The sequence below is a fragment of the Mesorhizobium sp. WSM4830 genome (genome assembly GCF_055811495.1).
Window position 1 is genome coordinate 1 of sequence record NZ_JBVVQI010000001.1, and the last position, 51600, is coordinate 51600.

Here is a 51600-nt window from a genome sequence, read left to right on the forward strand (position 1 = left end):
GGGATGATGATCCCGCCCGCGGTCTTGGATTCGGATTCGACCCGACGAACGACCACGCGGTCATGAAGCGGGCGGAAATTCGACTTTGCCATTTTGGATATCCCTGGTGCGGAGGTTGAAAGGTTCTCCGTTGCCGGAGCCCGGTTAGCACTCGCTAGCGGGGAGTGCTAACGTGGCTGTGAGATAGGCTGTAGGTTCGTACTAGTCAAGACGGATGAGCGGACGGCCGAAGAGCCAAAAGATTTGGAATCGGCACGGAAGCCTGGCCCCATTACGGCGCATCTCAATGCCTAAGCGAGCGTTTCGGCCGTAAGCGCTGGCTGACTTTTGTGTCTTATTTGGAATGTGAAATTATGTGAAATTAACGGCAGAGCAGTCGGCCGCATCCACTTGGGGTCGCAACGAGCGTTCATCGCTTCGGCAGGGCAGAGCACATCGGAATGTCTTTCTGAGGACGATGTCTCCTCGGTTTGGGTCGCCCATCGAACAAGCAAATTGCGAGCGCCTTGCTTCAGGATTGCTAGGCGCAATCGCTCGACGTGCTGATCAGACTCTCGAGCGAGCTCACGGTGGACGACATCGGTGCCGCCTTCGACGAGACGTGCCGGCGCTGGCGCCTGCACGACCACCTCTTCGCAGGCCCGACACGCATACTTCGGTCGGCGGGTGACAATCACCCGGAACTGGGCGGGCACGATGTCGGAGTCGGCGCTCGGGTCTGATGAACGGTTTCGTCTTCAACAATGCTGCTCACGGCCTAATTTGCGCAATCGAGTGGTGCGCGTCGGCGTGTGCGTGCTGCCCTTTCTTCTCTCGATCGGAATTTTCGCCGGCACTCAATGCTGGCGGCGACGTGGCGCAATCTATCCTCAGCCAGCAGGCGACCCCCGAAGCGCTCGCCAATCCACGCGGAGCTGTAAGCGGTGAAGGGATTTCATGGACCATCGGGCGGCAAAGATGCGGGCCTGGTGTTTCGTGATTGACGCGGCGCCGCCGCTTGCAAAGAGGCCGACCTGCCTCCCATACTACGAGCTGGAGCTAGCACCGAAAGATTTCAGGCATCAATGACTTGCCAATTGAACCACGTCAAAACTTGTGGCCACATCACATCAGCTACGTACAGACGGGGCGAAAGCCATTTTATGATGCCACTCGCGCTTCCGCGCCAAGGGCGGTTTGACGCCCTATTTACGTCGAACCCACTTGTGGCCCAATCACGAGGCGCACCTAGGCGATCCTGCCGCCAATCGGCCTCGACGGGAGCGGAAAAATGGACCTTGCAGATTGCCGAAGGTTGAACGAGATCGTTCCAACTGACACCATCCGTCAATAGCCAAGCTCGAACGCTGTCTGGCTGTCGCGGCCTTATCTGGTCGTCCGGCATGGCGACGCCTACGCGTTCACCTTCGAGCGCCTGGAGCGCGGAGTCGAGCAAACAAGGCGGCGCTCGGAAATCGCGAACGGGCGCAGCTCTTACTGGCCGCATTGCGGCAAATGGCGTCAGAAGTGTAGGACCGGCGTGACGTTGTTACTCAAAGTGAGTCGAAGAGTTGAGGACAGAATCGAAAGTCGTGTTCCTATAGCGCATGGCCGATTGGGAGACATCGGCACGAGCAGAGATGAGAATGCGAAGCTTTGGTCGACCGAGGATCCACAGGGTGATGCGGCACGAGACCTATCTCCTGCCAGCCCATTGCCGCTATACAGCCGCTCGTCTACTCGACCTAGGGCTGTCGAGCATGAGCAAAGACCGTCCTTGCCTTATGGTCTGTGAACTCCGACGTTGACCTCGCCGAATGGCAGCTCGTAAATAATGCAGTCAAAGGTGTGCATACCGCGACGGCGACCACATTGTTTCAGTCTTTTCAACAGCGTAAGAATCTGACGGTATTCTTGACGGTATTATTTGGCCATGTCAATAAATTTAATAGCTAAAACAGGCAGATATGGACTTAATTGATGATTGAGTGGGAGTGAGAAACGGCGGCAACAGCGTTCGGTGGCAATTTTTCGCAAGCCGGTCTGCGCCCACTTTCAGGACGATGTAAAGTCGGTTCCGGAAGGCGGTAGTGCGCCAGCGTAGAATGGCGCGCAAAAAGGTGGATCGAGTCGGACGGGCACGACGAGACCACCTCGGTTGATCGCGTTGCCAACGGGTTTGATGATTGGCCCCATCGGCGGCGGCCATCTCGTCGGAATTCTCTTCCGTCTAGTTGACGATCCACGCGGCCGGCCGTGAGATCGACGACTTCATCACCGTCGCACGCTCGCGCCCAGGCTGACGAGAAGCTCGTCCAGCTGCTCGAACTGCTCGGGCATCGCGTCCGCCGCCCCGGTGCCGGCAGCGTCGAGAGCTTCCTTCGAGGGATAGAGCTCGTGCATGACCAGCAGCGTCTTGCCACCTTTTTCCTCGAAGGTCACCGTGGTGACGGGTCCACCGTCACCACCTTCGTCATTGGTCCAGACGAGGCGCGAGTGCGGTGTCACTTCGATATACCTACCGAAGAACTCGTCAGGTTTTGTGGCATCGTGGCCGAAAACCAAACGGTACCTGCCCCCGGCACGAACATCCATCTCGCAGGAACGCAGGAACATACCCATCGATTTTGGTGCCCACCACCGCTTAAACAGCTCGGGTTTGGTCCACGCCTCGAACACGATGCGCGCAGGGGCGTCAAAGGTTCGCGTAACGACCAGCTCCCGGTCGGACTTCCGTTCCACCGTCGTGCGGTTCTTCATGGGAGTGCGCTCATTATCTCTTCTTTCCTCCATCGACTTTCTCCTTCCGTTTCAGTTCCTCGACAACCTTGTCCAACTCGTCGAAGCGTGCGTCCCAGAGCTGGCGGTATCTTTCGATCCATGCCGCCTCTTCCTCCAGTCGGCGCAGGCCGAGCTTGCAGGTCCGCACGCGCCCGATCTTCTCCGTGGTGACGAGCCCCGCCTGCTCCAAGACGCCGACATGCTTCTTCATGCCCGTGAGGGTCATGTGGAACTTCTCGGCAAGCTCTGTGATCGAAGCGTCCGTACGTCCGAGCTGCTCCAGAACGCCGCGTCGGGTGGCGTCCGAGAGTGCGGCGAACGAGGCATCGAGACAGGTCTGAGTATACTGAACCATGTGGTTCAGTATTAACAGACGGGTGGGCGGCGTGCAAGGGGAGACCGAGTTGGTTGCGTTGCCGGTCGCCCCTTCTGGTAAACCGCAAGCGATTAGCGGATGTTCAAGTCGGAGCAGGGTCGGTGAGGAAGGGCATGATGTCCACGCCGTCTCCTGGGAAGACCGTGAAATGCGGGTGGTTCTCGAACAGGCGGGCGGCGGCATCGATGGTATCGGCCTCGACGACAATATAGCCGCAGAAAGGGTTCACGGCGTCGGCGATGCCGTCCCTGGTAACGCGCCTCGTCTTACCGACCATGCCGCCGCGATCGGGGAAAAATGCGGCATTTCTCTCCTCCCAGTCCGCCCACTGCTGTAGGCCGACGGCATCAATCGCATCCTGCTCGGGCTTAGGCAGGCTGCGAAAGCGGGCGAGGTCTTCGGGCTTCATGGTGTAGACGGCAAGAAAACGGGGCATACGGCGGTTTTTTCTTCGTGCTGGCAGAAGCGTCCTAGATTAGTCTCCTGGAGGGCCCAAGTCACTGCGCATTACCACCCTCTAAATGCCCGCCCGGCAATTTGCGTCAGTCCTGTCGATGCCTATCGGTGAGCGCAGGTCCGAGTTTATGGGGGCTGCCTTGTTCACCCTCGGCGATCGCTCCGGCGCGCCGGATTGCCGTAAACTCACCTCAACCAGTCTTTGCTTGAGCGGAGCAACTCCTGATTTCCCGCTTCGGCGAAGTGGCCGAAGGGCTTCAGGCTAATGCTAATGATGGCGCGAGGCTGAAGCCTGGCCATCCATCTCGAACGCTGACATGCCGGCGGACGGAACTGCTCCACCACCAGACCAACGGGCACATCAAACGCCATCCTTGTTCAGGGACAGCCCGAATTCAGTCTGGCCGCCAACGATGTGCTCACGATTGTCCAGCCGAAGAATCACGGAGCAGCAGGTGCGACCCGACCTCCACGATAGACCTGATGGCCGGGAGCAGCTCCCGCCCCAACGAGGTCAGCTCATATTCGACGGTCGGCGGCGATGTCGCCATCACCTTGCGACCGAGTACGCCGCGCGCCTCGAGATCCCGCAGCCTGGTTGTCAGTACCTTCGCCGAAACGGCTGGGATATCGCGGCGGAGTTCCGAGAACCGACGCGGGCCTTCGCTCAGGGACCAGAGCACCTCGGGTGTCCAGCAGCCGCCAAGCAGCGCCATGCACCTCGACATGGGGCAGCCGGCGAGACCCTTCACCTTTTTTCGCACTTTAAGAACCATCGCGCACCCTTCTCGGGGAGTTTCCAGTTGGTTACCGGAAAATTGCGGTAACTACAAGATACGTGGTTTCCAATGGTAACGAGGGCCGCTATTCGAAGGCTCTCCGATCCACGCAACCACGAAATGGGCTGAACGATGTACGCAATAACTGGAGCAACAGGACAGCTTGGCCGCCTGGTGATGGAGGCACTGGTGAAGACCATTCCGGCCGACCGGATCGTCGCGGCGGTCCGTAATCCGGCAAAGGCCAGCGATCTGGCGGAGCGCGGTGTGATCGTGAGGGAGGCGGACTACGACCGTCCCGACACGCTCGCCCCCGCCTTCGCCGGCGTCCAGAAACTGCTGCTGATTTCCTCGACCGAAGTCAGCGGCCGCCTGCCGAAGCATCGCGCCGTGATCGAGGCAGCCCAACGGGCCGGGGTTTCGTTGATCGCTTACACCAGCATGCTGCACGCCGACACGTCTCCCGCAACGCTCGCGGTCGAGCATCGCCAGACGGAGGAGGTCATTGCGGCCTCGGGCCTTCCTGCCGTCATCCTGCGCAATGGCTGGTACATCGAAAACCACGTGCTGGCGCTTCCTGCGGCTCTGGAGCACGGCGCCTTCGTCGGCGCCGCGAACGACGGGCGCTTCTCGTCCACGGCGCGGCGGGACTATGCCGAAGCTGCGGCAGTGGTTCTGACCACCGACGACCAGGCGGGGAAGACGTACGAACTCGCCGCAGACCACGCCTTTACGCTCGCCGACCTTGCAGCGGAGGTCTCGCGGCAATCGGGCAAGGTTATCGCCTACAACGATCGTTCCCAAGCTGCCTATCAGGGCGTGTTGATGGGGGCCGGGCTGCCGGCCGACTTCGCTGCGCTTCTGGCCGATACCGACGCCGCAGCCTCACGCGGAGCGTTGTTCGACGATGGAGGCGCCCTCGGGCGGCTGATCGGTCGTCCGACCACCTCGATGCAAAGCCTCCTTGCGGCCGCATTGAGCGGTTGAAGCGGGGGCTCAGAACTCGACATGCATAGCGCCGCCGGTCGAAAGCGGATCCGGATCTTTCCATAACGGTACCAATCAGCTTATCGATTTTCTCGCCCGGCTTCTCCTTTCGTGGCGCCGAGGCGGTTGAGCAGATTGAGCGTGATCCTGCCGACGTCGTTCATGGCGCCTGCGGCCGGCAGCGCGCCGCACCAGGCAACCGAGCTTGCCGAAAAGATCAAGCCGCCTGCTGCGAGCTTTCGCAGGGTCATTTCGGCGCAGCGGCGGGCGACGCGTTGGGTATCCCCACCCGCATACCAGCGCGTCGGATCCTGGAAGAAGCTGTCGGGAAATCCGGTCGCACGCGCGATCACGACGGTGTCAGCGGACGTGCCGAGGGCTGGATCCGTCGCATCCACTTCGTAGCCCGCGGCACCGCCCAGCACGATGCCGTCGGTGCCGAAGGTTGCATTTTCAACGCCTTCGAACAGCCATGCGCATCCTGCTTCATGGCTTTCCTCAGTGCGCGTGAAGGGGTGCGCGCCTTCGAAGCCCATCAGTGAGATCGCGCCGCCGATCAGCGAGAATTCGCCTCGGCCGCGGGAGCGGAGATAGCCGCCTGGTTCGTTGGTGATCGACAGCGCCTGTTCGGCGACCGGGCCGTCCCAGGTGCGGCCGGCCTCCAGCGGCGAGCGCCGCAGCTCCATCAGGTCATCCTTGAAAGCCACAGTGGCAGCGAAGCCGTTGCCGCCGAGATAGGCGAGGCTGCCGCCTTCGGCCACAAACTGCCGCAGTGCCTGCTCCATCTCGATCGACATATATTCGGGGTGGCTGCCGGTGACGACGGCCTGATGTCGACGCAGACCATCTATGCCGCATTCGTGCAAATCGTGATCGGTCATGACGTCAAACACGATTCCATTGTCGTGGCAGAATCGGAGGAAGTGCAGATCGACCGGCAAATTGTGTGGGCAGCCGCAGAGCGGATAATCGTAATCGTCCCTGAGCGTCACTTTCGGCTTTTTGTAGGAGCAGATGGAAACACCGCTAAGGTCGGAATGGTAGTCGTAAAGAGATTTCAGATTGTTGGCGATCGCGAAGCGATGTCCCCGGTCGTCGCCTTTCCATTCATAAAGATGATCGGGGAGATATTCGTCCGCATAAGCGAGATAGGTGGCCGTCGGCACGAGATACAACAGCGGCGACGAAACCTGTGAAGAGGTGACGAAGAACACCACGCGTTCGTAACCACCCTCCCATTCGATCTGGAACGCGTAGACGCCTGGGCTTGCGTTTTCCGGGATCGTCACGCGGTGCGATGCCGGCCACTCAAGCGGGCCGATGTCGTCGTCGTGGCAATGGATAGCGTCGTAGTGCGACGGCACGAAACGAGGCTCGAAGCTCGATCCGTCCCAGCGTGCCGAAGTCATGCAGAAGGCTGGCTGATTCATCACATCGAGGAGCAGCTGATCGGCTCCGCCCGACGACCGGATCGGCTGCGTTGGCAACAGCGTCGGGAAATCCCAGGCAACAGTCCCCTGTGGGGTGTCGAGCCGGATCGCGGCAAATTTCGCGTTGAGGGTAGGTTGGTGGTGGGTAGCACCTGCGCCGAAATGGATGCTGCGCGCCTGGAGGTTCCGCGCAGGGCTGCCAAAACGTTCATGGAGTTCGTAAGGCGCGAGAAGATCATGGGATTTGATGCGCAGACGCGATTGCTCCTGCCGCAGATCCAACTCGACAGTGAGCCACACACCAGTTGGCGCCTTCTTCTCGACAAGGGTTTCGCCGCCGATTTCCACGACAAATGCGCCGTCGCGGAGGCGCAGCCCAAGGGCGCCTGCCTCCAGGATCGTGCGCGCACCTTCGTTGCGCGTGAGGAACAGCTCAAAACGTATGCCGTGGACGGCTTGTACTTTGGCCAGTTCGCCGGCTCGCATGAACAGGAACGACCCCTGGTCGAAATGCCGATGCCGTGCTTCACCTATCGTTTCGATGGGCCAGGCGAGAAATTCCGGAGCCGGCTTGTCGAGCCGGCAAATTCGTGTGGCCTTTATCGGCCGATCACATGACAGGCTGAGGCTGATCCGCTGGCCTGCTTTGGCACTCCAGGGGGTGGCATAACCAACCACGCTCATCGCGTCGTGGTCTACTGCGCGCTTCATCTATCCCTCCCGATGAACTCCAGATGGGCTGGGGCGAACCGCGTAGACCGGTCCGATGTCGACCAATGCGCTGCCGCTCTGACAAGCAAAGTTTCGCATGGCGCACTACAGCCATGATGTACATGCTTGTATAGATAAGCTGCATTCGGATAGTCTCGACACGATCGGTCCAAGCGCGACATTACCAAGGAGGATGACATGCGCAACGCATCTCTCTTCGACCTGTCAGGCAGGAAGGCGCTTGTAACCGGCGCAAGCCGCGGCATCGGGCGCAGCATCGCCGAGGCGATCAGCGCGGCCGGCGCCGACGTCGCGGTCACGGCGCGCAGCGTCGCCTCGCTCGAGGAGACGATGGCCGCAATCCGCACTGCCGGCGGGGTCGCGCATGCCATCGCCCTGGACGTCACCGATGTCGACCGCTGCCGGGCGGCGACAGCCGAGGCCGGCAACCTGCTCGGAGGTCTCGATATTCTCGTCAACAATGCGGGGGTGGAAGAGGTCCGGCCTTCACTCGATGTCGACGAGGCCTTGTGGGACAGGATTGTCGATACGAATCTCAAGGGCGCCTTCTTCTGCGCCCAGGCCGCCGCGCGGCAGATGAGAGATGCTGGACGACCCGGCGTCATTATCAATCTCTGCTCGCTGACCTCCGAGGTCGGGGTTCCCACGGCGGTGCCGTACGGCTCGTCGAAATCAGGCCTCCTCGGCATGACGCGGGCGCTTGCGGCGGAGTGGGCCGATCTTGGGATCCGGGTCAACGCCATTGCGCCTGGCTATTTCAGGACAGCGATGACAGACGTGTTCTACAGCAACGAGGCATGGCAGCAATCGATGCTCGCCAAGATTCCGCAGCGCCGTTTTGGTGATCTCTCGGACCTGCACGGAATCGCGGTGTTCCTTGCTTCGGATGCGGCAGCCTACATAACCGGCCAGTCCATTCCCGTGGATGGAGGCTTTCTCGCATCGATTTGAAGGCTTCAGGGCCGGAGACGTATCCCAGAAGTGATCGACAAGCGCTAATCGTAATTGGGTCTCAAGAAAAGGAGCCGCCATGTCTGACGTCAGCTTCCACCGCCTGTCATCCCTCAGTGTCGATCAGCGGGCCAGTTTACTGAGACGCGCCGAGGGAGATCTGTCTTCCTTCATCGAAAATGTCCGTCCAATCATCCAGGCCGTCAAGGATGAAGGTGACGCGGCCTTGCTCCGGTTTGCACGCGAGCTCGACAAAGCCGATGTTGCCGACGGTGGACTGAAAGTTTCGGAAGCGGAGTTCGACGCGGCATTCGACAAGGTCGACAAAGATGTCGTGGAAAGTATCCGGTTCGGCATCGAGAACATAAGGCATTTCCACGAGGAGCAGCGCCCGGAAACGATGTGGCTCAAGGAAGTTCGGCCGGGCGCCTATGCGGGTGACCGATACACACCAATCGCTTCGGTCGCGCTTTATGTTCCGCGCGGCAAAGGCGCCTTCCCTTCGGTGACGATGATGACGTCGGTTCCGGCGGTGATTGCCGGGGTTCCCCAGATCGCGATCGTGACGCCTGCGACTTCGGACGGTTCCGTCGACGCCGCGACGCTGGTTGCTGCCCGCATTGCCGGCGTGGAGACCGTGTACAAATGCGGCGGCGCCCATGCGGTCGCCGCCGTCGCCTATGGAACCGAGACCGTGAAGCCTGCCGTCAAGATCGTCGGGCCGGGGAGCCCGTGGGTGGTGGCGGCAAAGAGCGTGTTGTCCCCGATCATCAACACAGGTCTCCCCGCCGGTCCATCCGAAGCGATCATCTTTGCCGATGACAGCGTCGACGGCGGCCTGGCTGCTCTTGACCTGTTGATCGAGGCCGAGCACGGGCCGGATTCCTCGGCCTACCTGGTGACGCACAGCCGCAAGGTCGCCAAAGCCGCGTTGATTGCGATACCGGAACACTGGTCCCGGATGAGCGAACAGCGTGTGGAGTTCTCACGCGCGGTGCTGACTGGAAAGCGCGGCGGCATCGTCCTGACCGAGTCGCTGGAGGACAGCTACCGCTTCATCAACGACTATGCGCCGGAGCACCTCGAGATTCTGTCAACGGAGCCATTTGCGCATCTCGGACGCATCACAGAAGCCGCCGAGATCCTCATGGGACCGCATACGCCGGTGACCCTCGCCAACTTCGTCCTCGGACCCAATGCGGTGCTGCCGACCAGCCGGTGGGCGCGAACCTTTGGACCGCTTTCCGTGACGGATTTCGTCAAGAGATCGTCGGTCGGCTATGTGACCTCGGTGGCCTATCCGGAACTCGCCCTGCATGCCCGCAGGCTCGCGCGCTACGAAGGGTTCAGCTCGCATGAGAACGCGGTTTCGGAGATCCGCGATCGCTATCTCGCCGGCTGAGCGGAACGATGACGATGAGGGCGGCGCGACTCCATGGACCCGGCGACCTGCGCGTCGAGGATATCGCCGTGCCGGGAGCTCCCGAGCCAGGCTGGGTGAAGCTGAGGGTCGATGCCGCAGGTATTTGCGGTTCCGATCTTCACAACTTCCGCACGGGCCAATGGATAAGCCGATCGCCTTCGACGGCTGGCCATGAGCTGACAGGCACGGTGATCGCCATCGGCGAGGGCGTGGACACCGTCACCGTTGGCGACCGAGTGGTCGCCGATTCCCGTTTCTGGTGTGGAGAGTGCGCGCAATGCCATGCAGGCAGGCGGCATCTTTGCACGTCGCTGGGCTTCGTCGGCGAGATATGCGACGGCGGATTTGCCGAACAGGCGGTCCTGCCCGCACGCCTGCTGCATATCATCGATGCCGCGCTTGACGAACGGGTCGCGGCGATGGCCGAGCCGCTGGCTGTCGCGTTGCACGCAGTGCGGCGTCTGCCGAAAACGGCCGGCTCCGTTCTTGTCGTCGGCTGTGGGACTATCGGCGGGCTTGCCGCACTGCTGCTTTCCCGGACATTCGCCGGTACCGTGCTCGTCGCCGACCGCAATCAGGGCCGCTGCGCCCGGGTGGCGCGGGTGACCGGCGCCAGCATCGTCGATTTGAACCGGGACACCATTGCCGCCGCCACTGCGGGTGCCCCCTTGCTTGCTGCCGTCGAAGCGACCGGCAGCGTCGCAGCACTCAGCCAGTTGCTCGGCGTTCTCGATGCCGGCGGCACTGTTGCGATGGTCGGCATATTCCACGGCCGCCTCGATATCGATCCCAACATCCTGGTTGAACGCGAAATCGCATTGCTGGGATGCCACGCCTTCGCCGATGAGCTTCCCGACGCCATCCGGATGCTCGGCGAATTGACCGAGCCCATGGTCGAACTGATCGACCGCGAGATCGGCCTGGATGATGTTCCCGCGGCCTATGAGCGGCTGTTGGCGGGGCAGGGCGACGGTTTGAAAACAATCATCCGGATGCGGTCTGCCGGGCGCGTGTGATTTCCGAACGTTGCCGGAAAGGATTTTGAAATGATCACTTTGCCCGACACCGCCAGCCCTCTTTACGAGAAGGTCAAGGACTACATCCTGACGAACATCGGAACCGGGCGATGGAGCAAGGACCGCAAGCTGCCGTCCGAAAATGAATTCGTGGCGACACTCGGCGTGTCTCGGATGACGGTCCATCGTGCCTTGCGGGAGTTGACCTCTGCGGGTTTTCTGATCCGGCTCCAGGGCGTCGGCACATTCATCGCGCCACCTCGACCGCAATCCGCACTGATCGAGATCAACAACATCGCGGCGGAAATTGTCGCGCGGGGAAACAGGCATCGTTCCGAGGTTATCGTCCTCGAAAAGATCACGCCGACAAAGGAGCTCGCGCTTTCTTTCGAGTTCGCAAAACGCGCGTCGGTCTATCATTCCATCGTCGTCAACTTCGAGAACGACCTGCCTGTGCAACTGGAAGAGCGCTTCGTCAACCCGGGCCTGATACCCGACTATGACAAGCAGGACTTTTCCAGGACAGCGACCTACGACTATCTCATGCAGAAAACCCCGGTGACGGAGGTCGAGCACATCATCTCGGCGACCCCTGCCGATGCCGAGACGGCGCGGTATCTGGGCATCGACGTCGGCAGCTGCTGCCTGTTCCTGCATCGCCGGACATGGACCGGCGCCGTCGTTGCCACGATCAGCAAGCTGACTTACGTTGGCAGCCGCTACTCGCTTGGCAGTCGGTATTCTCCGTCCAAAAAAACCTGATCGCAGTGAAGCGAATCAGAGTCGGAAGGAGGGGTCTAACTTGTATATGCATGTATGTATTTAGCCTTGACATCCGCCGTTGCTGACGTTGAAGTGTCGTCGCACTTTCGTTGAACGGACAGCTAAGATGCCGAGGCACGGTGCCGCAAGAGCAGAAGCCCGCATTCTCACCAGGCCGGATGTTTGGTTCAAAAAAGCGGCCTGATCATCAAGGGGAACAAGATGATGCGTAACCTAGCAGGACAATTTCGGGCACTCGTTATGGCCGCTGCCGTCGGGTTTGCCCCGGCGGCCTACGCGGCCGACACGACGATTCCGGCGACGCCCGAGGCAGGAACATTCAAGATCGGCATCGAGCCATGGCTTGGCTATGGCCAGTGGCACGTCGCCGAGGCCAAGGGCCTGTTCAAGGCAAGCGGGCTGTCGGACGTGCAGATCGTGAACTTCGCCGAGGACAAGGACATCAACGCGGCCCTGGCCAGCGGCCAACTCGATGCCGCCAATATCGCGACCCACACGGCTATGGGCATGGTTGCGGCCGGCCTGCCGGTGAAGATCGTGCTTCTGCTCGACGTCAGCATGACTGCAGACGCCATGATCGCCGGCAAGGACATCGCCTCCGTCGCCGACCTCAAGGGCAAACAGGTCGCTTTCGAGGAAGGCACGACGAGCGACATCCTGCTCAAATACGCGCTCGCCAAGAACGGCATGTCCATCGCCGATGTCCAGCCGGTTCCAATGCCGGCGGCGGATGCCGGCAGTGCGTTGATCGCCGGCCAGGTTCCGGTCGCGGTGACCTATGAGCCCTATCTCACCGCGGCCAGGGCACAGAACAAGGATGTCAAGCTGCTCTTCACCGCAGGCGAAGATCCCGGCCTGATCAGCGACGTGTTTGTGGTGCGCGATGAGGTGATCAAGTCGCGTCCCGGCCAGGTGCTTGCCATGATCAAGACCTGGGATGCGGCCCTGAAGGCTTACAATGCCGACACGCCCGACGGCCGGGCGATCATCTCCAAGGCGGTCGGTTCGAGCGTCGAAGACCTCAACACCGCCTTTGATGGCGTGCGCAAGGATGCGCTGACGGGCGAATTCTCCACCAAGATATTCGCCGACGTCGAGGCGGCCGCCAAGAACGCCGGGCTGCTTCAGGCGGACGTGACGCCGGAGCAGATGATCGACCCGTCATTCGTCAAGGCCGCGAAATGACGAGGGCCGGCTCGCGGTGGTGACGCAAATGTCCGAGCAGCGTGCGACCAAGCCAAGCCCGTCTCACGCAGTGCCGGGGCCGGTAATCAAACAGCCGATGCGCCGTCGCCGATCCTCCGGGATCGGCGCGCCCATCGCACGCTCGCGCTTCCTGATGATAGCAGTGGCGGTTTTTGCCGGCCTCGGCCTTGCCTGGTGGGCGGCAACGGGGCTGGGGCTGGTAAAGCCGATTTTCCTGCCCTCGCCGGGGAGCGTGGTGACCCAGCTCGGCAAGCTCTCGGCTGACGGCACGCTGTGGCTGGATCTCAGGACCTCGATATACCGTATTTCTGTTGGCTTCCTCATCGCCTCGGCATTGGCGATTCCGATCGGCGTGCTGATCGGCAGCTTCAGGACCTGGGAAGCGGCGATCGAGCCGCTTGTGGATTTCATCCGCTACATGCCGGTGGTCGCTTTCGTGCCCCTCTCCATCCTGTGGTCGGGGACGGGCGATGCCCAGAAGTTCCTGATCATCTTCATCGGCACCTTCTTCCAGCAGGTGCTGATGATCATGGACAATGTAAAACGGGTTCCCGCTGATTTCATCGGCCTTGGCAGGACGCTCGGCCTGCCGGATCGCAGGATCCTGACGCGCATCGTGGTTCCCAGCGCCTTGCCAGGCATCTGGGATACGTTGCGCATCAGTCTCGGCTGGGCATGGACCTGGCTGGTGTTGGCGGAACTTGTCGCGGCGACATCAGGCCTCGGCTACCGCATCACCGTGTCCCAGCGCTATTTCCAGACAAACACCATCATCGGCTACATCCTGTTGCTGGGCGTGCTTGGCCTCATCACCGACCAGGTCATGAAGGCACTGGGAAAAGTGCTGTTCCGGCAGGAGGGTCACGTGCAATGAGGCCGGGCCGATGAGTTTGCCCAAACTGCGGATCGAGGGTCTCCACAAGAGCTTCGGCACGGGCGCGCGGCGCACGGAAGTGCTGCGCGATATCAATCTCGATCTTGCCGACAACGAGTTCGTCTCGCTGGTGGGCACGTCGGGTTGCGGCAAGAGCACGCTGCTGTCGATCGTTGCCGGACTGCAGGATTTCGACGCGGGAGATCTTGCCATCGATGGCGCGCCGATCCTGCAGCCGGGCCTCGACCGCGGCGTCGTCTTCCAGTCCTACACCCTGCTTCCCTGGCTGACGGCGCAGCAGAATATCGAGTTCGCGCTCAAGGCCGCGGGTCATGATCGCGCGACCTGCCGCAGGATAGCACGCGAGCATCTCGATTTGGTCAAGCTCCCTCACAGCGCCAATCGCTATCCGTCGGAGCTTTCGGGCGGCATGAAGCAACGGGTGGCCATAGCGCGTGCCCTTTCCTATCGACCCAAAATGCTTCTGATGGACGAGCCCTTTGGCGCGCTCGATGCCTTGACCAGGCATCAGATGCAGGAACTCCTGACGCAGATCTGGGAGGAGCACAGGCTCACCGTGCTCTTCGTCACCCATGATGTGGAAGAAGCCGTCTACCTGTCGGACCGCATCGTCGTGATGGGGATCGGCCCGGGACGCATCATGCAGACCTTCAATGTCGACATTGAGCGCCCGCGCCGGGAGGAGGTCATGGAAACCCGGGCCTTCATGGATTTGCAGCGCAGCGTGCACAAGGCGATCCGCGAGGCCTCAAAACGTCCCGAAATGGTTTAGGCGCCATTCAATTTACTTACAATTGGCGACCTGCGTTGCGCCAATCCCGATATCGCGCCATCGCGATCCCTGACCAGGGCAGCCGCGATCGGCGTCTTTCTCCTCAACCTCGAAAAAATTTGCAGGACAATGTCGATTTCCTAAACTCTGTTCGTCGTTTCGATGCCGGCCGGTGAGGCCGGCTCAACAAGGAGACAGACGATGCGTGTGATGGTGCTCGTGAAGGCTACCGAGGATAGCGAAAAGGGCTTTGTCCCCACGCCCGAGGCGAAGGAGGCGATGGAGGCGATGGGCAGGTTTAACGACGAGCTGCGCAATGCCGGCATCTTGCTCGACGCCGACGGCCTCAAGCCCTCCTCGCAGGGCAAGCGCGTTGCGTTCGATGGTCCACGCCGGACAGTCATCGACGGGCCTTTCGCCGAGACCCGCGAACTGGTCGCCGGCTTTTGGCTCTGGGAAGTCAAGGACATGGACGAGGCGGTCGCCTGGGTGAAGCGCTGCCCCAATCCCATGCCGGGACCGAGCGAGATTGAGATCCGGCCGCTGTACGAGATGGCTGATTGGCAATGGGAATCTGACGCCGGAGGTCACGGAAATCCATGACCGGGAGCGCGAGAAGCGCAGCGGCAACTGAACCTGTCGGCCGCAACCTGCTTGCCTCCCTTATGGCTTTGGCCGACAAGGCAGCATGACTGCAGGCGAGACACACCAGGCGATCGAAGCGACTTTTCGCATTGAACGGGCCCGGCTCATCGCGGGTCTGGTCCGTCTCGTGCGCAATGTCGACCTTGCGGAGGAACTGGCGCAGGACGCCCTGGTCATTGCCCTGTCCGAGTGGCCCAGGACCGGCGTTCCGGCCAATCCCGGCGCTTGGCTGATGACAGTCGCCAAACACCGCGCCATCGACGCGATCCGTCGCGACAAGATGCGCGAGCGCAAGCATGAGGAGATCGCGCGGGAGCTGGACGGCGAGTGCGACGGTACGGCCGAGGGAAACGAAATGGCGATGAACGAAGATCTTGGCGACGAGCTGCTGGGCCTCATCTTCACAGCCTGCCACCCCATACTTTCGGCCGACGCCCGCGCGGCGCTCACGCTGCGTGTCATCGGCGGCCTGACGACGGACGAGATCGCCCGCGCTTTCCTGTCGAGCGAGGTGACGATCGCCCAGCGCATCGTCCGCGCAGAGAGGACGATCGGAAAGGCCGGGCTCAGCTTCGAGGTGCCGCGCGGCGCCGAGCGTGCGGTGCGTCTGTCCTCGGTGCTGGAGGTCATCTATCTTATCTTCAATGAAGGCTATGCCGCCACGGCAGGCGACGACCTTGTTCGGCCGAGCCTGTGCCTGGAGGCACAACGGCTGGGCCGCATGCTGGCGGGTCTGATGCCCGAGAATGCCGAGGTGTTCGGCCTGCTGGCTCTGATGGAAATCCAGGCATCGCGATTGCCGGCACGCATCGGGCCGGACGGCGCCCTCTTGACCCTGACCGAGCAAAACCGCGCACGCTGGGACCAACTGCTGATCCGGCGAGGCCTTGACGCGCTGGCCTGCGCCGACGCTCTCGGGGGCGAGGGCCCCTACGTGTTGCAGGCCGCGCTTGCAGCCTGTCACGCGCGGGCGCGCAGTCCGGGCGATACCGATTGGCCCCGCATCGCAGCGCTCTACGACCGGCTGCGTGCAGTGATGCCCTCGCCGGTGGTCGATCTCAATCGAGCGGTCGCCCACAGCATGGCTTTCGGGCCCGAAGCGGGCCTGCAGCTGGTAGACGAGATTGCCGACGCCGCCGCATTGCGCAATTATGCGCCATTGCCGGCAGCGAGGGGCGATTTTCTTTTTCGGGCCGGCCGGCTGGCCGAGGCCCGCGCCGAATTCGAGGCTGCGGCCAAGCTCACCCGCAACGTGCGCGAGGCGGCCTTTCTCCTCGCCCGCGCAGACGCTTGTGGTTGACAGCATCGCTCTCTGTGCCCGAAGCGCCGCTCGGCAAGGCCGGAAGCCGCCATTCGCTCCCGGCCAGCTCCCTTCAGTGAGCGTGATCAACTCGCAACGCGAAAGGGATTAATGATGCGCAAGCCGTCGTCGAGCACCATTGCGTGCTGCATGTCCTCTGACCAAAGTGTGTCGCAGCCAGCGTGAATCGCTGCGGAAGCGATCATAGCGTCATAGGTGGAAAGGCCGTACCGCTCGGCGAGCCTCAATCCTGTTTCGTGGGTCTCGAGGGTAACCGGATGAACCGTCAACAGGCCGCGCAGCATGGTCAGCAGCGCATGCGTGTCGTCCCATGACATTTGCATCTTCCGACGCGCGACATTGGTGAGTTCGTTGAGAACCTGCACGCTGATCGCCCCGCCAGTAGCGATGACCGCCTCGGCCCGATCCGCCTTCGCCGTATCGCCTGACGCGATGTAAAGAAGGACATTGGTATCGAAAAAACTAACGGGCATTTGCCTCGTCTCGATCGAATTTGAAGTCAGCGGGAAGCCGACCGCGGAAGGCGCGGAGACGCTTCAGCAACTCTTCGCGCCCGGGCTTTCGCGCGACGCCAAGCTGGCGGGTGTCAGCGACATGGATTTCGATCTCATCGCCTTCCCTGAGTTCAAGCGCTTCGACCACAGCGGCGGGAAGGCGGACCGCAAGACTGTTTCCCCATTTGGCGACCTGCATGCCACTTCCTCCATTAGATATACGCTGCAAGAAATGTATATCCAGAAGTCGTCAACGTCAAGAATTGCAGCAATCGGTTTATTCATTTTGAAGGAGGAGCCTTGATCATGCCAGCAACTGCGTCGGCACGCCGAGTATCGGTCCTGCCTCGGCGAGCCGCTGGTCGAGGGTCCACACCGTGGCGCCATGCTCCGATGCCGTCGCGAGGTGCAGGGCGTCGCCAGCACGAAGCGCGAGGATATGCTGATCGGCGAATTTCGCGGCGACCCGAAAATGCCCGCCCGTCACCGGCAGCATGGTGAAGCTCTCAGCGACCAGCTTATTGAACATCGCGAGCGCTGCTGCGCGCTGCTCCAGGTCGATCTGTCCGGTCCGAAGCTTGATCGCCATGGCGGATGACATCTCGGTCATGGTCCAATCGCTGATCACAAGTTGCGCTGGGTCCTGCTCCGCCAGCCAGCCCTGAACGCGCGCGGTCATGGCTTCGTTGGATAGCGCCGCGACGATCAGCGAAGTATCGAGATAGAACATCAATAGCGATCGCCATCTCGCATCGATCGCACCAGATCGGCGGCAGCCTGGGCCTGCAGAGGCATGGTTGCGGTCAGGGATTGGAGCAGGACGGCGTCGATCCGTTTGCGAGGGCGGGCCACGGCCGTGAGCCTGGCGACCGGCTTGCCACGCCGGGTTATGTCGATCGAGTCTCCAGCCTCGACCCGGTCGACGAGCTCACTCAGATGTGCCTTGGCGTCCGCCAGATTGACCGCGTCCATGTCACGCTCCTGACCATGTAGATGGTCATGTAGCGCATAACACGTGACAATTCCAGTGCAGAGCACAGCGAATAAGCAACTGGCTGCGTGAGCGAACCAGGTGACTAACGAGAATTATGCCGCTTCGCGCTTGACTCATACATATCCCGGTGGTTATACATCGATCAATAGCCGAAGGGTTATCGATCTCAATGCCAAACGCTCACGATGTGCTGTTCAGAACGCTTGCCGATCCGACTCGGCGCGCTATTTTTGAGCGACTGTGTCGCGAAGGAGAGCAGACGGTCGGGGCTCTGACGGCTCAGGCCGGGATCTCGCAACCGGCCGTGTCGAAGCATCTCGGCGTTTTGAGGCAGGCGGGGCTAGTGCGCGACCGCCATGCAGGACGGCAGACCCATTATAGTGCGCAACTTGCTGCGCTTGCCCCCTTGCTCGACTGGACGAGCCAGATGACCGGATTCTGGCAGAGCCGGTTCGACGACCTCGAAGACCTGCTCAAAAGGATGGACCAGTGAACCGAACGTCGACCGAAACACTCTCCGTCGTTGTCGAAAGGGAAATCGCTTATCCGCCCGAGAAGATCTGGCGCGCACTCACGCAACCACACTTGATCGAGGAGTGGCTCATGAAAAATGACTTCAAACCTGTCGCGAACCACCGCTTCAATCTTCACGCAGCCTGGGGCTCCGTCGAGTGTCAGGTGCAGACGGTCGAGCCGAACAGAACGCTGACTTACACATGGGATACCAAGGATCTCAAGAGTGTCGTCTCCTGGACCCTCACCCCCACGAGCACCGGAGCCCGCTTGCGCATGGAACAGTCGGGCTTCCGGCCGGATCAGCAGCCTTACTTCCGGGGTGCCAAAGTCGGCTGGCCGAGGTTCTTTGACGATCTGGAGCAGGTTCTGGCGCGGACGGACTGAGATCCGCGGGCGCTATTCAAGCAGGGGGCTCTGTTACAGAGCGGCAGATGGCGGGCGATAATGGAGGCAAGCCAATGAAGATCAAGTTGACCAAAGTATACGTGGATGACCAGGAAAAGGCTCTGGATTTCTACACCGAAACGCTCGGCTTTACAAAAAGGGCCGATTTCAGCAATGGGCCGTTTCGCTGGCTGACCGTCGCATCACCCGACGAGCCGGACGGGACCGAGCTGCAACTCGCGCTCAATGACAACCCGGCTGCAAAAGCCTACCAGCAAGCCATTTTCCAGCAGGGCCAGCCCGCGGTCATGTTCTTCACCGAAAACGTCAAGAGCGATTACGAGCGCATCAAAGCGCGCGGCGCCGAGTTCACGATGCCGCCGACCGAAGTAACCGGCTCGATCATCGCCCAGCTGAACGACAACTGCGGCAATCTCGTTCAAATCACCCAGCTGGCGCGCTGGTAAGGCAAGCGTTCAGTGGCGTGGCTCCCTGGCGAGAGCCGCCAAACGGGCCGCCCGATCCGCTCGGTTCGTCTTCAGAGGAGGTCTCAATGGATTGGAACAAATGGGTTCGGCAGATCCACCGCTGGCTGTCGATTATCTTTGCGGCGGTCGTCGCCGCCATCTTCATCAGCCTGGGAGTAGGCAAGGAACCCGCCTACTGGGTGTACCTCTTGCCGCTGTTTCCACTCGGCTTGCTCCTGCTTACCGGTCTGTACATGTTCGTGCTGCCTTACGCTCCCAAGTGGCGCCACGCCGGGGGCACCGGCGCATTGGAGTGAATGCATGGCCGACAAGACGTCCATCAAGTCAGCGGCGGTCGTGAAGAAGCCCGCCGCAAAGCCTACAGCGGCCAAGCCTGCAGCCGCCAAGCCGGTCCTCCTCGCAGGCGGCAACCCGCAGATCCCGAAGGGTGATGGTGACGCTCCTGTGCAGGCCTACATCGCGGCCATGCCGGGCTGGAAACGCGACGTCGGGCGCCGCCTCGACGCACTCGTCGAGCGCAACGTTCCCAACCTGCGCAAGGCCGTCGAATGGAACTCGCCCTTCTATGGCGTAGAGGGTCAAGGCTGGTTCCTCAGCTTCCATTGCTTCACAAAGTACATCAAGCTGGCTTTCCTCCGCGGCGCGTCGCTGCGTCCCGTCCCACCCGGCGAGTCCAAGCACAAGGACGTACGCTACCTCGACATCCGCGAGGACGACCAGCTCGACGAAGCTCAACTCACCGACTGGGTAAAGCAAGCCAGCCAGTTGCCTGGCGAGCGAATGTGAGTGGGAATGCCAGTCATCCCGGCAAACCCGGTGCCGACTAGCGGTATTCATGTGACGGGCGAGCGGCAACAACCCTAGGGAAAGCGACAATGATGATGAAGAGTGGCTCGATGGAAGGAAATGCAGAGAGCTCTCCCTCTCAGCTGATCGATGCGAGGATCAGTGAGCTGGGCGATTGGCGAGGCAAGACGCTTTCCCATGTCCGCGCTCTCGTCAAGCAGGCTGACCCGGAAGTGGTCGAGGAGTGGAAGTGGCGAGGCGTTCCGGTGTGGTCGCACGCCGGAATAATCTGCACCGGCGAGACCTACAAGAGCGTCGTGAAAGTGACCTTCGCAAAGGGCGCCTCGCTGCCGGACCCTTCAGGCCTGTTCAACTCCAGCCTCGAAGGCAACACCAGGCGCGCCATCGATATCCGTGAGGGCGAAGACATAGATGAGAATGCGTTCAAGGCGCTGATACGCGCTGCTGCCGCCCTGAACACGGCCCGATAGTCAGCTCCGGCCGATATGGTCGGCTAGCGGGCCGAGAGCGGCGAGCAAAGCTTCGCCGGTGGCTTGCGTCGCGTTCTCATGCGGCGCGCGCAGGTTCAGCCAGCGTCTGTCGCCGGACCGTACCGCCAGCACTGCCTTCATCGCAGCGATGAGGCCGGCGTCCTGGATGATTTTGCGGAACGCCTTGATGGCGGCATCCGCGTCAGTAATGTCCTCTCCCGCCAGCGTTGCGTCGTAGAGGGCCCGGATCGCTGCCGCATTCAGATTGACCGTCGCCGAGATGCACCCCGCAGCACCGTTGGCGAGGCCTTTCGTCAGCTGTGCTTCCGAGCTCGGAAACACCGCGACCCTTGGGGCTGCCGCAATGACCGCCGCGGTGTTGTTCCAATCGCCGGCGCTGTCCTTGTAAGCTACCACGACATGCGGAAACGCTTCGCTCAGCCGGGCGGTCAGCGCCGGGCTCACCGGTACGCCGGAATTCTGCGGGATGTGGTAGAGGATCATCCTCATCGCCGGCTTCGCCACCCGTTCGATCAGCTCGCCATAGTAGCGGGCCTGGCCGTTGTCGCCGGCGGCCGTATAGAAGAACGACGGCAGCACCATCACCCCGGCACAGCCGAGACCGACCGCATGCGCCGTCAGCTCGACGGTTTCGGCAAGTGCTGTGACACCGGTGCCGGGCATCAGACGGCTTGGCGAAATACCGGCCTCGACCAGCCACTCCAGCGCTTGCATGCGCTCGCGCAACGAGACGGACAAGGCCTCGCCCGTGGTGCCGAACGGCGACAGGAAATGCGCTCCCTGATCCAGCACCCACTTGGCGTGTGATATCCAGAGGTCGCGGGCAATACGGCCGTCGTTTTCAAACGGCGTCAGGATCGGTGCGATGGTTCCTTGTGGGCGGATCATGTGCGTCCTTCTACGGGTGAAAATCGGTGCTGTGCTCAAAGCCGGCATCAAGAATGTCGAGCAAGCTACATGAAGCAATGTTGCTGAGTACCGGCCGTTCGGCCTCGAAAGCAAGCGGCTCGCGCATAGGCGCGCGATTGTGATCGGGCGGCGGTTCTGAGGCTCTCGAGGTAAATCCTTGTCACGGGAGAACCTCGTCCGGCCGAAAGGGGGGTGACAAACGAGTTCTGCTGTTTCATCAATGCCGCCTTTTGAGGAGAAGCCCATGCGGAGGATCGGTGTCGGCATTATCGGCTGCGGCAACATTTCGGATGCCTACCTGAAGGCATCGCCACAATTCCCGGTGCTCGATATTGTCGGCGTTGCCGACATCAACCCTACGGCGGCCGAGGCCAAGGCAGCGGCCTACGGCCTGGCTGCCATGCCGGTCGACGCGCTGTTGGCCGATCCGCGCGTCGAGATCGTGCTCAACCTGACGACGCCGCAGCATCATGTGCCGGTCGGCTTGCAAGCTGTCGGGCAAGGCAAGCACGTTTACTCCGAGAAACCGCTGGCGACGACGCTCAGTGACGCCGAGCGGCTGGTCGCGGCCGCGCGCCAACAGGGCGTGCGCATCGGCTGCGCACCCGACACCTTTCTTGGGGCTCCCACCAGACGGCGCGGCGGCTGGTCGATGAGGATACGGTTGGGACCATCGTCGCCGGCTCTGCCTTCATGCAGGTGCCCGGCCACGAACTCTGGCATCCCAATCCGGATTTCTACTATCAGCCTGGCGGTGGGCCAATGCTCGACATGGGACCGTACTATCTGACCTGCCTGGTCAATCTCCTGGGTCCGGTAAAATCGGTGACCGGGCAGGCGAAGTCATCCTACGCCACCCGCACCATCGGTTCTGGACCGCGCCAGGGCGAAACCATCCGGGTCGAGATGCCGACCCATATTTCCGGCCTGCTCGCATTCGAGAATGGCGCCGCGGTCTCGATCACCACCAGCTTCGACGTCTGGAAGCATGAACACAATCACATCGAACTTTACGGAACCACGGGCTCGATGATCGTCTCCGATCCCAACCAGTTCCAGGGCGACATCAGGACCAGCCAGCGCAAGGGCGACTGGACGGTGGCCGATCAGATCCATTCCTATGGCGACGGCAACTACCGGGGCCTCGGCCTTGCCGACATGGCGCAGGCGATCGTCTCCGGCAGGCAACACCGCGCCAGTCTCGATCTTTCCCTCCATGTCCTGGAAATCATGGAATCGATCATCTCTTCAGCAGAGACAGGGCAGCGTGTCGATCTCAGATATGGCTGCGCCCGGCCGGCACCGATGCGCGCCGACCTGCCTTTCGGAATTCTGGGATAGGGAATAATGCAATGAGCAAGACGGCACTGATTTTCTGGGGCGGCTGGGAAGGTCACACCCCGGCCCGAAGCGCCGAAATCGTCAAGGAGATGCTGGCCGGCAACGGCTTCGACGTGCAGCTGGAGCGGGGGACTTCAGCGCTTGCCGATCCGCAGCTGGGTAAGCTCGATCTCATTGTCCCGGTGATCACCATGTCGACCATCGAAAAGCCGGAGCTGCAAAACCTGACCAGCGCCGTCGGGGCCGGCACCGGCCTTGCGGGCTTTCACGGCACCATGTGCGACAGCTTCCGCAACGAACCGGAATATCAATTCATGACCGGCGGCCAGTGGGTCGCCCACCCCGGCAACATCATCGACTATCGCGTCGACATCACCAGGCCAGACGATCGGGTCATGCAGGGCATCGACGGCTTCGCCTACCGTTCGGAGCAGTATTACATGCATGTCGATCCGACCAACGAGGTGCTGGCGACGACTACTTTCACCGGCGAACATCTCGATTTCATCGCCGGCGTCGTCATGCCGGTCGTCTGGAAGCGCCGCTACGGCAAGGGCCGCGTCTTCTACAGCGCGCTCGGCCACACCGCCGACGAGTTCGCCGTGCCGCAAATGCGCACGATGTTCGAACGCGGCGCGATTTGGGCCAGCCGAAACTCGGACCTTGCGTAGCCGTTCAATCTGAACGCCACGTATCGTTGTAATCTTTTAAAGGGCGGCCACCCGGACGCCGACACAGGCACTGGACTGCAATTGACTGCCATGGTAGCATCCAATACACCACGGTCATCGGAAAATTCCGCAGCTGGAGGTCGAATGGAGCAGACGTGGCGATGGTTTGGCCCGAGCGACGCGGCAACGCTTGCCCACGCGAGGCAGGCCGGCGCGACCGGCATAGTGACGGCATTGCACGACATCCCTTACGGCGAAGTGTGGCCGATCGACGCCATCAGGCAGCGTCAGGCGCTTATCGAGGCGGATCCGGCGATGGGCCTGAAATGGAGCGTCGTCGAGAGCGTCCCCGTGCACGAGGACATCAAGCTCGGCCGCGGCGATCTCGACCGGCTCTACGACAATTTCAGGCAGACCTTACGCAATCTCGGCGCCTGCGGTGTGCGCACGGTCTGCTACAACTTCATGCTGATCCTCGACTGGACCCGGACCGACCTAGCTGCGCCGCTGGCGGGCGGCGGACGGGCGCTCCGCATGAACATGCACGAGCTTGCCGCGTTCGATTTCTACATGCTGCAGCGCAAGGGATCGGAGCGCGACTATGCGTCCGATGTTCTCCAGCGGGCGAGCGAATGGTTCGAGACGACGCCGGATACGTCAAAAGAGCGTCTGCTCGCCAACATCATGGCCGGCCTGCCGGGCGCCTTCAAGCGCTACGACATAGCAGAATTGCGCGATGTGGTGGCCGAGCAGTCGAGCCTGTCGCACGACCGGCTGCGCGAGAACCTTGTCCGTTTTCTCGAAAACGTGCTGCCGGCGGCCGAAGAGGCGGGCGTCACGTTGGCGATTCACCCGGACGATCCGCCGCGCGATCTCGTCGGCCTGTGCCGCATCGTCAAGAACGCGGACGACATCGCCTTTATCCTGGACGCAGTGCCATCGGCTAATAGCGGCCTTACCTTGTGCACGGGGTCGCTGGGCGCCAACCCGGCCAATGACGTGCCCGCCATCGCCAGGCGCTTTGCGCACAAGATAAACTTCGTGCATCTGCGCAACGTCAGCAAGGACCCGGACGGCTCGTTCATGGAATCCGAGCATCTGAGCGGCGATGTCGACATGGTGTCGGTGGTCTCGATCTTGCTCGACGAGCAGCAACGCCGCCGCGACGCCGGCGAACCGGCGGCGCTGCTGCCGTTTCGTCCGGATCATGGCCACGAGCTGATCGATGATGCCGCGCGGCACACCCATCCCGGCTACCCCGTGATCGGCCGTCTTCGCGGCCTTGCCGAATTGAGAGGCGTGATGACGGCGATTGCCCATCAGCGCGGCTACCGGCTGCAATGACGGCGCCCCGCCTGCTCTGCGTCGGCGCGCTCACCTACGACACGATCTTGCGCCTCGATGTCCTGCCCTCCGGCGCCGGCAAGTTCCTGCCAAGCGAGGCCGTGCAGATCGCGGCCGGCATGGCAGCAAGCGCCGCCGCGTCGGCCAGCCGCCAGGGCGGGCAGGTCTGGCTATGGGCAAGCGTCGGCGACGATGCCGTCGGCCGCGATGTCATCGGCCAGATGGAGGCGGAGCGGGTCGACTGTTCGCTGGTGCGCAGGGTTGAAGGCGGCCGCTCGGCCATTGCCACGATCCTGGTTGATGCCGCCGGCGAGCGTATGATTGTCCCGTTCTACGATGCCGTCACGCAAGCCGATCCGGACCGTCTTCCGCCGGCGGATTTTTCCCGCTTCGACGCCGTGCTGGTCGACGTCCGCTGGCCCGGAGCCGCCGCCCTGGCGCTGGCGAAAGCTCGTGAATACGGCATTCCGGCGATCCTTGACGCCGATGTCGCATCGCGACCGGTGCTCGACCGGCTGCTGCCGCTCGCCTCGCATATCGTTGCTTCACTGCCTGCGGCACGCATCCTGTGCGGCCCGGAGATATCCGCCGGTTCTGCCGTCGCCATTCTCGGCGAACGGATCGGCGCCTTCGTGGCCGTCACCGATGGGGCGAACGGCACCGCGTTCCGGCACCCGGGCAGCAACGTCCGTCATCTGCCATCGCCGCGGGTCGAAGCCGTCGACACCCTGGCGGCAGGCGACGTGTTTCACGGCACCTTCGCTCTCGGTCTGGCCGAAGGTTGGGACGAAGAGCGCGCCATAGCAGTGGCCAGCGCCGCCGCCGCCCTGAAATGCCTGCGCTTTGGCGGACGTCTTGGCGCACCGACGCGCGCGGAAACGCTGGCTTTCATGCAAGGATCGACATGATGCCGAACACGCTTGGGCCGGCTCGGTGGAAAGAGCACGTCAAGTGGCGCCGATCGACTACCATAGTAGTCACTGGGCAGCTGTTCGTGGGAGGACAAAATGGCTGAATTCAAAAAACGCGCACTCGTCACCGGGGCAGCCATGGGCATCGGACGTGCTGTCGCCGAAAGACTGGCCGAGCAAGGCATCGACCTGATCCTGTTCGACCGGGCGGGCGATCAGCTGGACGAGGTCGCGGCACAGCTTTCGGCGCGCGGCGTGACCGTGCGCACCGTGCTTGGCTCAACCGCCGACACTGAAGCGTGCGGCCGCGCCGTCGAGCTTGCCCGGTCCGCGTTCGGCGGGCTCGACATGCTCTCCCACAATGCCGGCATCCAGCGTTACGGAACGGTGGAGACCACGGACGAGGCGCTTTGGGACGAGGTGATGAACGTCAACCTGAAGGCTGCCTACCTGCTCTCCCGCGCGGCGATGCCGCTGCTCCGCCAAAGCCGCGGTGCCATAGTCCATATGAGCTCGGTGCAGGGTCTGGCCAGCCAGGAAGGGGTTCTGGCCTACAGTACGGCCAAGCACGGCCTGATCGGCCTGGTAAAGTCGATGGCCGTCGACTATGCGCCGCTCGGCGTGCGCGTCAATGCCGTCGCTCCGGGCGCGGTCGACACACCGATGCTGCGGGATGCGGTCAAGCTCAACGATAAGCCCGACGAGATCCTGCGTATCCTCGACAATATGCATCCGCTCGGCCGTACCGCCCAGCCGAAAGAGATTGCCGCAGTCGTCGCCTTCCTGCTGTCCGACGATGCCTCTTTCGTCACCGGCGAGGTCGTGCGCGTCGATGGCGGCCTGCTGGCGCGCATCGGCGGTTCTCCGCGCAAGGAATAACGCCGGCGCTGCTGCTTGCGCAGGCATTTCATGAACGGCTTGAAGCTGCAGAGCCTTTAAGGGGATTGCCGATGGCAGGGCTTTTGGGAATGCGGACCATCACCGAGGGGCGGCTGGGCGAAACCGGCCCCGGCGCTTCAGTCGCGGCCAGAACGTTCGAGGTTTTGCTCGACCAGATTCTGACCTTCCGCCTGAAGCCGCACGAGCTGATTTCCGAAAAGGCGATGTCGGAAGCCCTTGGCGTGAGCCGCACACCGGTCAGGGAGGCGCTCGCCCGGCTGGCCGGTCTTGGCCTGATCGACATCTATCCCCAGCGCGGCAGCATGGTGGCGCCGCTGCGTATTGCCGATCTCGAGAAATCGCAGTTCCTGCGCGAAGCGCTCGAAGTCGGCCTGATCAAACGCGCCGTCGAGAGCCCGCGCCTTGCCGACCTGCTTGCCGCGCTCAAAGGCGAACTAGCGGTCCAGGAGACGTTCGCCTCCATCGCGGACGACAGGCGCTTCTTCAAGTCGGACGAGCTGTTCCACCAGCACATCTCCAGCCATGCCGGGTTTCCGGGAATCTGGGCCGACATCAGCGCGGCGAAGCTGCACATGGACCGCTTCCGTTTCCTGTCTTTTCCGCGCCTCGACAGCATGTCGGTGGTCCTCGGCCAGCATCGGCGGATTGTCGATGCGCTCGAGCAGGCCGACGCGCTTGCGGCGGAAGAAGCAATGCGAACGCATCTTCGCCGCATTTTCGAGGTGCTCGAAATCGTCCAGGAGCGCTATCCCCATTACTTCGAGGCAGACGGTAGTGTGAGCCCGCCGTCAGCTGGCTCAATCCAAGCCTGAGCCTTTCTTGCGCGCTTCCGAGGGCGTCTTGGTCTTGCTGCCGGATTTGTCGGAAGCTGGCTCGGCTTTGCGATTTTGACCCTCGCCGCCTTGCTCCTTGCGGAGCTGCTTTTCCACTACCGATCGCGATCCTTCCGCCGGGTCTTGTTCCGGATGAGTATCGGTTCCCGTCATGTCGGCTCCTATCCATTTTGATCAATTGCGTGTGGCGTGGGCTGACCTGCGCCGCCGGTTCTGTCGCGCCCGATCATCAGCCAGGCGGCGAACAGCACGACCAGTACGACAACGATCCAGGCGACGAGACGAGGCATCGGGCCTCACTTCCCCCGCCGCTTGCTGCCGCGTGCCTCCGGATCGGCGCCGGCCTCGACCGTTGGATCGGGCACGACCGGTCCGCGTTCGGCCTCGGAACCCTCAGCTTCGATCTCCTGCACGGCCTGATCCCAATGCTCGCGCTCGCGCCCTTGCGGACGGCCTTCGCGCTCCCAGATCTCATGGGCTCGCTGCCTGATACGCTCTTCCCTGTCCATGGCCTTTGCCTCCTCATCCCCTAATCCGGCGATCGCTGGTTTGTTCCGCGGTGCCAGCGCCGTTCATCGCGGTTCAGTTGACGTGATCACCCAGCGCTCTAGATCAAACTTCACGGCGAAGTCGCTCGGTGCGGGGAGAACAATCGTGTGGCAGCAACGCTACAAGCACGTATTGTAAATGCCGTTACAGCCGTCGGTGTTCGACCAGGCCACCCATGCTTGCTGCTGATAATGTTTGTACTGATGGCCTGCTCGCCTTCCGGCCAGGTCGAGCAGCAGTCGAAAACCGCGGCTTCCGCCACACAGACCGCATCGCTGGTCCTGGAGAGCTGGATCGCTGGGAAAGCCCCGTCGGAATACACGTCGCGCACTTTGCAATCGGTCGGCAAGGCGCTCGCCGATGCCGGTGCGCAAATCCAGTCCGCCAAGTCGCCTGAGCCCAGCGGGCAAGCCGGTCTGACGATGGCGGTTGGACGGCTTTCGGCAGCGGCAATGCGCGCCGCGACGGCCGTGCAGAACGGCAACCGCTCGGAAGTGGAACACGCGCAGCAGGATCTTCGGGCCGCCGCCGCCGATCTGAGCACGTCCAACGCAAAATATTTCGCGCCGAAATCATGAAGAAGCTGCTCGAAATATCGCTCGGCGTCGTCACCAGCGTTGGCGGCTTTCTCGAGGTCGGATCAATGGCGACCGCAGCTCAGGCCGGCGCGGCGTTCAGGTTCCAGCTGATATGGGCCGTCGTCCTGGGCACGATCTGCATCATCTTCCTGGTCGAAATGGCCGGACGCTTCGCCGCCGTTAGCCATCACACCATCGCCGACGGGATCCGGGAACGGTTTGGCTTCAACGCCTTTCTGTGGCCGTTGCTTGCGACCTTGCTGGTCAACTTCCTGGTCATGGCAGCCGAAATCGGCGGTGTTGCCATTGCGCTCGAGCTCGCCACCGGCATCGGCTTTCAATGGTGGGCGCTGCCGGTCGCGTTTCTGGCATGGCTGTTCCTGTGGAAAGGCACGTTCGGATTCATCGAAAAAGGCGTCGCGATCCTCGGGCTGGTCACGCTGTGCTTCGTGGTTGGCGCAGTCATGCTGAAGCCCGATTGGGGGCAGGTCGCAGCCGGGGCCGTGCCAACACTGCCGGATCACGACGCGGCCAACTACTGGTTCATGGCGGTCAGCATTCTTGGTGCGTCGATCTCGCCCTATCTGTTCATGTTCTATTCGTCGGGAGCGATCGAGGACGAGTGGGATAAGAGCTATCTTGGAGCCAATCGGGCCATTGCCGGCCTGGGCATGAGTTTTGGCGGCACGATCGCTATCGGTGTATTGATTGTGGCGGCGCTCGTTCTGGCAGCACACGGCATAGAGCAGGTCGACGACTACCACCAACTGCCGCTGATGCTGCTTCCGATCTTCGGTTTCTGGGGATTTGTCCTGTTCGTTGCTTCACTAGGCATTGCCTGCTTCGGTGCCACGCTCGAAATCGGCCTGCAGCAGGCCTATCTTGTGGCGCAGGGTTTTGGCTGGACCTGGGGCGAGAACCTGAAACCGCGCGACGACCCGGGTTTCAGCACCGTTTATACGATCTCGTTGTTTCTCGCCGCCATTCCGATCGCGCTGGGCCTCGATCCGCTGAAGCTCACCATCTTTTCCATGGCGCTGACGGCCGCCAGCCTGCCGTTGACAGTGGTGCCGTTCCTCTTCCTGCTCAATGACGAGCGTTATGTCGGCGAGCACCGCAATGGCACGATCGCGAATGCCGCGGTCATCTTCATCATCGCGCTCGGTTTCGTGCTCGCGATCGTGACCATTCCTTTGCAGATATTCGGAGGCACGTGATGGAGTTGCTGCGCGACATCCTGGACAAGCAAGTGGTCGACCGCGAGCAGGTCAAGATCGGCAAGGTTGACGGGCTGGTGGCCGAGCTCAGGCCAGGCAAGCCGCCTAAGATCGTTGCGGTCGAGCTCGGCTCGATCACGCTGGCGCGTCGGCTTGGCGAGCGGCCTGGCCGCTGGATGGCGCGGCTTGCGGCAAGGCTCGGCGGCAAGCGCCATGCCGAGCCGCACCGCATCGCCTGGAACAAGGTGCGCGACATCGGCGTCGACATCGAGTTCGATATCGACGTCCGCGAAACGGCGATTTTCGACTGGCAGGACTGGCTGCGCGATCGTGTCATTGGGCGTATTCCGGGAGCTGGATGATGGCCACTATCAATCTCGAGCAATTGGCTGGCAGGAATGTACTTTCGCAGCGCGGCAAAAGCATCGGCCGTATCGAGGAGATACGCGCCGAACCGGATGGCGACGACCTGGTGATTACCGAGTACCATGTCGGCATCCACGCGGCCTTCGAGCGTCTGTCCGCTTCGGCCATCGGCATTGCGGTCCTCGATGTCTTTCGACTGCGCAGTCGCGACAGTATGTACCGCATCCCCTGGGACAAGCTCGACATCTCCGATCCGGCGCAGCCGCGGTTGTTATGCACGAAGGAAGAACTTTCCGCTATGAAGGGGAGCATCGAGGGCGATAAACCGGAATGAACGATACTTTCCCGCCATCGGAAAATGGGGTCCAGTGAAAGTCCTGGTTACCGGTGCCACCGGCCTGATCGGTGCCTCCGTCGTGGCACGCCTTCTTTCCGAAGGGCATGAGGTAATCGGAGTGGTCCGCAGCCCCGGCGCAAACCGGACCGGCAATTATCAATTGCTGGTGCTGGACATGGCGGTGGCGCTGCAGCCCGAAGACTGGCTACCGCATCTCAGGCGTATCGACGCCGTCGTGAATTGTGCCGGCGTCCTGCAGGACAGCCCCCGCGAAAAGACGCGCGAAGTCCATCGCGATGCGGCGGCAGCACTCTTTCTGGCCTGTGCGCGGGCCGGGGTTGCCCGGGTGATCCACTTCTCGGCGATAGGCGTCGATCGGGCGCAGCCTTCGACATTCTCGGCGACGAAACTGGCCGGCGACCAGGCGCTTATGGCGCTTGATCTGGATTGGGTGGTCCTGCGCCCGTCCGTGGTGCTCGGCCGGCCGGTGTTTGGGGCCAGCGCATTGTTTCGGGGTCTCGCCTCGCTGCCGGTGCTGCCCTCCATGCCCGGCACCGGCCGGCTCCAGGTGGTACTTCTCGACGACGTGGTCTCAACAGTCGTCCTCCTTCTCGATCCCGCCAGTCCGTCTCGCGTCGTGCTGGAACTTGTCGGTCCCGAACAGCTGAGCATGGACGAGGTCGTCGGTAGCTATCGCCGATGGCTCGGTTGGGCTCCGGCAGCCAAGTTTGTCTTGCCGGCGGCTGTTGCAAAGCTTCTCTACCGCCTCGGCGACCTTGCCGCGATGTTCGGCTGGCGCCCACCGATGCGCACCAACGCGGCCAGGGAGATCGCCCGAGGAGCGGTTGGAGATCCCTCGGACTGGACCGCCGCGACCGGCATACGCCCGCAAACCCTGGCGGGCTTCCTCGCGCTCAATCCGGCAACGGTGCAGGAAAAATGGTTTTCCCGGCTGTACTTCATCAAGCCGGCGATCTTCGTCGTCCTGCCCGTCTTCTGGATCATGACGGGGATTGTGTCGCTGACCACCGGCTACGTCAGCGGCGTCGATCTGATGAAAAGCACGGGGGCCGGCATCTTGTCGGCGCCGACCGTGATCGCCGGTGCTCTTGCCGACATCGTCGTCGGCACGCTCGTTGCCTGGCGGCCGGCGACGCGAAAAGGCCTCTATGGCGGCATCGCGCTCTCGCTCTTCTACCTGGTCGTCGGAAGCTTCCTGAGTCCTGATCTGTGGAACGACCCGCTTGGGCCGTTCCTCAAGGTGTTGCCGATCCTGGTGCTGCACTTTGTGGCCCTGGCAGTGCTGGAGGAGCGTTGATGCTCTATTTCCTGCTGAAATTTCTGCATGTCATCGGCGCATCCGTGCTGCTTGGCACCGGCGCCGGTATCGCTTTCTTCATGCTGCTCGCCCACAGGACCGGCAATGCCGCGACGGTTGCGGCGGTGGCGCATATCGTCGTCGTCGCCGACTTCCTTTTCACGGCGACGGCCGTGGTCGCGCAACCTTTGACCGGAGCCGCGCTCGCCTGGCAGGCCGGCTACTCGCTGTCGGAGGGCTGGATCGTACTTTCGATCGCGCTTTATATCTTCACCGGAATGTTCTGGCTCCCGGTCGTCTGGATGCAAATGGAGATGCGCAAGCTGGCAGCGCAGGCCGCCGGTGCCGGAGCGCCGTTGCCACCACGCTATCATCGGCTCTTCTGGCTATGGTTCGCCTTCGGCTTTCCCGCCTTCGCCGCCGTGCTCGGAATTTTCTGGCTGATGATCGCGCGGCCGGCGATCGAGTGGTGAAGACAAGCCGCGGACAATTGCCGCGGCTTGTGCTTCGGTCCAGCGTTGCTTCGAGCCCCGAATCCGGGACTGAAGCTAACTCTTGGCGGTCTCTCCCGCCTCACGCAGCCTGGCGTATTGCAAGGTGACGCCGCGCAGATTCTGCTTCAGCCAGTCGGCCATTTTCTCTTCTTCGCGGAGATTCTGCTGAAGAGAGTTGGTTGCCTGACTAAACCCTCCGGCCTCGGCGAGTACGAGCAACGAGTTGTAAGCGGCGATCTCGTAATTTTCGAATGCAAAGTTGGCGAAGCTGTTCTTGAGGATTTCGTCGCCGGCTACGGAATGTCCCATCGCAGCCATGCTGCCGACCATCGACATAGCCGTATCCTTCAATGTGGAATGGTCCTCACCGAGGCCATCCAGAATGGATTCCAGGCGGGCGATCTGCCCTTCGGTCTCCGTGATATGCTGCTGCAGGCGGTCGGCGACCTGCGGATAGTTCTCGATCCGCTTGACCTGAGGTTTCATGATCGACAGTGCCTGGTTCTCCATGGCGTGAGCGTTGCGCAGCCCGACAATGAAGATCGAGCGGGTTTCGGAATTGACATCGGTATCCATAGGACTTCCTCGCGATTTGACGTGTAGAACCAAACCGTGGCTATGCCGATTTGTTCCTGGCGAGGCGTTGCAGTTAACCCTGCTCTTCAAGAAATGCTGCAATCGTGTCATTTCAGCGAATAGAGGTAGGCCGCGATATCCCGCGCCTCCTGCTCGGAAATTCTGGTCGAGGGCATTGCCGTGTGCGGATTGACCTCCCTTGCGGCGCGTATCCAACGGACCAGGTTCTCCGGCTTATTGCGCAAGACGCCGCCGATATAGACCCGGGTAGCCAAGTCGGCATCCAGGCGCGGCCCGACCAACCCTTGCGCGCCGGGAACGCCGCTGATCGTGTGGCATCCAGCACAGCCATTGGCCATCATGATGGGTATGGCGCGGGCGCCAACACCGCCGGTTGCATTGTCGGCCTTCTGCTCCACTCGACGGCTTTGCTCGAAGTACAACGCGATCCCGGCCAGAACTGCAACGAGCACGACAATTGCCGCGGCGCCGAGGATGGACCCGGACGGAGTGAAGCGCGGTGTGGCGCGCACGCCAATGCTGCTGGTGGCATTGTCAGTCTCATAAGCGACCTGGCCGAGGCGCTCCGGCCAAAACGTCAGCGCCGCCCAAGCTGCGGCCAGCACGGCAATTACCGCCCCAGCACCAATGACCAGCTTAGACAGCGCGGAGCGCATGCGACACCTCCCATCTTCTCTGTCCACTTGCGCGAATCCACAGACCGGCCAGCAGCAACGCGGCTCCGCCATAAATCAGACCGGCAGGAACCCACATCACCAAGCCGGCGAGCTGCTGGTCCTCCAGCGCGCTAAGGTTCCACAATTCCGCGCCGGCGTCGTTTGCCGGATACCACAGCCTGGGCGAGACCAGCAGCAGTACCCCGAGCAGGCCGGTGTGCAGCGAGGTGAAGAAAAGGTGCATGACTGCGCTGCCATAGGCTTGTTCGCGGCCTGAGCGCGGCAGCAGCACCCACCAGAACAGCAGCCCCGTACCGAAGAAGCTCGCATGTTGCGCATAATGCAGGACACCCTCGGCAAGCGCCGCCTCGAACAGCGCCGGAACGTGCCATGCCCATATCGCGACGCCGTGCAGGAAGGTCGCGACTACAGGGCGGCTGACGGCGGCCCAAACGGTTCGAAGCACCTTCGCGTGCCCGGCTGCGCCAAATGCCAGCCGTAGCCTGATCGGCAATGCCCACATCATCGCCGCCGCCGGGCGGGAGGCGACCAGCAGGGGCGCCGCCACCGCCATCAATAGCTCGTGCTCGATCATGTGGGCGGTGAAGACGCGCTCGCCCAATGCATGGAGCGGACTGACCAGTGCGGCCGCCAAGATGGCCCAGCCGGCCGCGAACAGCATAGCCTGCCCTAGCCGCAACGGCCGGCTGCGGGCGCTCCGCCGCCACAGCCGAAAGGCGCCTGCCGCGTAAAGCAGTACGGCAACGGTTAGCGGCAGCGTGATCGGCAACGCCAGCGTCCAGCCGGCCTGCGGGGCGCCGGCACCGTAGCAGGTCGATGTCGAGAAGAGCGCGTCGGAGCTCATCGCAGGCAGCCGTCAAGAATGAGCGAGGCGGCGCCTTGCATGATGATTACCAGTGCAAACAGCACCGCGCTGAGAATGCCGATATTGGCGACGAAATCCTCCGTGGCGCGCGTACGATCCGGTTTAAAGGCGGCACCGCCTTGCTGGCGCGCCCGCCACGACAGCACGCCGCCAAGCAAGGCCAGCACTGTCAGCACCAGCGCAATGACCGGTATGAGGGGAATGCCGTGCGCGCACTGCCACTCCACGAACGCGTAATTCAGCTGCGTCGACACCGCCCAGGCCAAGGGCCCGGACAACAGCCCGCCCCATGATGTGCCCAAGCGAAGCGCACGCATCTCAGTCAAGCCTCGGCATCCAGTAGATCAAAAGATAGATCGGGATCCAGGTTGCGACCACGAAATCCCAGTAGAAGACGTTGTCGCCAACGTCCCCGAAACGCCGGCCGCTATAGCCATGGCGCGTGAACATCAGGGCCGTCAGCACCAGCGTGTCGCCGACGTCGGTAATCAGATGCGTTGTGTGAAGGCCGAGCAGCACCCACAGCATTGAGCCGTACGCATTGGTATCCCAATAGATGTTGAGGGCCGGAAATTCGAACCACCGCACGACAAGCGGTGCGATACCGAGCAGCGACATGACGATCAGGCCGATGCGCACGGGCACCATGGCACAGGCTTCCGCGTAGCGGTTCAGTATGTGGTTGGGCACCACGCTTGCGAGCAGCAACAGCGTGACGATGGTGCCCGGCCAATGGTTGGGCGGCGGCACGCCCAATGGCCATTCGGGCGACAGATAGGCGAGGTAAAGATAGGCGCCTGCGGCAAGCGCGAAGCCGGTGCCCTCCAGCGCCATGAAGGCGAGGGTGCCCCACCAGGTCGGGCTGCGCGGTCCGAGTCCGAAGGTCGGGAGGTCGGAAAGATCGGCGGCAGGACGCTGTTTCATTCCTCATCCTCCGGATCGCCTTTCGGCCAGAACCAACCGATCAAAGTGATGGCGATCGGCCCCGCTCCCCAGACCACTGCCCAAGGGCTGAAGATTGAATAGAGAAAGGTGGCGCCGATCGCGAGCGCAGCGAACAATGGCCAGATCGACGGCGTCGCCGACTTCTCGCGCACATGGGGATGCGCCTCAGCCACGGTCGAAATAACAAGTTCGCGCGCGTCGACGCGAAGCCCGGTCGCGACAGGCAGCGTGTCACGTTCGGCCCAGAGCGGCTCGGCGTTGCTAACCACCGGAATCCGAGCGAAATTATAGCTCGGCGGCGGAGAGCTCGTCGCCCATTCTAGCGTGCCTGCATTCCAGGGACTGTCCCCGGCCGGGGCGCCCCTCGAGGCGCTGTACACCAGGTTTATAGTGAACAGAACGAAGCTCAGGAACAGGACGACCGCGCCGGCTGTGATGAACAGGTTGATGTTGCCCCAGCCGAGCTCAACCGGATAGGTGTAGACCCGGCGCGGCATGCCCCACAGACCGACAATGTGCATCGGAAAGAACGCCGCATTGAAGCCTATGAAGGCAAGCCAGAAGTGCCAGCGTCCGAGACGTTCGCTCATCATCCGGCCGGTGATCTTGGGGAACCAGAAATAGGTCGCGCCGAGCAGCGGGAATACCGACCCGCCGATCAGCACGTAATGGAAATGCGCGACCACGAAATAGGTGTCGTGCACTTGCAGGTCCAATGGCACCGACGCCAGCATCACGCCGGTCAGGCCGCCCGCGACGAACGTGAAGAAGAAGCCGAACACGAACAGCAGCGGCGTCCTGACTATCGGCTTTCCGTCCCACAATGTCGCCAGCCAGCAGAAGATCTGCAGCCCGTTCGGGATGGCAATCAGCATGCTCGATGCCGTGAAGAAGCTCGCGCCGAGCTTTGGCAGGCCCGTTGCGAACATGTGATGGACCCACAGGCCGAACGACAGAAACCCGACCGCAATCAGCGACAGAACCATGCCTAGATAGCCGAATACCGGACGCCGGGCGAAAGCGGCAATGATCGAGGACACCATGCCGGTGGCCGGGAGGAAAATGATATAGACTTCGGGGTGGCCGAAGAACCAGAACAGGTGCTGGAAGAGCAGTACGTCGCCGCCCTCGGCGGGATTGAAGATATGGGTGCCGACCAGGCGGTCGAGGATCAGGAACGTCGACGTGATCATGACCGCCGGCATAGCGAATACGATCACGAAAGAGGTGACCAGCATCGCCCAGACGTAGAGCGGAATCTTATCCAGCGACATGCCCGGCGCGCGTTGCTTCAGCACGGTGACGATGGTGGCGACCGCGACCGCCAACGATGAAACTTCGGTATAGGTGATCATCTGCGCCCACACGTCGGAGCGCTTGCCTGGCCCGAATTCAGGACCGGACAGCGGCACGTAGGAGAACCAGCCGACGTCGGGTGCCATGTCGAGTGCAAACGACACCCAGGCGAAGAGGCCACCCGAGAGATAAATCCAGAAGCTGAATGCATTGAGGCGCGGGAAGGCGATGTTACGGGTGCCGACCATCAGCGGGACCAGGTAGATGCCGGTTGCCTGAACGATCGGCACCGCAAACAGGAACATCATCGTTACGCCATGCATGGTGAACAGCTGGTTGTAGCGATCGGGCCCGATCAGCCCGCGCTCCGGCCCCGACAGTTGGATGCGCATGGCAACGGCACTGAGGCCACCGAGGCACAGGAACAGGAAAGCGGTGACCAAGTAGCGCCGCGCGACAATCTTGTGGTCGACGCTCGAGAGCGCGCCGATGACGCCCGGAGCCGTCTGCCATGTCCGCGCCAGCCAGCGGTCAAGGCTGGCGTCGTCGAGGCCGGTATCGCGAGGTCCGTCGCGCTCGGGAGCCAGGTCACCCTTTCGCGCCGCGGGGCCTTGCTGCGCGAGGTTCCGCTCATGGGCCAGGTCGGCGCTGCTCATTTCAGGCCCTCGAGATAGGCTACGATCGCATTCAATTCGTCCCCGTTCAGTCCAACGACGGGCATGTGGGCACCTGGCTTGATCCCTTGCGGATCGGCTATCCAGGCCCCGAGATTGCCGCGGCTCATAGCCAGCGTTCCGGCAGCGAGCGTCCGCCGGCTTGCGATATGGGTGAGGTCGGGAGCGACCGTACCGCCCGCGATGGTGCCGCCGATCTTGTGGCACATCACGCATGGCCGTTTGAGGAACAGGTCGTGGCCGGTTTTGGCTTCGGCCAACACGGGGGCGGCGGCCGGCCGCAGTTGGTCGTTCAGCCACGCGTCGAAGACGGGCCTTGGTTCGGCGACGATGAAGGTGCTCATATTGGCATGCTGCGCGCCGCAGAACTCGGCGCACTGCCCGCGATAGACGCCGGGCTTGTCCGCCTTCAGGTTGAGAACGTTCTCGTGGCCTGGAATGAGGTCCAGCTTGCCCGAGAGGTTCGGCACCCAGAAGGAATGGATGACGTCTGTCGAGGTCACTACGAGCCGCACCGGCTCGCCCGCCGGGATGTGGATTTCATTGGCGGTCGTCAGGATGCGGTTCGGCTGATCGTTTTCGTAGCGCACCTCCCACCACCATTGATGCCCGGTCACCCGGATCGTCAGCGCCGCATCCGAGCCGATGGCGGCGAGCGTCCGGTTAGAGAAGTAGCTCATCAGCGTCAGGCCGACCAGGATCAGGGCGGTAGCAGCGAGTGCGGCAACGACAATTCGCATCTTGCTGCGCTCGGCGGCAGCATCGAGGACAAGCGGATCGCCCGACGGCGCCGCGCGCCGGGCCAATGGCACGATCAGCACGGCCATCACCAGAAGCCAGACCACCGTGCAGAGTGCTGTGAAAAACCAGATCAGCCATGCGAGCTCGCCAGCTGCCGGACCCTTTGGGTCGAGCGCGGATTGCCAGCCGCTGCATCCTGCGAGGAGCAGCATGCAGGCTGCGCCGCAGCACACCCTGCAAACAACGCGGTTCACGGCGACTTCCCCAGCGTGGCGGCATCCGGCAGGCGATTTTCGGATGGATGAGGCATCATGTCGTCGTCGCGGCTCGGCGCGGCCGATTTCGATGCGTTGCCGCTCAGCGCGCGGACGAAGGCGGCAAGCTCCCAGATCTGGTCGTCCGGGATCTTGTCACGGAAGCTCGGCATGCCGTTTGGCCGGCCGTCCCTGATCGTGGCGTGGATGCTTTCGATCGAGCTGCCATAGAGCCACTTCTGGTCCATGAGGGCCGGACCCATGCCGCCACCGCCATTGGCATGGCAGCCGGAACAGTTGAACCAGTTGAACAGACGCTTGCCTTCGCTGAGGTGGAAGGCGTTGGCCTCGAACACGCCGGCCTTGGTGTCGGACGAGGCCGGCCGTTGGCCGCCCGGCTCGAGGGCCGTCACGGCTGCCGGCTGGTCGCCCGAGCCGAGCGCCGACTGCGGACGCGTGTTACGTTCCTCACGCTGGCACCCGGCAACCGCGAGGATTGCGAACACCAGCAAGGGAAGACCGCGCTTCATTCAAGGCGCTCCGACAGGATCGAAGCGGGGCACCTGGTAGGCCGCCAGGATCGCGTCGATCTCGGCGCGGTGTCTGGTCAGGGCGGCGTTCACCTCGTTGCGCAGCGTATCGTCGCCACGGCGCACGCCCATCGAGATGTCGTAGATCATCGGCAGTTGCGGGCCGTCCACGCGCGGCGAGACCGGCGTGATCTGCAGCGCCACCTTCTGCCTGGACGCGAAGTAGCCGGCCAGCGGTCCCCAGACCACGGCCATATCGATGTCGCCATTCGCGACCGCCTCGACGATGCGTGCTGGCGGGTTCGGCGCCGAATAGTCGCCATAGACGGGGAAACCGATGAGATGGCCGACGATGCCGCGGCGGCCAAGCGCCTGGACGGGCGGCGAGTTGGCGCCGTCGTCGCCGATCAGCTGGACGCCGATGCGCAGATCGCGCAGGCGAGGATCGTTGAAGGACGTGATTTCCGGCGCATCCTTGCGTGTCACGAACACATAGGAAGACCGGTAGTAGGGCGCGGTGGTGCGCAGCATCTCGAGATTGGCGGGCGTGCCGGGCACCAGATCGCACAAACCGGCTTTCAGCGTGTTGCGGACGAAGCCACGGCGCTGTGCCCACCACGTGTAGGACACCGTCGCACCAAGCTCCGTCGCGACGAGTTCGGCGATCTTGTTTTCAAAACCCTGCCTGGCGGCATTGGAGAACGGCATGTTGTTGGGATCGGCGCAGATCCTCAGCTCGCGCGCATCGGCAACAGTGGCGACGAGCGAGACCGCCAGTCCGCCGACCGCGGCGGCAAGGCGCCGCGAACGCGTCTTCCGTGAGCACGAAACTCGACCGATCGTCTCAAGGCAGCCGGAACACATACAGCGTACCTCCCGGCGTGGTTACATCCTTCAGATCCTTCATGACGTTGACGAAGCCGAGCGCGGCGGTGGCGTCGCGCGGGTCGAGATCTCCGGATACGATCGCGCCGGCCCAGCCGCCGACGCCCGATAGAATCGCGACATATTGGTGCCCGTCCGGGCCGCGATAGGTGATCGGCTGGCCGATGATGCCGGACGACGTCTTGAACTGCCAAAGCAGTGCGCCGGTCTTGGCGCTGACCGCCTTGAACCAGCCTTCCATCGTCCCATAGAACACGACGTTGCCGGCCGTGGCGACGGCGCCGCTCCACACGGGAAAGTTCTCCTTCAGGCTCCACGCCGGCTTGGCGGCGGCGACATCCCAGGCGGTGAAAGCACCCCGATTGCCGCCCGGCCCGGGAATCATGCGCACATTCATGCCGACATAGGGCGTGCCGGCGATGTAATTCACCTCGACGCCTTCTTCGTCCATGCACATGTTGTTGTGCGGAATGTAGAGTAGGCCGGTCTTTGGCGAGAACGCCGAAGGCTGCCAGTCCTTGAGACCGGACGCGGTGGGACAGATGTCGCGGACGACCTTGCCGGTGCCGGTCTCCTTATCCGGATTTACAATCAGCCGGCCGGTCTTCAGGTCGACCCCCTTGGTGGAGTTGACCGGGCCGAACGGCACTGCCGACAGGACCTCGCCCGTGGTGCGGTCCAACAGATAGACGTAGCCGTTGCGTTCCGGCCGCACCAGCACCTTGCGGGCCTTGCCCTGCCAGGTCATGTCGAGCAGCACCTGCTCGTTGATGCCGTCGTAGTCGTGCAAATCGTGCGGCGTCCATTGGTAGAACCATTTGGCTGCGCCCGTATCGGGATCGCGTGCAAAGATGCCGGCGGTCCATTTGTTGTCGCCGGGCCGCAGATCCGGATTCCACGGGCCGGGATTTCCAGTGCCATGGAAGATCAGGTTGAGGTCCGGATCATAGGAGATCCAGCCCCACACATTGCCGCCGCCGATCTTCCAGGCGTCGGGCGGCCACGACGTCACGCCGAGATCCTTGCCCTTGTCCATGTCGTAATGCGGCTTGAAATCCGGGCCGATCAGCACCTCGGCGTCCGGGCCGGTGTTGTAGGCCGTCCAGACGACGTGGCCGTCGCCGGCGTCGAGCGCCTTGATCCAGCCGCGCACGCCCATTTCGCCACCGGAATTGCCGACCAGCACTTTGCCCTTCACCACCAGCGGCGCCATGGTGATGGTCTCGCCGATATTGATGTTGCCGATATGGGTGTTCCAAACCGGTTTGCCGGTGGCCGCATCGACGGCGATGGTGTGGCCGTCGAGCGTGTTGAAATAGATGTGCCCGTCGAAGAAGGCCGCACCGCGGTTGACCACGTCGCAACAGGCAACGCCCTGGGCGGCAGGCTCGGGATTGGGCTCGAACTTCCACTTCATCGGCGCGCCGGGCTTGGTAAGGTCAAGCGCGTAGAGGATGTTGGGAAACGGCGTCACGATGTACATCGTGTTGCCGACCACCAGGGGCGCAGCCTCCTGACCTTTGTTGACGCCGGTCGAGAAGGTGAAGGCCACCTGCAGGGTCTTGACGTTGTCTTCGGTGATCTCCGCGAGATCGCTGTAGCGGGTGGAGGCGTAGTTCTTTGCCGGCATCGCCCACTGGCCGTCGTCGGGCGGAGCGGCTGCGGCCGGCGGATTTATCGCAGGGCTTGACGTTGACTGAGCAACCGCCGCGGTAATCAGCGCGAAGCCCGCCAGCAGCGTCCATCCCAGCATCGCGGCCATTGGTCTTTTTCCCTCCTTAGACACGCTGATTCTTGCCACCTGTCGCGCTTTCCTCATTTGCGTATCGAGCCGCCGACGCCGGCGCCGAGCTCGGCAGCCACGTCCGCTTCGGTTCCGGCACACAATGGATGCCCCCATCCGGAAGGGCTCTTGCCGCCGGGATCGAGGTCGTAAATGATAGCGTCCTTGCGGTTTGGGTTGACGCCGGCCGGTACCTTGTTAAGCCCGAGTGCGGCACGCACGCGCCAGGCGACATTGTGGTCGGCACAGGAAGAATCGCCGCTTATCCCGAGAGCCCCGACGATCCCCTTGCCGTCGTAGAGAGCCAGGCCCCCGCCAAACACGACGACACCGCCGATCGGCTTTCCCAGCATCGGATCGCTGGAGCTTCCAAATGTCGAAGGGTCGCCCGCATAGGCCACCGCTGGATTGACCGGAGTGGTGGCCTGCAGGCCGAATAGAGGCCCGCCAGGCTGCACCGGCGCATAGAGGTTCGCGGTCGACAACGCCATCTGGGCGAGGCTGAGCCCGTTGGCGGTATTGGCTTTTTCGGCGGCGATCAGCCGGCTGCCGGGCCACTGGGCATCGGCGGTAGGCCCGCTGAACGCGACGGCGCAGACCGTTCCGTCGCGAGCCACGACTGCCGCCCATTCATTAGTGTCGAAACCGCCATTGCCGGGGCCGCCGCTGGCTTTGACGTTGGCCTTGAGAGCGGCCAACAATTTGTCGTGGTCGGCCGGGCAGGGTGCCTGGGCCCAAGCCTTTTGCTGGATGGCGCCGATCGTAAGCAGGAACAGACATAATGCTACTGAGGCAATCCGCTGGCGATCCATTAGCTGCGCCGTCTTTGTTGAACACTCTCCAACGCGTAGGAGGCGCAGAAGTGCCAAAGAGAATGAAATAAATATCGGATTCGGTCGGCCAAACCGCAGGGACCGGAGCTCGGAACAGCCGATCTGGGTGTTGGCAGTCCAGGCGCCGTCGGAACAGAGCAGCACTTCTGACAGTTGTGTCGAATGCTGTCTGCAGTCGAGCAACTGGCTCAATCGGTAAAAGAGCGACGAGCGATCCTGTTCGTTGGAGCCGGGGTGTCGATGAGCGTCGGCTTGCCGTCTTGGCAAAAGCTCATCGAACATATGCAAAACGAGCTCGGCCTTCACGAGGACATGATCGGCGCGCCTGAGGCCAGCTATCAGGCCCTTGCCGAATATTACCGGCTGAAGCAGGGGAGCCTCGGCCCTTTGCGCAGTTGGATGGATCGTGAATGGAGCGTCTCGCGGGAAGAAGTGCTGCGGTCGGCGATCCACAAGCTCATCGTATCGCTCGATTTTCCGATCATCTACACCACCAATTATGATCGCAACCTCGAGGTTGCCTTCGAGATACATGGCCGGCCTTTTGTGAAGGTGGCCAATGCCAAGGATTTGCCCAAGGCCACTAGCGAGGTGACGCAGATCATAAAATTCCACGGCGATTTCGACGACGACAAATCGCTGGTTCTGGCGGAGACCGATTATTTTGAACGGCTTTCGTTCGATTCGCCGCTCGATGTGAAATTTCGGGCCGACGCGCTCGGGCGCACCATCCTGTTCATCGGCTACAGCATGTCGGACATGAACATTCGTCTGCTGTTGCACAGGCTTTGGCAGACCTGGCGCCGCTCCGGCTACGAGAAGAACCGTCCGAAATCCTTCATCTTTATGCCGCAGCCGGGCATCGTCCAGGAGGCTGTCCTAGGCCACTGGGGCATCGATATGCTGACCGAAGAGGCCGACGATCCCGAAGACGCGCTGCTCGCATTCCTGAACGAACTCATGGACAGGGTCGGCCGGCCAGACCGCGCGTGAGAAACTTGCGCAAGCAAATTGGTCAGGGAGTGGGAACTGGCTGATCCGATGTGAGTTCGGGAGGACTAACGCATCCGGGACCGAGCCTCGATGGGCGCGCGCAAACACAAGCGAAGAATGCATGCAAAAGACGACCTGCCGGCCGAGTTGGCCCATGAGATCGAGTTTTTTGCCCGCAGGTGCGGCCTGACGAGGGACGAAGCGCTCAAGATGATACGAGATGCCGGCCGGTTGAAGGACGGCGCGAAGGCATCTTACGAAACCGGGGCGAAGTAGCGGCATGGATCCCGCTTCGTGGACGGCATTTGTCGGAACGGTCATCCTGATGCAGATGCCGCCGGGGCCCGACAGTCTGCTAGTGATTGCGCGCGGCATCGGGCAGGGCCGTGATGTTGCCCTGTTCACCGTCCTGGGAATGACCTTCGGCGCCGGCATGGTCCAGTTGCCGCTCCTTGCCCTCGGCATATCGTCGCTCGTCCAGGCATCGCCGCTTGCCTTTGCCATGCTTCGCTGGGCAGGCGCAGCCTATCTGGTTTGGCTTGGATCGCGTCTGGTGTTGTTGCCGTCAGCCAGCGTGGCCGTCGAGGAGCCGCACAATGTCAGACCGGTTGTAGCCGCACGCGAAGGAATGATCGCCAATCTGATAAATCCCTGGCCGATAACCTTCATGGTGGCTTTCCTTCCGCAGTTCGTCGATCCTGCTCGCGGATCGGTCACGCTGCAATTGCTGCTGCTCGGTGGCACCCAGAAAATGACCGGTGTGCTGGTGCTGGGCACCTATGCACTCGCATCCGGCACGCTCGGGACCTGGATCATGAAAAGGCCGAAGGTAAGGCTCTGGCAGCAGCGGGTGGCAGGTTGCTTCGTCGTCGGTCTCGGTATCCGCATGGCAGTCGGTGGTGGCGCGCACCGCTGAGGATCGAGCTATGCGGCGGCCGCCACTGATGGAACATCCATCGACAATTTTCGTTGACATGCTCCACAAGGCGAGAGGTCGAACATGTCGAAGTTCCAAGCCGCCACCCCGGAGCGTTTGCAGCAGCTCAGGCTCGAGGCGACGGCGCACTTTGCGCCGCTCATATTGCGCGAGGCGTTGGTCCGTCTCTGCCGCGCCTGCGGAAGCGACAGCCTCGACCGGTTCGAGAAGACTATGGTCGACCAAATCGAGGCATCGCGTGACGAAAAGGCCGATTTCGACACGATGAAGGAATTTGCCATCGAACAGCTCTATGGCTGGATTCGAGAAGTCAGGTCTTCACCGGACATGACACAGCCGCTGGAGAAGTTGGACGCCCGCAGGACGTCCGGCCGATCGGAAGAGCCGCAAACGCTGGAAGACCAGTTGCAGGCAGGCCTGGAAGATTCCTTCCCGGCAAGCGACCCGCCGGCGGTCGTCTCCACTGCGATCCCCGGCGGATCGAAGAAGCTGGTCGGAACGGACGAAATCCTCAGGCAAAAGCGGGAGAAGGAGGGCGAGGGCGCGAGCCATTCGTGATAGGGTTGGCCTGGACGGAACTGCGGGAAGGCAGCCCCTGCCGGTTCATCCGCTGTCCGACATGAGGGCTGTCGGGGCACGCGCGTCATGCGGCTCGCCTTCGACAAGAATGTTCGCCTCCCAAGTGGCGTCGACAAATGCCTGGCGTGCTTCGGCGGCCGTGATTTGACCGGTCCGGGCGCGGTTCAATACATCAGCGGCTACCAGCGCCAGCGGAGCGTTGCGCGCCGGCCATTTCTCGCTTTTCAGGCAATATATTGCTTCGAAAACGGAACTGACCAATCGCGATCGGCCGGGCTTGCCGAAATAGATGCAAACAGGTGTATCGAACTCTATTCTCGGCACCGTATTCCTCCCGGTTCAAGCAAGCTGGCCGCTTCAAGTAAGCTGGGTGTCTCCAGGGTCTACAGGGCCGTCCGATGGGCGCTTCAGCCAAACGTCGTGCGCCTTCGCAGGTGTTGTGGCGCGTGCTGGTGTTTCGGCTGCGATATCGTAGGCCAAAATACCCGCCTTGCGCGCGAAAGTGTCGAACGCCGCGCGTACCGTCTCGGCATCGACCTCATCGGCCAACCCGGCGCGACAGGCGTCGAACGCCGCCTTGTGCGCCGGACCGCGGCTCGGCCATTCGTTTAAGACGTCATAGGCCTGCCAGATATTTTCGACATGGCGAGGGAAACCAAGGCCGACGAGAATTGGAACGGGGCGGCCAAACGATCTTTTTGTCATCTGTGTCTCCGCGAAAGAGCCGCCGGGTCAACGCGCAAAGTGGACACGAGGCCCATGCTCTTTAACGCGGGATTGCTGCACGGGTTGCAGCGGGTTTTTTCGATCGTGCGCAGCCGGTCCTGGCGTCACTTTTTGGTCCGCATCTTTTGCCGGGGATTGATACCGCCTTGCGGCGTGGTGTCGTTCTCGACATCGCCTTCGAACGTGTTGTTGCCCTGGTCGAGCCGGTCGCCCTCCTTGATCGTGCCCCTGGAACTGCCGATGCCGGGATCGTTGGCAAGATCGCTATCGGCCGACGTTTTGCCTTTTGCGTGCTTGTTTCCTGTCATGGAGTCCTCCTGTTTCTTGAGGTGGGCCGTCCTTGAGGTGGCGCCAAGGCTCGCTGCAAGATCGCATTCCGATGCGCCAAATGGCGGCGCCCGACTTGTCGGACGACCTTGATTTGAACTCGGCGATCCCGCTGGTTGTTCCGTCAAAAATGCCGCCGTCGGCCGGGATTGCCCAGCCAAGCCCTCTCCGGTTTCTGGAGCCGGGTGATTTTCGCCAACCGGAACGATCTTTCGCCCAATGCATTTAACTGGTCTGCGCTCACGAACTCATTCTGGACGGGAGCTGGACCATTGCCACCCACAGCCTACGCCTTGGCGACTCGCGAAACCGAAGAAGTTTCCATCGTCGACCTCATACCCGCTTTGAGGGCTTTCGCCCGTACCTTCTGCCGCACACCCGATGATGCCGACGACCTGGTCCAGGAGACGCTGACCAAGGGCCTGGCCAACATTGACAAGTTCGAAGCCGGAACGCGCATGAAGTCATGGCTCTTCACGATCATGCGCAACACCTACTACACGCGTGTCAGGGCCGCGGTGAGGGAAGCGCCCGGCCTGCTCGACTGCGCTTCGCTGCGGCCGATCTCGGAAGCGACGCAGGAATGGTCCGTACAGGGCAAGGAAGTCCACCAGGCCATCCAGAGCCTTCCCGAGCACCAGCGCGAGGTTCTGATGCTGATAGGCGTGCTGGGCGTCAGCTATGAGGAAACGGCCGAAATATGCGGTTGCGCGGTGGGAACCGTGAAGAGCCGGCTCAACAGGGCACGCGCCGGCGTGCTGGAATACCTTGGCGAAAGTTCCTCGCAAACCCTGATGGAAAGGCGCAGCTATCTGTCAGAAGGACAACTGGACTTCGAAGCCGAGAGGCGCCGCTAATACACGTCACGTTAGTTACTGGTCTCGCGCAAGCGCTTTTCGACAAGCGCATGCTGCAATTCGATTGCAAGTTTGGTCAGCCGGTCAGGAACCCTTTCCTGTTCGATGGCCGCAAGCAGGGAAGCGATTTCCCGGTCTATCGTCAGATCGGCACGCGTGCTGACGGAATCTTCCCTTGAGCGAGACATCGCGTTCTCTTGGCAAATGTTGGTCCCTTCACCTCACTCTGGTGGCAACAGTGCGAGTTTGCAAGAATTTGCAGGTATCCATGCGACCGGCTTCGGTCCTTGCACAGCTTCCTCAGCAGTGGGGGCTCTCGCTGCGTTTCAATTGCTGGCTGCAAGCCACATGCCTGCCGCAACGATCAGTCTTCAGGCCGCCGATCCGCTGAATGATCCTGGTACTGCTCAGATTTGACCCGATTGCCGTCGAGCCCACGCTCCTTGGTGTGCTGCTTCTTGTCTCTGTTGGACAGAACGGCGTTCTCTCCGATCTTGTCCTTGGGAAGATCGGTAATCGCGCCAGCGCCAGCGCCAGCGCCTTTGCCGTGACTGCCGCGACCGATGTGCTTCTTGCTGCCGGACGCCATCTTGTCCTCCTTCATACTGTCGAATAGCGGCTTATCCCGTTCGGCATCCGAACCAGCGTTGGGCCGCAATGTTCCGCTGGAAATCGTAAGCAGGAAGGCATCGCCGTCCCAGTGCCGGAACGGCTTTTCGCCGTCGATGAGGACTTGCATGCCATTTGCATTGGCGAAGTCATGGACATCGGCGCGATCCAGCGCTGGCGATCCGCGATATGAATAATTCAAAAGCACGGCCATGCCCGGCCTCTTCAGCACGCGCGCGATTTCCACGAAATGGTGCTCCGCGAGGCCGGCCAGCACCAGATAGGGAAAGCTGTCGACGGCCAGCACGCGGTCGAAGCTGGCATCGCGAAAATCGGCAAGATCGAAACCGCGAGTAGGGTGGAATTCTACATTGCCGAGCCCGGCGCATCGCCGGCGGGCGATCGAGATCATCGCTGGGGATATATCGCTGCCGACGATCCGGTGCGACAGAGCGGAGAGCGCTTGTTCGAACCGACCGATACCACAGCCGATATCCAGTATGTCGCGGCTGGTGCCGGTAAAGCCCCGCCTCTCCAGCCATGCAACGATCTCAGCCGTCGCGGCCGAGAGCTTTTCCTCATCGCCCAGCGATGACAGCTGGACGCTCGCCGCCGGGGAGATCGCCGCCGCCGCGTCAAACCCGGCCGCCAGCCGCTTGACGACCGCATCGTCAGTCTCTCCCTCGCCGCGCTCGTGCCGAACGGCAGCACCCGTTTTGCGCAGCGTGGCGAAGATCTCGGGCCTGCGCTGAAGCAGGTCCGCAATCCGTTGCAGTTTTGCCGTCTTTCGCGGATCGGCCGAGTGCGTGTTTTGCGCAATCTTCGCTAGTTCTGCGGCTTCGATTGCTGTCTCGAAACGGAGAGCCAGCCTGGCGATGACGGCTTCGACGCCAGCACCGTCTGCCATGCAGTCCTCCAGCACCCGCCTTGCTGATGTCGACCGCCGAGATCCCGGCTGGGTCGCGCTCATCGCCCTTTGCTCCGCGTCCAGATCTTGCGCATCGTCCACCGGTCGACGGCGCCCCAGCTGTATTTGTAAGCCTCTTGTCCGCGCAGAAAATCGAACTCTTCCGCGCCTTCGCAGATCGCCTGCCTTATCGCCTGGCCGATGAGCAGCGCGCCAGGACTTTCCTCGGCATAGGCCGGATCGAAGCCACCGAGATAAGCGTAGGCGCTGCCACGATGATGGAACCCGTAATAGGCGCCCACGATCGCGTCACCGATCGTGATAAGCCAGCATCGGGCAAGCACTTGTGCGACCAGCTGCGGCAGCGCCTGACGGTGGAATGCTTCCACGCGGGTATCGGACAGAACGCCGTCGCCGTGTCCGGCCCAGCGCGCGCGGTGAAGGTGGATCAGGTGATCGAGGAATGTCTGCGGATCGGACAAAGCGGGTTCGATGGAGACCCTGCCGCGTCTCGACGCGGCCCTGTGGGCGCGGCGCAACTGGCGCCTCCGCCGCGCCGGAACGCAGCCTTGGAGCGTCTGGTCGCCGGCGAGGGCGAGCACTGGGCAAGCGGCGTGACCGATGGCTTGGCACGATTCGAGCGCGGCATGCCTGATGGCAAGGCCGGCGCCGCCGGGAGGCAGGTCCTGCAAGATCCACTGTGACCAGCCGACGGAGAAAACGGCACCGGCGATGGCGGCGCCCACCGGTTCGGCGGTTTCGGGAATGCAAAGGACATCCAGATAGTCGCTCAACGAAATGCCGAGCGGAAGCAATCGCGCGCCGGCGTCGTGGCGTTCCAGATAGAGTGGCGCCAGCCCGACCAGATCGTCGCCACGCCAGACGGCGACCGTCGCTAGCTCGCCGGGAGCGAATGTCCGCCACCACGGCAGTAGCCATGCGGGAGACTGGAACGGCGTCGCCGAGGGACTGCGCGACCAGAGTTCCCACCAGTGCGACTCGAGGGCTTCGAGGTCCGCCGGATCGTCGATGATCTCACTGCGGAGCATGTCCCGCTCACCTCGCCGTCGCGAGCTGCCCGCTGTCTGTGCCGAGCCGTGCGAGCGCCCGATAGGCGTCCATGTAGGAGGAAACCATGCGGTCGAGTGAAAAGCGCCGCCGCGCCTCGGCCCGGCAGGTCTCGGGGTTCAGGCCGGGTGCGGCAGCGATGGCTTCGGCCATCTCGTCGACATCCGCGACCAGATACCCGGTCTTGCCGTGCTCGACCACATCCGGCAGTGCGCCATTCGGGAAGGCCACCACGGGGGTGCCGCAGGCGAGCGCCTCCATGGCGACGAGCGAACTGGTTTCCGCGGCAAGGCTCGGGATGACCAGGCAGCGGGCTGTGTTCAGCAGGCGGCGCTTGGCGACAAAGCCGAGCGGACCTAGGAAGCGGCGCCGACCGTCCAGCCGGGGTTCGACCTCGTCGCGAAGATATGCGGTGTGGGTTTCGTAGGGGTAGACTTTGCCGCCGACCACCAGCGGCACACCGGCCTTCTTGGCTGCGTCCAGTGCCAGATGGATGCCCTTTTCCGGGCAGACGCGGCTGAGCACGAGGGCAAAGTCGCGTTTGGCCTGCGGTTCGCTCAGCGCGTTGATGTCCACTCCGTTTGGGATCGGTTCGATGAGCCTGGCGCCCGGCGGCGCGGTTCTTTCCTGAGCCGCCGATACCGCATGCAGCCACAGGTCCTCCCGCGCCGGATTGAGAGCGTCGGCCGGATACCAGTCGAGCGGCAAATGCAGGGTCACCAAAGTTGGCCCGTCGCCCGGCAGATAGGCGTCGAAATCGATACCGTGCAAATGGACCACGTCGATCGGCCAGCGAGCGCGCGTGGTAGCAATTGCGGCGCGATGAGCACGCTGCGCCCGGCGCTTCGCCGCTTCATCGAGCACGCCCGGTTCGGCCGGCGTCTCGATGAGCACACCCGCAGCGCTCGAGCCTTGGCAGCCGATCACGATCGAGCGGTGTCCGGCCTGTACGAGCGCTTGGTCGAGCATCGAAAGCACCTGCTCGGCACCACCGACCGCATCCGGCCCGACCGGGGCGAGGGGATAGGCGACGTTGAGGACGGTGAGCGTCATGGCTGGAGAGCCGAAGCTCCTCACGCTGCGGAGGCGCGCAGCCTGCCGACGGAAGGGGCAGCGATGCTGCCGGCATAGCGGCGCGTCATTGCCGCGCAGAACTCGGCGAATTCCTCCGGCACCAGCGGCGGGCTGCTGTGGTGCGGCATCATTCCGCGGTGTTCCGGCGTGAAGCAGAAAGTAACGGTCACGTCGAAGTCGGCCAACGCCTCCATCTGCCTGTCGAACCAGTCAAGCGCGTTCGGCCTGAAGCTGTCGGCCCAGGAAAGCCCGGTGCGCAGATTGGTGACGCCGAGGCGTTTCATCCAGGCAACGGCGTCGTCCAGCCGGTGATCTTCGAAATGGAACCACTGCACCAGTCCCATTGCCGGGGTATGGTGCAGGAACTCCTCGAGCGCGGGCTTTGGCGTGCCGTCCTGGCGAAGCAGGCCCATGTAGAAATGGCGATAATAGGAAGAGCCTTCCGCCTCGCGATGGCGCGTCGTCGCTTCCCACTCGCGCGGCAGGTCGTAGAGGCTGTACCATTGGATGCGCGGTGCGTTGCCGATCAGCAATTCCGCGGTCCGGCGCAGGCCCCAGACCTGTACCTCCTCGGCGCCGAAGGTCGACACGCCGACCTCGCTGACCCATACCGGAAGATCGGTAACAGCCGAGATCTCGCCGATTTTCTGCGGCCATTCGTGGATCTGCCAGAGGTTCCAGTCGAGCGGAAAGCCGTGCACGGCGACCGCGTCGACATGATCGAGCACGCCGAACTCCTTCATCCGTGTCATGAAGCCGGCATCGATCGGCGAGATCCCGCCAAGGACTTTGGTCAAGGCGGAATTCTCCGACGCGATCGCGTCGGCGGCCAGGATTGCCGTGGTGGCGAAGCGGCTCCAGTCGGGGTCGAGCTCGGGATCCCAGTGGGATTTGTTGTTGGGCTCGTTCCAGATCATCGCGGCTTCAATCATTTATCTGTCCTTTCGACGGGTAGACGGCGCCGCCGCC

General features: G+C 62.4%; 65 protein-coding genes and 4 pseudogenes (1 of these 69 only partly in view). 34 read left to right on the top strand and 35 right to left on the bottom strand.

Going from position 1 to position 51600, the window contains the following annotated elements:
* From AC0L2Y_RS00005 to AC0L2Y_RS00030, 6 genes and pseudogenes are all read right to left on the bottom strand, one after another.
* Positions 1-92: pseudogene (locus tag AC0L2Y_RS00005) on the bottom strand (co-chaperone GroES); the annotation flags it as partial.
* Positions 93-584: 492 nt separating this feature from the next.
* Positions 585-701 (bottom strand): annotated as a pseudogene (locus AC0L2Y_RS00010) (IS66 family transposase zinc-finger binding domain-containing protein); the annotation flags it as partial.
* A 1552-nt stretch (positions 702-2253) separates the two neighbouring features.
* Complete coding sequence (locus AC0L2Y_RS00015; protein ID WP_473552774.1) at positions 2254-2772, bottom strand: SRPBCC family protein; 519 nt, start codon at positions 2770-2772, stop codon at positions 2254-2256.
* Entirely contained in the window at positions 2753-3115 is a 363-nt protein-coding gene (locus AC0L2Y_RS00020) for an ArsR/SmtB family transcription factor (RefSeq protein WP_473552776.1), read from the bottom strand. Before AC0L2Y_RS00020 ends, AC0L2Y_RS00015 begins: the two co-directional genes overlap by 20 nt.
* A gap of 103 nt (positions 3116-3218) precedes the next feature.
* Entirely contained in the window at positions 3219-3572 is a 354-nt protein-coding gene (locus AC0L2Y_RS00025) for a hypothetical protein (RefSeq protein ID WP_352488411.1), read from the bottom strand.
* A gap of 439 nt (positions 3573-4011) precedes the next feature.
* On the bottom strand, positions 4012-4308 hold the full coding sequence (locus AC0L2Y_RS00030) for a winged helix-turn-helix transcriptional regulator (RefSeq protein ID WP_473552779.1): 297 nt from the start codon (positions 4306-4308) through the stop codon (positions 4012-4014).
* Between the two features lie 195 nt (positions 4309-4503).
* Here AC0L2Y_RS00030 and AC0L2Y_RS00035 point away from each other — a divergent pair, with 195 nt between their 5' ends.
* Positions 4504-5358, top strand: coding sequence for an SDR family oxidoreductase (locus AC0L2Y_RS00035; RefSeq protein WP_473552780.1), 855 nt, complete (start codon positions 4504-4506; stop codon positions 5356-5358).
* 80 nt (positions 5359-5438) lie between these two features.
* On the opposite strand, the gene AC0L2Y_RS00040 is transcribed toward AC0L2Y_RS00035, so the two are convergent.
* Positions 5439-7499 (bottom strand): N,N-dimethylformamidase beta subunit family domain-containing protein, encoded by a 2061-nt coding sequence (locus tag AC0L2Y_RS00040; RefSeq protein ID WP_473552783.1) that lies wholly within the window; start codon positions 7497-7499, stop codon positions 5439-5441.
* A gap of 198 nt (positions 7500-7697) precedes the next feature.
* Here AC0L2Y_RS00040 and AC0L2Y_RS00045 point away from each other — a divergent pair, with 198 nt between their 5' ends.
* The 9 genes from AC0L2Y_RS00045 to AC0L2Y_RS00085 all read left to right on the top strand — a co-directional run bounded on the left by AC0L2Y_RS00045 (position 7698) and on the right by AC0L2Y_RS00085 (position 16511).
* Positions 7698-8471: an SDR family NAD(P)-dependent oxidoreductase gene (locus AC0L2Y_RS00045; protein WP_352488415.1), complete on the top strand. Its 774-nt coding sequence runs from the start codon at positions 7698-7700 to the stop codon at positions 8469-8471.
* 79 nt (positions 8472-8550) lie between these two features.
* Positions 8551-9873: a histidinol dehydrogenase gene (gene hisD / locus AC0L2Y_RS00050; RefSeq protein WP_473552785.1), complete on the top strand. Its 1323-nt coding sequence runs from the start codon at positions 8551-8553 to the stop codon at positions 9871-9873.
* Positions 9874-9887: 14 nt separating this feature from the next.
* Positions 9888-10910 (top strand): zinc-dependent alcohol dehydrogenase, encoded by a 1023-nt coding sequence (locus tag AC0L2Y_RS00055; protein ID WP_473552787.1) that lies wholly within the window; start codon positions 9888-9890, stop codon positions 10908-10910.
* 30 nt (positions 10911-10940) lie between these two features.
* Entirely contained in the window at positions 10941-11672 is a 732-nt protein-coding gene (hutC, locus tag AC0L2Y_RS00060; protein WP_473552790.1) for a histidine utilization repressor, read from the top strand.
* A gap of 225 nt (positions 11673-11897) precedes the next feature.
* A complete protein-coding gene (locus AC0L2Y_RS00065; RefSeq protein ID WP_473552792.1) occupies positions 11898-12878 on the top strand; it encodes an ABC transporter substrate-binding protein in 981 nt (326 codons plus the stop codon).
* A gap of 97 nt (positions 12879-12975) precedes the next feature.
* A complete protein-coding gene (locus tag AC0L2Y_RS00070; protein ID WP_473553654.1) occupies positions 12976-13773 on the top strand; it encodes an ABC transporter permease in 798 nt (265 codons plus the stop codon).
* 10 nt (positions 13774-13783) lie between these two features.
* Positions 13784-14566: an ABC transporter ATP-binding protein gene (locus tag AC0L2Y_RS00075; protein ID WP_352488420.1), complete on the top strand. Its 783-nt coding sequence runs from the start codon at positions 13784-13786 to the stop codon at positions 14564-14566.
* A gap of 201 nt (positions 14567-14767) precedes the next feature.
* Positions 14768-15169, top strand: a complete 402-nt coding sequence (locus tag AC0L2Y_RS00080) for a YciI family protein (protein WP_051406115.1) — start codon at positions 14768-14770, stop codon at positions 15167-15169.
* A gap of 85 nt (positions 15170-15254) precedes the next feature.
* Positions 15255-16511, top strand: coding sequence for an RNA polymerase sigma factor (locus AC0L2Y_RS00085; RefSeq protein ID WP_473552795.1), 1257 nt, complete (start codon positions 15255-15257; stop codon positions 16509-16511).
* A gap of 86 nt (positions 16512-16597) precedes the next feature.
* Here the strand turns inward: AC0L2Y_RS00085 and AC0L2Y_RS00090 are convergent, their stop codons facing one another.
* The 4 genes from AC0L2Y_RS00090 to AC0L2Y_RS00105 form a co-directional block, all read right to left on the bottom strand.
* Positions 16598-17005, bottom strand: a complete 408-nt coding sequence (locus AC0L2Y_RS00090; protein WP_473552797.1) for a PIN domain-containing protein — start codon at positions 17003-17005, stop codon at positions 16598-16600.
* Entirely contained in the window at positions 16995-17225 is a 231-nt protein-coding gene (locus AC0L2Y_RS00095) for an AbrB/MazE/SpoVT family DNA-binding domain-containing protein (RefSeq protein WP_473552799.1), read from the bottom strand. Before AC0L2Y_RS00095 ends, AC0L2Y_RS00090 begins: the two co-directional genes overlap by 11 nt.
* 105 nt (positions 17226-17330) lie before the next feature.
* A complete protein-coding gene (locus AC0L2Y_RS00100) occupies positions 17331-17756 on the bottom strand; it encodes a type II toxin-antitoxin system VapC family toxin (RefSeq protein ID WP_473552801.1) in 426 nt (141 codons plus the stop codon).
* Positions 17756-17998 carry a type II toxin-antitoxin system Phd/YefM family antitoxin gene (locus tag AC0L2Y_RS00105; RefSeq protein WP_352468031.1) on the bottom strand — a complete coding sequence of 81 codons (243 nt, stop codon included), beginning with the start codon at positions 17996-17998 and terminating at the stop codon, positions 17756-17758. The genes AC0L2Y_RS00100 and AC0L2Y_RS00105 overlap by 1 nt, the downstream gene beginning before the upstream one ends.
* A 191-nt stretch (positions 17999-18189) precedes the next feature.
* On the opposite strand from AC0L2Y_RS00105, the gene AC0L2Y_RS00110 reads away from it, so the two are divergent.
* The 6 genes from AC0L2Y_RS00110 to AC0L2Y_RS00135 all read left to right on the top strand — a co-directional run bounded on the left by AC0L2Y_RS00110 (position 18190) and on the right by AC0L2Y_RS00135 (position 20685).
* Positions 18190-18513 (top strand): ArsR/SmtB family transcription factor, encoded by a 324-nt coding sequence (locus AC0L2Y_RS00110; RefSeq protein ID WP_352488427.1) that lies wholly within the window; start codon positions 18190-18192, stop codon positions 18511-18513.
* Positions 18510-18920 carry an SRPBCC family protein gene (locus AC0L2Y_RS00115; RefSeq protein ID WP_352669793.1) on the top strand — a complete coding sequence of 137 codons (411 nt, stop codon included), beginning with the start codon at positions 18510-18512 and terminating at the stop codon, positions 18918-18920. Before AC0L2Y_RS00110 ends, AC0L2Y_RS00115 begins: the two co-directional genes overlap by 4 nt.
* A gap of 74 nt (positions 18921-18994) precedes the next feature.
* Positions 18995-19387, top strand: coding sequence for a VOC family protein (locus AC0L2Y_RS00120; RefSeq protein ID WP_473553656.1), 393 nt, complete (start codon positions 18995-18997; stop codon positions 19385-19387).
* An 86-nt stretch (positions 19388-19473) separates the two neighbouring features.
* Positions 19474-19704 carry a hypothetical protein gene (locus AC0L2Y_RS00125; RefSeq protein ID WP_473552803.1) on the top strand — a complete coding sequence of 77 codons (231 nt, stop codon included), beginning with the start codon at positions 19474-19476 and terminating at the stop codon, positions 19702-19704.
* A gap of 4 nt (positions 19705-19708) precedes the next feature.
* The gene (locus AC0L2Y_RS00130) at positions 19709-20194 is read left to right on the top strand and encodes a DUF1801 domain-containing protein (protein ID WP_473552805.1); all 486 of its coding nucleotides are present in this window, start codon (positions 19709-19711) and stop codon (positions 20192-20194) included.
* Positions 20195-20286: 92 nt separating this feature from the next.
* A complete protein-coding gene (locus tag AC0L2Y_RS00135; protein WP_352488582.1) occupies positions 20287-20685 on the top strand; it encodes a DUF1801 domain-containing protein in 399 nt (132 codons plus the stop codon).
* Here the strand turns inward: AC0L2Y_RS00135 and AC0L2Y_RS00140 are convergent, their stop codons facing one another.
* On the bottom strand, positions 20686-21594 hold the full coding sequence (locus tag AC0L2Y_RS00140) for a dihydrodipicolinate synthase family protein (RefSeq protein ID WP_473552808.1): 909 nt from the start codon (positions 21592-21594) through the stop codon (positions 20686-20688).
* Positions 21595-21859: 265 nt separating this feature from the next.
* Here AC0L2Y_RS00140 and AC0L2Y_RS00145 point away from each other — a divergent pair.
* The 6 genes and pseudogenes from AC0L2Y_RS00145 (at position 21860) to AC0L2Y_RS00170 (ending at position 27594) form a co-directional block, all read left to right on the top strand.
* Positions 21860-22956 (top strand): annotated as a pseudogene (locus tag AC0L2Y_RS00145) (Gfo/Idh/MocA family protein).
* 11 nt (positions 22957-22967) lie between these two features.
* A complete protein-coding gene (locus AC0L2Y_RS00150; RefSeq protein WP_473552810.1) occupies positions 22968-23627 on the top strand; it encodes a ThuA domain-containing protein in 660 nt (219 codons plus the stop codon).
* A 144-nt stretch (positions 23628-23771) separates the two neighbouring features.
* Positions 23772-24971 (top strand): mannonate dehydratase, encoded by a 1200-nt coding sequence (gene uxuA / locus AC0L2Y_RS00155; RefSeq protein WP_473552811.1) that lies wholly within the window; start codon positions 23772-23774, stop codon positions 24969-24971.
* Entirely contained in the window at positions 24968-25879 is a 912-nt protein-coding gene (locus tag AC0L2Y_RS00160) for a PfkB family carbohydrate kinase (protein ID WP_473552814.1), read from the top strand. Before uxuA ends, AC0L2Y_RS00160 begins: the two co-directional genes overlap by 4 nt.
* A 99-nt stretch (positions 25880-25978) precedes the next feature.
* On the top strand, positions 25979-26761 hold the full coding sequence (locus AC0L2Y_RS00165; RefSeq protein ID WP_473552816.1) for an SDR family NAD(P)-dependent oxidoreductase: 783 nt from the start codon (positions 25979-25981) through the stop codon (positions 26759-26761).
* Positions 26762-26832: 71 nt separating this feature from the next.
* On the top strand, positions 26833-27594 hold the full coding sequence (locus tag AC0L2Y_RS00170) for a GntR family transcriptional regulator (RefSeq protein WP_473552819.1): 762 nt from the start codon (positions 26833-26835) through the stop codon (positions 27592-27594).
* On the opposite strand, the gene AC0L2Y_RS00175 is transcribed toward AC0L2Y_RS00170, so the two are convergent.
* Genes AC0L2Y_RS00175 through AC0L2Y_RS00185 form a run of 3 tightly spaced genes read right to left on the bottom strand, consistent with a single transcriptional unit; the run spans position 27580 to position 28124 of the window.
* The gene (locus AC0L2Y_RS00175; protein ID WP_473552820.1) at positions 27580-27768 is read right to left on the bottom strand and encodes a hypothetical protein; all 189 of its coding nucleotides are present in this window, start codon (positions 27766-27768) and stop codon (positions 27580-27582) included. The two genes, AC0L2Y_RS00170 and AC0L2Y_RS00175, sit on opposite strands and share 15 nt — an antisense overlap.
* Before the next feature lie 8 nt (positions 27769-27776).
* Positions 27777-27905, bottom strand: coding sequence for a hypothetical protein (locus tag AC0L2Y_RS00180; RefSeq protein ID WP_352669826.1), 129 nt, complete (start codon positions 27903-27905; stop codon positions 27777-27779).
* A 6-nt stretch (positions 27906-27911) separates the two neighbouring features.
* On the bottom strand, positions 27912-28124 hold the full coding sequence (locus tag AC0L2Y_RS00185; RefSeq protein WP_473552822.1) for a DUF2934 domain-containing protein: 213 nt from the start codon (positions 28122-28124) through the stop codon (positions 27912-27914).
* Between the two features lie 219 nt (positions 28125-28343).
* Here AC0L2Y_RS00185 and AC0L2Y_RS00190 point away from each other — a divergent pair, with 219 nt between their 5' ends.
* Genes AC0L2Y_RS00190 through AC0L2Y_RS00215 form a run of 6 tightly spaced genes read left to right on the top strand, consistent with a single transcriptional unit; the run spans position 28344 to position 32453 of the window.
* The gene (locus tag AC0L2Y_RS00190; RefSeq protein WP_473552824.1) at positions 28344-28742 is read left to right on the top strand and encodes a hypothetical protein; all 399 of its coding nucleotides are present in this window, start codon (positions 28344-28346) and stop codon (positions 28740-28742) included.
* On the top strand, positions 28739-29959 hold the full coding sequence (locus AC0L2Y_RS00195) for an NRAMP family divalent metal transporter (protein ID WP_473552826.1): 1221 nt from the start codon (positions 28739-28741) through the stop codon (positions 29957-29959). Before AC0L2Y_RS00190 ends, AC0L2Y_RS00195 begins: the two co-directional genes overlap by 4 nt.
* The gene (locus AC0L2Y_RS00200) at positions 29959-30321 is read left to right on the top strand and encodes a hypothetical protein (RefSeq protein WP_352488444.1); all 363 of its coding nucleotides are present in this window, start codon (positions 29959-29961) and stop codon (positions 30319-30321) included. The genes AC0L2Y_RS00195 and AC0L2Y_RS00200 overlap by 1 nt, the downstream gene beginning before the upstream one ends.
* Positions 30321-30659, top strand: a complete 339-nt coding sequence (locus AC0L2Y_RS00205; protein WP_473552829.1) for a hypothetical protein — start codon at positions 30321-30323, stop codon at positions 30657-30659. The genes AC0L2Y_RS00200 and AC0L2Y_RS00205 overlap by 1 nt, the downstream gene beginning before the upstream one ends.
* A 34-nt stretch (positions 30660-30693) precedes the next feature.
* Positions 30694-31980: an SDR family oxidoreductase gene (locus tag AC0L2Y_RS00210; protein ID WP_473552831.1), complete on the top strand. Its 1287-nt coding sequence runs from the start codon at positions 30694-30696 to the stop codon at positions 31978-31980.
* Positions 31980-32453, top strand: coding sequence for a DUF2269 family protein (locus AC0L2Y_RS00215; protein ID WP_473552833.1), 474 nt, complete (start codon positions 31980-31982; stop codon positions 32451-32453). Before AC0L2Y_RS00210 ends, AC0L2Y_RS00215 begins: the two co-directional genes overlap by 1 nt.
* Positions 32454-32528: 75 nt before the next feature.
* On the opposite strand, the gene AC0L2Y_RS00220 is transcribed toward AC0L2Y_RS00215, so the two are convergent.
* From AC0L2Y_RS00220 to AC0L2Y_RS00270, 11 genes are all read right to left on the bottom strand, one after another.
* Positions 32529-33050, bottom strand: coding sequence for a ferritin-like domain-containing protein (locus AC0L2Y_RS00220; RefSeq protein ID WP_473553657.1), 522 nt, complete (start codon positions 33048-33050; stop codon positions 32529-32531).
* A 107-nt stretch (positions 33051-33157) separates the two neighbouring features.
* The gene (locus tag AC0L2Y_RS00225; RefSeq protein ID WP_352660279.1) at positions 33158-33727 is read right to left on the bottom strand and encodes a c-type cytochrome; all 570 of its coding nucleotides are present in this window, start codon (positions 33725-33727) and stop codon (positions 33158-33160) included.
* Positions 33708-34592, bottom strand: coding sequence for a cytochrome c oxidase assembly protein (locus tag AC0L2Y_RS00230; protein ID WP_473552836.1), 885 nt, complete (start codon positions 34590-34592; stop codon positions 33708-33710). The genes AC0L2Y_RS00225 and AC0L2Y_RS00230 overlap by 20 nt, the downstream gene beginning before the upstream one ends.
* Complete coding sequence (locus AC0L2Y_RS00235) at positions 34589-34930, bottom strand: hypothetical protein (protein WP_352661283.1); 342 nt, start codon at positions 34928-34930, stop codon at positions 34589-34591. The genes AC0L2Y_RS00230 and AC0L2Y_RS00235 overlap by 4 nt, the downstream gene beginning before the upstream one ends.
* A 1-nt stretch (position 34931) precedes the next feature.
* Positions 34932-35537 (bottom strand): cytochrome c oxidase subunit 3, encoded by a 606-nt coding sequence (locus AC0L2Y_RS00240; protein ID WP_473552839.1) that lies wholly within the window; start codon positions 35535-35537, stop codon positions 34932-34934.
* On the bottom strand, positions 35534-37510 hold the full coding sequence (gene ctaD, locus AC0L2Y_RS00245) for a cytochrome c oxidase subunit I (protein WP_473552842.1): 1977 nt from the start codon (positions 37508-37510) through the stop codon (positions 35534-35536). The genes AC0L2Y_RS00240 and ctaD overlap by 4 nt, the downstream gene beginning before the upstream one ends.
* Entirely contained in the window at positions 37507-38481 is a 975-nt protein-coding gene (coxB, locus tag AC0L2Y_RS00250) for a cytochrome c oxidase subunit II (RefSeq protein ID WP_473552843.1), read from the bottom strand. Before coxB ends, ctaD begins: the two co-directional genes overlap by 4 nt.
* Positions 38482-38519: 38 nt before the next feature.
* Positions 38520-39053, bottom strand: a complete 534-nt coding sequence (locus AC0L2Y_RS00255) for a c-type cytochrome (protein ID WP_473552845.1) — start codon at positions 39051-39053, stop codon at positions 38520-38522.
* A complete protein-coding gene (locus tag AC0L2Y_RS00260) occupies positions 39054-39917 on the bottom strand; it encodes a substrate-binding domain-containing protein (RefSeq protein WP_473552846.1) in 864 nt (287 codons plus the stop codon).
* Positions 39898-41700, bottom strand: coding sequence for a methanol/ethanol family PQQ-dependent dehydrogenase (locus tag AC0L2Y_RS00265; protein ID WP_473552848.1), 1803 nt, complete (start codon positions 41698-41700; stop codon positions 39898-39900). The genes AC0L2Y_RS00260 and AC0L2Y_RS00265 overlap by 20 nt, the downstream gene beginning before the upstream one ends.
* Before the next feature lie 53 nt (positions 41701-41753).
* Positions 41754-42533, bottom strand: a complete 780-nt coding sequence (locus AC0L2Y_RS00270; protein ID WP_473552851.1) for a heme-binding protein — start codon at positions 42531-42533, stop codon at positions 41754-41756.
* Positions 42534-42716: 183 nt separating this feature from the next.
* Here AC0L2Y_RS00270 and AC0L2Y_RS00275 point away from each other — a divergent pair, with 183 nt between their 5' ends.
* The 4 genes from AC0L2Y_RS00275 (at position 42717) to AC0L2Y_RS00290 (ending at position 45042) form a co-directional block, all read left to right on the top strand.
* Complete coding sequence (locus AC0L2Y_RS00275; protein WP_473552853.1) at positions 42717-43547, top strand: SIR2 family NAD-dependent protein deacylase; 831 nt, start codon at positions 42717-42719, stop codon at positions 43545-43547.
* Positions 43548-43637: 90 nt separating this feature from the next.
* Positions 43638-43823, top strand: a complete 186-nt coding sequence (locus tag AC0L2Y_RS00280; protein WP_473552855.1) for a hypothetical protein — start codon at positions 43638-43640, stop codon at positions 43821-43823.
* Positions 43824-43827: 4 nt separating this feature from the next.
* Positions 43828-44463, top strand: coding sequence for a LysE family translocator (locus AC0L2Y_RS00285; RefSeq protein ID WP_473552857.1), 636 nt, complete (start codon positions 43828-43830; stop codon positions 44461-44463).
* 84 nt (positions 44464-44547) lie between these two features.
* Positions 44548-45042: a hypothetical protein gene (locus AC0L2Y_RS00290; RefSeq protein WP_473552859.1), complete on the top strand. Its 495-nt coding sequence runs from the start codon at positions 44548-44550 to the stop codon at positions 45040-45042.
* 45 nt (positions 45043-45087) lie between these two features.
* Here AC0L2Y_RS00290 and AC0L2Y_RS00295 read toward each other — a convergent pair whose 3' ends face one another.
* The 3 genes from AC0L2Y_RS00295 to AC0L2Y_RS00305 all read right to left on the bottom strand — a co-directional run bounded on the left by AC0L2Y_RS00295 (position 45088) and on the right by AC0L2Y_RS00305 (position 46097).
* Entirely contained in the window at positions 45088-45387 is a 300-nt protein-coding gene (locus AC0L2Y_RS00295) for a DUF982 domain-containing protein (protein ID WP_473552861.1), read from the bottom strand.
* A gap of 33 nt (positions 45388-45420) precedes the next feature.
* Complete coding sequence (locus AC0L2Y_RS00300) at positions 45421-45768, bottom strand: DUF982 domain-containing protein (RefSeq protein WP_473552862.1); 348 nt, start codon at positions 45766-45768, stop codon at positions 45421-45423.
* A gap of 125 nt (positions 45769-45893) precedes the next feature.
* Positions 45894-46097 carry a hypothetical protein gene (locus AC0L2Y_RS00305; protein WP_473552865.1) on the bottom strand — a complete coding sequence of 68 codons (204 nt, stop codon included), beginning with the start codon at positions 46095-46097 and terminating at the stop codon, positions 45894-45896.
* A gap of 312 nt (positions 46098-46409) precedes the next feature.
* Here AC0L2Y_RS00305 and AC0L2Y_RS00310 point away from each other — a divergent pair, with 312 nt between their 5' ends.
* Both AC0L2Y_RS00310 and AC0L2Y_RS00315 read left to right on the top strand, forming a co-directional pair.
* Positions 46410-46973: a sigma-70 family RNA polymerase sigma factor gene (locus tag AC0L2Y_RS00310; protein WP_352488584.1), complete on the top strand. Its 564-nt coding sequence runs from the start codon at positions 46410-46412 to the stop codon at positions 46971-46973.
* A gap of 50 nt (positions 46974-47023) precedes the next feature.
* The gene (locus AC0L2Y_RS00315) at positions 47024-47152 is read left to right on the top strand and encodes a hypothetical protein (RefSeq protein ID WP_473552867.1); all 129 of its coding nucleotides are present in this window, start codon (positions 47024-47026) and stop codon (positions 47150-47152) included.
* A 185-nt stretch (positions 47153-47337) separates the two neighbouring features.
* On the opposite strand, the gene AC0L2Y_RS00320 is transcribed toward AC0L2Y_RS00315, so the two are convergent.
* From AC0L2Y_RS00320 to AC0L2Y_RS00345, 6 genes and pseudogenes are all read right to left on the bottom strand, one after another.
* Positions 47338-47562, bottom strand: coding sequence for a hypothetical protein (locus AC0L2Y_RS00320; RefSeq protein ID WP_473553659.1), 225 nt, complete (start codon positions 47560-47562; stop codon positions 47338-47340).
* Positions 47563-47757: 195 nt separating this feature from the next.
* Positions 47758-48552, bottom strand: a pseudogene (locus AC0L2Y_RS00325) (class I SAM-dependent methyltransferase); the annotation flags it as partial.
* Entirely contained in the window at positions 48549-49538 is a 990-nt protein-coding gene (locus AC0L2Y_RS00330) for a GNAT family N-acetyltransferase (RefSeq protein WP_473552868.1), read from the bottom strand. The pseudogene AC0L2Y_RS00325 and the gene AC0L2Y_RS00330, both read right to left, overlap by 4 nt.
* Positions 49539-49545: 7 nt before the next feature.
* Entirely contained in the window at positions 49546-50610 is a 1065-nt protein-coding gene (locus tag AC0L2Y_RS00335; protein ID WP_473552871.1) for a glycosyltransferase family 4 protein, read from the bottom strand.
* Between the two features lie 20 nt (positions 50611-50630).
* The gene (locus AC0L2Y_RS00340; RefSeq protein ID WP_473552873.1) at positions 50631-51563 is read right to left on the bottom strand and encodes a glycoside hydrolase 5 family protein; all 933 of its coding nucleotides are present in this window, start codon (positions 51561-51563) and stop codon (positions 50631-50633) included.
* Positions 51556-51600 carry the final stretch of a TIGR04290 family methyltransferase gene (locus AC0L2Y_RS00345; protein ID WP_473552875.1) on the bottom strand. 717 nt of this gene lie beyond the right edge of the window, so 45 of the gene's 762 nt are visible here — the last part of the coding sequence; its start codon lies beyond the right edge, outside the window; the stop codon is at positions 51556-51558. Before AC0L2Y_RS00345 ends, AC0L2Y_RS00340 begins: the two co-directional genes overlap by 8 nt.

Excerpts from the sequence above, each read along its gene's own strand:
- AC0L2Y_RS00015 (WP_473552774.1), bottom strand. The coding sequence starts at position 2,772 with ATGGAGGAAAGAAGAGATAATGAGCGCACTCCCATGAAGAACCGCACG.
- AC0L2Y_RS00020 (WP_473552776.1), bottom strand. The coding sequence starts at position 3,115 with ATGGTTCAGTATACTCAGACCTGTCTCGATGCCTCGTTCGCCGCACTC.
- AC0L2Y_RS00025 (WP_352488411.1), bottom strand. The coding sequence starts at position 3,572 with ATGCCCCGTTTTCTTGCCGTCTACACCATGAAGCCCGAAGACCTCGCC.
- AC0L2Y_RS00030 (WP_473552779.1), bottom strand. The coding sequence starts at position 4,308 with ATGGCGCTGCTTGGCGGCTGCTGGACACCCGAGGTGCTCTGGTCCCTG.
- AC0L2Y_RS00035 (WP_473552780.1), top strand. The coding sequence starts at position 4,504 with ATGTACGCAATAACTGGAGCAACAGGACAGCTTGGCCGCCTGGTGATG.
- AC0L2Y_RS00040 (WP_473552783.1), bottom strand. The coding sequence starts at position 7,499 with ATGAAGCGCGCAGTAGACCACGACGCGATGAGCGTGGTTGGTTATGCC.
- AC0L2Y_RS00045 (WP_352488415.1), top strand. The coding sequence starts at position 7,698 with ATGCGCAACGCATCTCTCTTCGACCTGTCAGGCAGGAAGGCGCTTGTA.
- hisD (WP_473552785.1), top strand. The coding sequence starts at position 8,551 with ATGTCTGACGTCAGCTTCCACCGCCTGTCATCCCTCAGTGTCGATCAG.
- AC0L2Y_RS00055 (WP_473552787.1), top strand. The coding sequence starts at position 9,888 with ATGAGGGCGGCGCGACTCCATGGACCCGGCGACCTGCGCGTCGAGGAT.
- hutC (WP_473552790.1), top strand. The coding sequence starts at position 10,941 with ATGATCACTTTGCCCGACACCGCCAGCCCTCTTTACGAGAAGGTCAAG.
- AC0L2Y_RS00065 (WP_473552792.1), top strand. The coding sequence starts at position 11,898 with ATGCGTAACCTAGCAGGACAATTTCGGGCACTCGTTATGGCCGCTGCC.
- AC0L2Y_RS00070 (WP_473553654.1), top strand. The coding sequence starts at position 12,976 with ATGCGCCGTCGCCGATCCTCCGGGATCGGCGCGCCCATCGCACGCTCG.
- AC0L2Y_RS00075 (WP_352488420.1), top strand. The coding sequence starts at position 13,784 with ATGAGTTTGCCCAAACTGCGGATCGAGGGTCTCCACAAGAGCTTCGGC.
- AC0L2Y_RS00080 (WP_051406115.1), top strand. The coding sequence starts at position 14,768 with ATGCGTGTGATGGTGCTCGTGAAGGCTACCGAGGATAGCGAAAAGGGC.
- AC0L2Y_RS00085 (WP_473552795.1), top strand. The coding sequence starts at position 15,255 with ATGACTGCAGGCGAGACACACCAGGCGATCGAAGCGACTTTTCGCATT.
- AC0L2Y_RS00090 (WP_473552797.1), bottom strand. The coding sequence starts at position 17,005 with ATGCCCGTTAGTTTTTTCGATACCAATGTCCTTCTTTACATCGCGTCA.
- AC0L2Y_RS00095 (WP_473552799.1), bottom strand. The coding sequence starts at position 17,225 with ATGCAGGTCGCCAAATGGGGAAACAGTCTTGCGGTCCGCCTTCCCGCC.
- AC0L2Y_RS00100 (WP_473552801.1), bottom strand. The coding sequence starts at position 17,756 with ATGTTCTATCTCGATACTTCGCTGATCGTCGCGGCGCTATCCAACGAA.
- AC0L2Y_RS00105 (WP_352468031.1), bottom strand. The coding sequence starts at position 17,998 with ATGGACGCGGTCAATCTGGCGGACGCCAAGGCACATCTGAGTGAGCTC.
- AC0L2Y_RS00110 (WP_352488427.1), top strand. The coding sequence starts at position 18,190 with ATGCCAAACGCTCACGATGTGCTGTTCAGAACGCTTGCCGATCCGACT.
- AC0L2Y_RS00120 (WP_473553656.1), top strand. The coding sequence starts at position 18,995 with ATGAAGATCAAGTTGACCAAAGTATACGTGGATGACCAGGAAAAGGCT.
- AC0L2Y_RS00125 (WP_473552803.1), top strand. The coding sequence starts at position 19,474 with ATGGATTGGAACAAATGGGTTCGGCAGATCCACCGCTGGCTGTCGATT.
- AC0L2Y_RS00130 (WP_473552805.1), top strand. The coding sequence starts at position 19,709 with ATGGCCGACAAGACGTCCATCAAGTCAGCGGCGGTCGTGAAGAAGCCC.
- AC0L2Y_RS00135 (WP_352488582.1), top strand. The coding sequence starts at position 20,287 with ATGATGAAGAGTGGCTCGATGGAAGGAAATGCAGAGAGCTCTCCCTCT.
- AC0L2Y_RS00140 (WP_473552808.1), bottom strand. The coding sequence starts at position 21,594 with ATGATCCGCCCACAAGGAACCATCGCACCGATCCTGACGCCGTTTGAA.
- AC0L2Y_RS00150 (WP_473552810.1), top strand. The coding sequence starts at position 22,968 with ATGAGCAAGACGGCACTGATTTTCTGGGGCGGCTGGGAAGGTCACACC.
- uxuA (WP_473552811.1), top strand. The coding sequence starts at position 23,772 with ATGGAGCAGACGTGGCGATGGTTTGGCCCGAGCGACGCGGCAACGCTT.
- AC0L2Y_RS00160 (WP_473552814.1), top strand. The coding sequence starts at position 24,968 with ATGACGGCGCCCCGCCTGCTCTGCGTCGGCGCGCTCACCTACGACACG.
- AC0L2Y_RS00165 (WP_473552816.1), top strand. The coding sequence starts at position 25,979 with ATGGCTGAATTCAAAAAACGCGCACTCGTCACCGGGGCAGCCATGGGC.
- AC0L2Y_RS00170 (WP_473552819.1), top strand. The coding sequence starts at position 26,833 with ATGGCAGGGCTTTTGGGAATGCGGACCATCACCGAGGGGCGGCTGGGC.
- AC0L2Y_RS00175 (WP_473552820.1), bottom strand. The coding sequence starts at position 27,768 with ATGACGGGAACCGATACTCATCCGGAACAAGACCCGGCGGAAGGATCG.
- AC0L2Y_RS00180 (WP_352669826.1), bottom strand. The coding sequence starts at position 27,905 with ATGCCTCGTCTCGTCGCCTGGATCGTTGTCGTACTGGTCGTGCTGTTC.
- AC0L2Y_RS00185 (WP_473552822.1), bottom strand. The coding sequence starts at position 28,124 with ATGGACAGGGAAGAGCGTATCAGGCAGCGAGCCCATGAGATCTGGGAG.
- AC0L2Y_RS00195 (WP_473552826.1), top strand. The coding sequence starts at position 28,739 with ATGAAGAAGCTGCTCGAAATATCGCTCGGCGTCGTCACCAGCGTTGGC.
- AC0L2Y_RS00200 (WP_352488444.1), top strand. The coding sequence starts at position 29,959 with ATGGAGTTGCTGCGCGACATCCTGGACAAGCAAGTGGTCGACCGCGAG.
- AC0L2Y_RS00205 (WP_473552829.1), top strand. The coding sequence starts at position 30,321 with ATGGCCACTATCAATCTCGAGCAATTGGCTGGCAGGAATGTACTTTCG.
- AC0L2Y_RS00215 (WP_473552833.1), top strand. The coding sequence starts at position 31,980 with ATGCTCTATTTCCTGCTGAAATTTCTGCATGTCATCGGCGCATCCGTG.
- AC0L2Y_RS00220 (WP_473553657.1), bottom strand. The coding sequence starts at position 33,050 with ATGGATACCGATGTCAATTCCGAAACCCGCTCGATCTTCATTGTCGGG.
- AC0L2Y_RS00225 (WP_352660279.1), bottom strand. The coding sequence starts at position 33,727 with ATGCGCTCCGCGCTGTCTAAGCTGGTCATTGGTGCTGGGGCGGTAATT.
- AC0L2Y_RS00230 (WP_473552836.1), bottom strand. The coding sequence starts at position 34,592 with ATGAGCTCCGACGCGCTCTTCTCGACATCGACCTGCTACGGTGCCGGC.
- AC0L2Y_RS00235 (WP_352661283.1), bottom strand. The coding sequence starts at position 34,930 with ATGCGTGCGCTTCGCTTGGGCACATCATGGGGCGGGCTGTTGTCCGGG.
- AC0L2Y_RS00240 (WP_473552839.1), bottom strand. The coding sequence starts at position 35,537 with ATGAAACAGCGTCCTGCCGCCGATCTTTCCGACCTCCCGACCTTCGGA.
- ctaD (WP_473552842.1), bottom strand. The coding sequence starts at position 37,510 with ATGAGCAGCGCCGACCTGGCCCATGAGCGGAACCTCGCGCAGCAAGGC.
- coxB (WP_473552843.1), bottom strand. The coding sequence starts at position 38,481 with ATGCTGCTCCTCGCAGGATGCAGCGGCTGGCAATCCGCGCTCGACCCA.
- AC0L2Y_RS00255 (WP_473552845.1), bottom strand. The coding sequence starts at position 39,053 with ATGAAGCGCGGTCTTCCCTTGCTGGTGTTCGCAATCCTCGCGGTTGCC.
- AC0L2Y_RS00260 (WP_473552846.1), bottom strand. The coding sequence starts at position 39,917 with ATGTGTTCCGGCTGCCTTGAGACGATCGGTCGAGTTTCGTGCTCACGG.
- AC0L2Y_RS00265 (WP_473552848.1), bottom strand. The coding sequence starts at position 41,700 with ATGGCCGCGATGCTGGGATGGACGCTGCTGGCGGGCTTCGCGCTGATT.
- AC0L2Y_RS00270 (WP_473552851.1), bottom strand. The coding sequence starts at position 42,533 with ATGGATCGCCAGCGGATTGCCTCAGTAGCATTATGTCTGTTCCTGCTT.
- AC0L2Y_RS00275 (WP_473552853.1), top strand. The coding sequence starts at position 42,717 with ATGCTGTCTGCAGTCGAGCAACTGGCTCAATCGGTAAAAGAGCGACGA.
- AC0L2Y_RS00280 (WP_473552855.1), top strand. The coding sequence starts at position 43,638 with ATGGGCGCGCGCAAACACAAGCGAAGAATGCATGCAAAAGACGACCTG.
- AC0L2Y_RS00285 (WP_473552857.1), top strand. The coding sequence starts at position 43,828 with ATGGATCCCGCTTCGTGGACGGCATTTGTCGGAACGGTCATCCTGATG.
- AC0L2Y_RS00290 (WP_473552859.1), top strand. The coding sequence starts at position 44,548 with ATGTCGAAGTTCCAAGCCGCCACCCCGGAGCGTTTGCAGCAGCTCAGG.
- AC0L2Y_RS00300 (WP_473552862.1), bottom strand. The coding sequence starts at position 45,768 with ATGACAAAAAGATCGTTTGGCCGCCCCGTTCCAATTCTCGTCGGCCTT.
- AC0L2Y_RS00305 (WP_473552865.1), bottom strand. The coding sequence starts at position 46,097 with ATGACAGGAAACAAGCACGCAAAAGGCAAAACGTCGGCCGATAGCGAT.
- AC0L2Y_RS00315 (WP_473552867.1), top strand. The coding sequence starts at position 47,024 with ATGCTGCAATTCGATTGCAAGTTTGGTCAGCCGGTCAGGAACCCTTTC.
- AC0L2Y_RS00320 (WP_473553659.1), bottom strand. The coding sequence starts at position 47,562 with ATGGCGTCCGGCAGCAAGAAGCACATCGGTCGCGGCAGTCACGGCAAA.
- AC0L2Y_RS00330 (WP_473552868.1), bottom strand. The coding sequence starts at position 49,538 with ATGCTCCGCAGTGAGATCATCGACGATCCGGCGGACCTCGAAGCCCTC.
- AC0L2Y_RS00335 (WP_473552871.1), bottom strand. The coding sequence starts at position 50,610 with ATGACGCTCACCGTCCTCAACGTCGCCTATCCCCTCGCCCCGGTCGGG.
- AC0L2Y_RS00340 (WP_473552873.1), bottom strand. The coding sequence starts at position 51,563 with ATGATTGAAGCCGCGATGATCTGGAACGAGCCCAACAACAAATCCCAC.